This window comes from Virgibacillus sp. AGTR (assembly GCF_016919725.2).
GTDB classification, from domain to species: domain Bacteria; phylum Bacillota; class Bacilli; order Bacillales; family Amphibacillaceae; genus Virgibacillus; species Virgibacillus salarius.
Window position 1 is genome coordinate 57,672 of the sequence record NZ_JAJERH010000006.1, and the last position, 57,671, is coordinate 115,342.

The following is a 57,671-nucleotide window of genomic DNA, read 5'->3' on the forward strand; positions in this document are numbered from 1 at the left end:
TCGTTGAATAATTCCCGTCATTACATCTTCTTCACGGTCTGAATACTCTGAGAAAATCACACCTCGCTCTGCCTCGCGAACACGTTGTGTTACGACCTGTTTGGCGGCTTGGGCAGCAATCCTTCCGAAGTCTTTTGGTGTTACTTCTACCTCTACGACATCGTCAACCTGATAATTAGGATTAATTTTCTTTGCCTCTTCTAATGATAACTCTTGCTGTGTATCTTCTACTTCATCGACAACCGTTTTTCTAGAGAAAACGCCCATTTTCCCAGTTTCTTCATTTAGTTCCACACGTACGTTTGTAGCTGATTTAAAGTTTTTCTTATATGCAGAAATCAAAGCAGCTTCTAACGCTTCCAATAGAATGTCCTTATCAATACCTTTTTCTTTTGCTAAATAATCAATTGCATCAAACAATTGCGTGCTCACTTTTCTTTTCCCCCTTTAGAACGTTACAGCAAGTCTAGCCTTTGCTATTTTACTATACGGTATTTCTACTGTTAATTTGCGTGTTTTCACCTTATATTCTATCGTTAGCACATCATCTACAAAACGCTTGAGAACTCCTTCATATGACTTCTCGCCATCTACGGGCTCATATAGCTTTACATAAATATTGCTATTTATATGTTTCTCGAAGTCCTCTTTTGATTTTAATGGACGTTCTACTCCTGGAGATGATACTTCCAAAAAGTAAGCTTCCGATATTGGATCGGTTTCATCTAACTTTTCACTCAACTCTTCAGACACTTCTCCACATTCTGAAATATCTACTCCGCCATTTTTATCAATATAAACTCGAAGGAAACGATTTTTTCCTTCTTTCACATACTCAATATCGACAAGCTCTAAGTTCTTTTTCTCTAGAATAGGTAGAACTAGCTCTTCCGTTGTCTTAATTACTTGAGAACTCAATACATATCCTCCTTTATGCTGTTGTTTACTTACTAGTATGAACAAATCATTCCTATTTCATTTGAGTGAACTGCCTCCATCAATATAAAACCCCTGCCGTAAGGAGTGGCAAGGGAAGTCATTGAGCAAAGTAGAGGTATGAAGAAAGAGTGGGCTGTCACCCACTCTTTAAAAACGTTCGTATCATTACTTACCAAAATAAGTATATCATATGGATAAATACGACGCAAGTTTACGTGCATGTAGGAATAGTATATCCATTACAACCCCCAAATAAACTTAAAATGGAGAAGCTCAGCCAACAGAATTACACTAGAATAGTGATAATTGGTTTTTCTCAGCCATTCCTTCTAAACAGCCGTGATTATCCAAATACTCCAAAACTGTTTTTGAAATTTTGCTACGTTCTCTTAAATCTTCTTTTGACAAAAATTCTCCTTCTTCTCTAGCCTTTACAATATTTATTGCAGCATTAGTACCCAATCCATCCACAGCATTAAATGGAGGAATGAGCGCATCACCATCTACAATAAATTCAGAAGCACTCGATTTATATAAATCCACTTTTTTGAATGAAAAGCCTCTTTCGCACATTTCTAATGACAATTCGAGTACGGTTAGTAAATTCTTTTCTTTAGGCGAAGCATCATTTCCTTTTGCTGTGATCGTCTCAATACGATTACGTATCGCATTAGAGCCTTTGATCATTGTGTCCAATTCAAAGTCATCTGCACGCACCGTGAAGTAAGCGGCATAAAAGAAAATCGGATGATGAACTTTAAAATATGCGATTCGCACTGCCATTAACACATATGCAGCAGCATGTGCTTTAGGGAACATATATTTAATTTTTTTGCATGATTCAATATACCAGTCTGGTACATCATGTTTTTTCATTTCAGCAATCCAATCATCTTGAAGCCCCTTACCTTTACGAACAAATTCCATGATCTTAAACGCTAGCGAAGCATCAAGTCCTTTATGCATTAAATACACCATAATATCATCGCGGCAACCAATTACATCAGGTAACTTACAAATACCATCATTAATCAATTCTTGAGCATTTCCTAGCCATACATCTGTACCGTGAGACAGTCCCGATATAATTACCAATTCTGCAAACGTATTAGGCTTCGTATCTTCTAGCATTTGCCGAACAAACTTTGTTCCAAATTCTGGAACTCCTAATGTGCCCGTCTTACAATTAATTTGTTCTGCGTTAACCCCAAGTGCTTCTGGTCCTGAAAATATAGTCATCACATCAGGATCATCCGTTGGTATTGTTTTCGGATCAATTCCGCTAAGATCTTGAAGCATTCTAATTACTGTCGGATCATCGTGTCCGAGAATATCTAACTTTAATAAATTATCATGGATAGAGTGAAAGTCAAAATGTGTCGTTCGCCATTCACTATTCCGATCATCTGCTGGAAATTGAATTGGAGTGAAATCAAATATTTCTTTATCATCTGGCACAACAATGATACCACCTGGGTGTTGCCCAGTTGTACGCTTCACTCCTGTACATCCTTGCACTAATCGATCTACTTCCGCATTTTTATAAACAAGTTGTTTATCAGATGCAAAACCTTTCACATACCCATAAGCAGTTTTTTCTGCAATCGTACCAATTGTCCCAGCTCGATAAACATTATCTACTCCGAACAGCTCTTTTGTAAAATTGTGAGCACGGGGCTGATAATCACCTGAGAAGTTTAAATCAATATCTGGAACCTTATCTCCTTTAAATCCTAAGAACGTTTCAAATGGTATGTCTTGACCATCCTTCGTTAATGGCTTATCACAATTTGGACATGTTTTATCAGGTAAGTCAAAACCACTACCTACAGAACCATCCGTTATGAATTCATTATAATGGCAAGCTTCACATACATAATGTGGAGGTAAAGGATTGACTTCAGTTATTTCTGTCATTGTAGCCACAAAGGAAGAACCAACAGAACCACGTGATCCAACTAAATAACCATCATCTAACGATTTCTTAACCAGTTTATGAGAAATCAAATAGATAACTGCAAAACCGTGACCAATAATGCTTTCCAATTCCTTTTCCAAACGATTGGTTACAATCTCTGGAACTGGATCACCGTAAATTTTTTTCGCACGCGTGTAACACAAATCTCTCATTTCTTGATCAGCGCCTTCAATCGTTGGTGTGAATAATCCATCCTTTACTGGGGAAATGTCTTCTATCTCCTCAGCAATCATAGCCGAATTAGTAACTACAATTTCCTTCGCTTTCGCTTCTCCTAAAAAGTGAAAAGCTTTCAGCATCTCATTTGTTGTACGGAATGGTGTTTTAGGTAATGTTACTCGATTTAATGGATTTCCTGCTTGTGAAGCAACTAAAATTTGGCGATATACCTGATCATGATCATGAAGATAATGGACATTTCCAGTTGCAACTACTCGCTTTCCGATTCTGTCGCCTAACTTTACTAGTTTCTTTAAAATATCTAAGATCTGTGCTTCGTTTTGCACAAGGTCCTTCTCGATTAAATGGGTGTAATTAGCAGGTGGCTGCACTTCTATATAATCATAAAATTCCGCTACACTTTCCGCCTCTTCTTCGGACTTCTGCATGATTGTCTCAAATACTTCACCTTGATCACATGCTGAACCAATTAATATACCTTCCCGATACTTTTGTAATAAAGATCTAGGAATTCGAGGAACTCGATAGAAATAATCAATGTGTGCATGAGATACTAATTTATATATATTCTTTAAACCCTCTTGAGTCTTCGCAAGTAAAATACAGTGAAAAGGACGTGATCGTTGATATGCATTTCCTTCACCCATGTGATTATTTAATTGATTATGATTCGTAATTTCTTTTTTTAGTAATGCTTGCACTAACTTCCATAACAAATAACCTGTTGCCTCTGCATCATAAATAGCTCGGTGATGTTGAGTAAGCTCAATATCAAGATGTTTACATAACGTATTTAAACGATGATTTTTCAATTGTGGGAATAAAAATCTAGCAAGCTCTAATGTATCAATGACAGCATTATCTGCTTTGTTATAATTTATTTTCTTAAATCCTTGGTTTAAGAATCCCATATCAAAACTAGCATTGTGAGCTACTAATATATCGTTCCCCATCCAGCTATGAAAATCTTTTAATACATCTTCCACCTCAGGTGCATCTTGTACCATCTCATCCGTAATTCCTGTTAAATCTGTAGTTGTCTGAGACAAGGGATGATGTGGATTAGCAAAAGATTCAAATCGATCAACGATCTCACCTTGATGAATTTTCACAGCAGCTAATTCAATGATTGTATCATATACTGCCGAAAGACCCGTTGTTTCCACGTCGAATACAATGTATGTGCCTGTCTCTAAGTCAAGATTCTTTTCATTATAGGCAATTGGCACGCCATCATCTACTAAATTTGCTTCAACACCATATAACACTTTAATTCCATTCTTTTGGCCTGCTGCATAAGCATCTGGAAAGCCTTGTACACCTGCATGATCTGTAATAGCAACTGCTTTATGACCCCATTTTGCAGCTTGTCCAATCAAATTTGCTGGCGATACGACTGCATCCATCTGGCTCATTGTTGTATGAGCATGTAATTCCACTCTTTTTTCTTCATCCGGCGCATCATCCATACGAGGTGCTACTTTCACTTCCTGAATATCATTAGCCATCATGGCCAATTCATTCGTATACATGTCCGTTTGTATACTCCCTCTCGCCTTAATCCACATCCCCTTTTTAGCTGCTTCAAATTTCTCTGCATCCTCATCGCCTTTGGAAAACATTTTGATTTGAAGAGAATCGGAATAGTCGGTGGCCTTGATTATCAGCAAGCTTCTACCAGAACGTAGCTTACGTATTTCGGATGAAAATATATAGCCCTGAACGGTTATTCGCCGTTCCTCTTCTTGGATTTCTTCCATTCTTATCGGTTCATCCTGAATTTTATATCCAAGCATAAGTGGCTTATTATCATTTTGTCCGTTGTTCTGATCCCGCTTTTCTTTTTCTTGTACGGTTTTTAGTACTAGCTGTTGATCCTCTAAAGCTTTTTGTTCCTTAAATTTCTGGAAATCAGCTTCCTCCGTCTTTACTTCCATTTGCATTGCATACAACGGCAGCCCAGTTTTTTGGCAATAACTTTTAAAGGTTGTTTCAAGTCGTTTTTTCAGTGCAGTAGCTTCAGCTTCATTCCTAGCTGTTAAAATGATGTTATTATTTTGAATTTGAGGAATTTGATTTTGCACCATTTCTTTATATGCTGGAGACAAATTTGTAAGTGACTGTATAAAGTGCTGCCAATATTTTACTGTCGTATCCGTATCACAAGATTTTTCATTCGTAACAATAGAAATGTCTACCTCTGCAATTTGTTGGAAGCTGTTACGCAGTTTACTTTCAAACACTTGGTATACTTCCCACGGTAGCACTTGTTCTGTATTAATATGAAAATGCCATGTTTTAGACTGTTTATACACTTCCAATTTATCTAAATAGCTATTCTCAAAATATGGGAGATGCTCCTGAGTAATATCCAATTGTTTTAAAAGTACATCCATCTTTTCTTTTTTAGAGATATTCATTTTCATCCTCCTACCCCTCACCCTTACTAGAAAGAATAACCTTCAGGAAGGGATCATTCATCTCATACATTAATTATAGTGAACCATCACTGTATTGACCAATCATTCATTTTTACATAGTGGAAACCCTTGCCAACACTTATTTGACAAGGGTTTTCTTGTTGTCTAGGAAATTATAAAATTAGCCTATGTGGGTAATTATGGGCGTGTTGAACCGCGTCCAGCTAGGCGACTTCACGAATCGCAATACGATAAGGCGTCATCGGCTCGATTCCTTTATCCTAGCTGACTCGCTCCAGTCGCTACGGGAGCTTGGACTTTTGCTCAAAATTTTTGATTACCACGGTAGCCACTATAGAAATAATTCCTGAATATCATTCCATGTAACAATGATCATAAGAAGCATGAGCAAAGCAAAACCGACGAAATGAAACAATCCTTCCTTTTCTGGAGAGATTGGTTTCCCTCTCACAGCTTCTATTCCTACAAATAACAGTCTCCCTCCATCTAAAGCTGGAAGTGGAACTAGATTGACGATTCCTAAGTTAATACTTAGCATGGCCGTCCACATTAAAAAGTTCATAAATCCAGTTTGAACAATTTGATCTGTTGCATCATATATACCAACAGGTCCTGATAATGTTTCAATTGGTAATTGTCCAGTAATTAGCATGGCTAAGTTAGTTACTATTAATTTTGTTGTTTCAAATGTTTGCGTAAAACCATATGTTATTGTGCCGAGAACCGATTTCTCGAACCCTTGGTATACTCCGATCTGTCCATATGAACCTTGACCTTCTTGTCCAGGCACCTCTGCTGGAACAATCGTTAATGGAACTTCTTCCCCATTACGAAGTACAACAATATCTAGTTCTTCCCCAGGGTTCTTTCTTACAATGGAAGTAAATTCCTTCCACGTTGAAACCGATTGATCTTCTATCTTGATAACCTCATCATCGCTCTTCATACCTGCTTCTTGAGCAGGGCTATCTGGTTGTATTTGCCCCATTTTTGCCTCTTCAACCGGAACTCCTTGAATAAGTCCAAGTATTAAAAAGATAACAATTGCAAGAACAAAATTCATCATAGGACCAGCAAAAAGCTGCATAGCACGTTGACCTATCGTTTTGGAGGCAAATTGACGATCATACGGAGCGATTTGCGTTTCTCTTTCATCCATTACAAAAAATGCCTTCGGATCGACTTCGAAGCTAAGTTTTTCGTCTTGCTCATCAACCTCATAGCCTTCAATTCGTAATTTGTGATCTAAGTCCGCATGTTCTACTTCAATAATACGAGCATTTGGGTGCTTCGATTTATGATTTACAATAATCTTATTTACTTTTCCTGCATCGTTAAATTCAAGACCAACATGGTGGCCTGGTTTCAATTCGATAATTTCTGGATCCTCTCCAGCAACTCGGACATATCCACCGATTGGAAGGAGCCGTATTGTATATACAGTTTCATTTCTAGTAAAAGCAAATATTTTCGGACCAAAGCCGATCGCGAATTCTCTAGCGAGCATACCTGCGCGTTTTGCAAAAATTAAATGGCCCCATTCATGGATAAACACGAGTAAGCCAAACATGAATATAAAAGCGATAACTGTGTTCAAAGAAAGCACCTTCCTTTAGAGGATAAATTAATAACCTTTTATCTGTGAATTCTTACCTATACTAGTATATTATAGACATCCTACAAATATTTATTGCCTGCATTGTTTAGTTAAAAAAACCAACCAAATGTAATATAGGCATTACAAACAATAAACTATCAAACCGGTCTAATATACCTCCATGTCCTGGTAATACATTTCCTGAATCTTTTACTTCATAGTGACGTTTAAATGCGGACTCGACTAAGTCACCAATTTGACCAAAAATAGATGCCAATAGAGATACACTAATAATTGCTAGAAATGAATCTTCTATTGGATGAATAGCCTGAAAGATCACGCCAACAACAATTGCTAAAAAAACGCCTCCTAGCGCACCCTCAACCGTCTTATTCGGACTGATTTTTGGCCAAAGCTTCCGTTTACCGAATGCTCGTCCAAAAAAATATGCACCTGTATCTGTTGCCCAAATAATAAGAAATACGTAAAGTATCGTTGCTAATGCGTCGGTGCTTTCAGGTCCAACTCGCGCTTCAATTAAATAATAAAATCCCATTCCTACATAAATAGCTGATAAAAGCACTACTCCAGCATGATCAAAAGTAAACTTGTTCTTAACGAGTACCGTATACGATAATAAGAGTAGTACCATTAGCATAATGACTTCTGACTTTGTAAACCAAGCTAAAGGAGTTAAATCTGTATTACTCTCTTGCATCAAAATTAACCACACTAATCCAATTCCTAAGATGGATGGAATGGAATACTTGGAAATTTTACCCATTCTTATCAATTCAACAAAGCCAATTGTGGCCATTGCATAAACCAAAAGTTGAAAAGGCATCCCTCCGATAATGACAAAGGGCACAAATATAATTAGCGCAATAATGGCTGTAATAATTCTTTGTTTCATCGCAATTCCTCACCTTAAATTCCGCCATAGCGTCGTTGACGTTGCTGATACTCTTGAATAGCTTCTTGAAATACTTCTTCCGAAAAATCTGGCCAAAGGACATCGGTAAACCAGAATTCGGTATAGGCTAACTGCCATAAAAGAAAGTTACTTAGTCGTTGTTCGCCACTTGTACGAATTAATAAATCCGGATCACTTAATCCCTGCGTATATAGATATTTAGAGAAGATTTGTTCATCCAATGAATCAATGCTTAGTTTGGAACCATCAATATCTGTCATAATCTGTTTTATCGCTTGCATTATTTCATCTCTACTTCCATAGTTTAAAGCAAAATTAAGCAATAATCCATCATTACCCTTTGTTTTATCAATAGCGTATTGAACAGCTTTTTTCGTATGCGTAGGCAAAGATTCAAAATCTCCAATTGTTTGAATTCGAACATTTTTCTCCATTAACTCTGGTAAATGAATATGTAGGAATTCTTTCGGCAACTTCATCAAATATTCTATTTCAGGCTTAGGTCTTTTCCAATTTTCAGTTGAAAAAGCATAAAGGGTTAGTACTTTTATGTTCGACTTATAAGCAGCTCGCACTACTTTTACTACTGAATTAACCCCTTCCTTATGACCTGCAATTCTTGGTAGGGCACGTTTCTTAGCCCATCTTCCATTTCCATCCATTATTATGGCTACATGATTGGGGATGTTCTCGGTCTCCATCTCCATTTGTTTATCGTTCGATGTCTTTTGTTTATTTTTTATAAAAGGAAGTCTAATTGACATTTTTTGTCCTCCGAATGCTGTTGATTATCCATATCATGATTCTACAACTATCATCTATATGTAAACCGCATTGATTATATGCCAGTCCATTCTGGATAAATCATCATTATATCACCAAATCATTTTATATTATAACGATTTTGGCATAAGAATACAAAAGCCCCCTTAAACAAGAGGGCTTATACATCTTATTTTACACGGTATTAGACTAAACTTCCATAATTTCTTTTTCTTTATCTTTAGCAAGTTGATCTATTTTTGCAATATGATTATCGGTTACCTTTTGAACTTCATCTTGGGCACCTCGTAATTCATCCTCAGGCAGACTATCGTCTTTTTTCAATTGATCATTGGCTTCACGACGAATATTTCTTACTTGCACACGAGATTCCTCCGCGTATTTTCCAACTACTTTCACTAAATCTTTTCTGCGTTCCTCAGTTAGTGTTGGGATATTAATGCGAATCACATTCCCATCACTAGAAGGTGATAATCCTAAATCGGCTTTTTGAATTGCTTTTTCTACATCGGAGATGGCGGATTTATCATACGGTGTAATAACCAATAAACGTGCCTCAGGTGCCGTTACGGAAGCTAACTGATTTAACGGTGTAGATGTACCATAATAATCAACATATACACTATCTAACAAATTAGGGTTTGCTCTACCTGCTCGAACAGTTGCTAAATTTTTCGAGAATGCTTGAACTGCTTGCTCCATTTTTTCTTTCATTTGTTTCATAATACCTTCAGACATCTTTATTTCCCCCTTATCGTAGTTCCAATATTATCTCCTTGGACTACTCGTTTAATATTTCCTTCTTCCATAATAGAAAAAACAACTAATGGAATATCATTATCCATACATAATGTGGAAGCAGTAGAATCCATAACTCCTAGTCCTTCATTCAGCATTTCCATATAAGATAGATTTTCATATTTTTGCGCATCTTTATTAACCTTTGGATCATCTGTATATACGCCATCTACATTATTCTTAGCCATAAGGATTACTTCAGCTTCGATTTCAGCTGCGCGTAAAGCAGCAGTAGTATCAGTTGAAAAGAAAGGATTTCCTGTACCGGCAGCAAAAATGACAACACGTTTTTTCTCCAAATGACGAATTGCTTTTCTCCTTATGTATGGCTCAGCCACTTGTCGCATTTCGATTGATGTCTGTACTCTAGTAGGTATACCCATATTTTCCAGTCCATCTTGAAGTGCTAGAGAATTCATAATTGTTGCTAACATTCCCATATAGTCAGCAGTAGCACGATCCATACCCATTTCACTACCAACCTTGCCTCGCCAGATATTTCCACCACCTACGACGATTGCGATCTCAACATCTAACTCGGCAACTTCTTTCACTTGATTAGCGATAGACTGAATAATTTTAGGTTCAATGCCATATCCTTGTTCGCCACTTAAAGCTTCTCCACTTAATTTAAGTACGATTCTACGGTAACGAGCTGTTGTCATAATAACCTCCATAGAAATTTGATATTGTTTTGTAGTTTTGTTCACTTGGGGATAGATGGAGAAATAGGGAACAACTATTGTGCTCCCTATTGACCTACCATTTATTTTTTAATTTGGCTCATTACTTCATCAGCGAAGTTTTCATCACGTTTTTCCATACCTTCGCCAACTTCATATCGTACAAATGTTTGTACAGATGCGCCCTTATCCGTTACATATTTTTTCACTTTTTGATCTGGATCTTTAACGAAGCTTTGTTCTAATAAACAAATTTCTTCAAAGAATTTACCAAGGCGTCCTTCAACCATTTTTTCGACAATATGTTCTGGCTTACCTTCATTTAAAGCTTGAGCTTTTAATACTTCACGCTCATGGTTTACCTCTTCATCAGATACAGCATCACGTGATACATAACGAGGGTTTACTGCTGCTACATGCATCGCAACATCTTTCGCTACTTGCTCGTCTGTTGTACCTTCTAGTAGCGTTAATACACCGATGCGGCCACCCATATGCAAATACTCACCAAATGCGTCGTTGTCTGTTTTTGACAAGATTGTAAAACGGCGTAGCGATAATTTCTCACCAATTTTTGCAACAGCAGAATTAATGTAATTCTCTACAGTGTCTCCACTACCATCCATTTCTTGTTGCAACGCTTCTTCCAGCGTTGCAGGGTTACGATTAAGTAAATGTTTTGCTAAATCAGAAAGTAATTGTTTAAACTGATCATTCTTGGTTACGAAATCTGTTTCACAGTTAACTTCTAAAAGAACTGCTTTATTACCGTCTATTTCAATGTACGTTGAACCCTCCGCAGCAATTCGGTCAGCCTTCTTCGCTGCTTTTGAAATTCCTTTTTCACGAAGATAATCAATTGCTTTCTCAATATCTCCGTCCGTTTCTTGTAGCGCTTTTTTACAATCCATCATACCTGCGCCAGTTTTTTCACGTAATTCTTTTACCATTTTTGCAGTAATAGCCATAAAAATCCTCCTTTGGATAATCAATGTAGTATCTCGTTCTTTAAAAAAGGTGATAAAAGGCTCTTATCCTCTTATCACCCTCACCTTTCAATTGATTACTCTTGTTCTGTTTCAGAATCGGTTGCTTCCTGTTGCTCTTCTTGCACTTCTTCTGTTTCTTCCCCTTGTTTCACCTCTAAAATAGCATCTGCCATTTTTGAAGTCAAAAGTTTCACCGCACGAATAGCATCATCGTTTGCAGGAATTACATAATCAATTTCATCAGGGTCACAGTTTGTATCCACAATTCCGATAATCGGAATATTTAATTTATGCGCCTCTGCAATCGCAATTCGTTCTTTACGTGGATCAATGACAAACAATGCATCAGGTAGTTTATTCATTTCTTTAATTCCACCAAGGAATTTAACTAGGCGATCTTTTTCTTTTAATAAGTTAACAACTTCTTTTTTAGGTAACACTTCAAATGTGCCATCTTCTTCCATACGTTCGATATCTTTCAAACGATTGATACGTTTACGAATTGTTTGGAAGTTAGTAAGTGTACCACCTAACCAACGTTGGTTTACATAGTACATACCAGAACGAGTTGCCTCATCACGCACAGAGTCTTGTGCTTGTTTTTTTGTACCTACGAAAAGGATTGTACCACCATCAGCTACAACATCCTTTACATAATTGTACGCTTCATCAACCTTCTTCACTGTTTTTTGAAGATCAATGATATAAATTCCGTTACGCTCTGTAAAGATGTATTTTTTCATCTTTGGATTCCAGCGACGGGTCTGATGTCCAAAATGTACACCAGCTTCAAGTAATTGCTTCATTGAAATTGCTGACATTAAAAATTCCTCCTAAATGGTTTTTTTCCTCCGTTTAGATCATTTTTGCAAACAGACCATTTACATGGCACCACATTTACAAATCACTAAACGTGTGTATTTATTACTTGCTCAACCTACGAAGAACATAGTATTCACACCAAAAAATAATATATCATAAGCATGAAGACTTATCAAGTCAAACATATGAATTTTTTCGTATTTATGTGCATAAAATTAATGCTATGCATGCTTACCAGCCATTTTGATAATCAATTCAGCCTCCGTCTTTCCACAATTTAATTGCCGAGCAATTTCTGTAATAGATAACCCTTTGCTATACAGATGTAATATCCTTGCTTGTAAAGAGGCTTCTACTTGATCATCCTCGTGAACCTCTGGCTCGTATTCGGAATGAGCTTGCTGTATTTCTCCAGCCCTTTTAGAATCCTGTGTGGCAGAAGCCTCAGATACCTCTTTGGACTTTCTATCTCTATGTGTAGTTAACTGATTTATCAATCTGTCATTTTCCTCTTTCAATTCTTCTAGATAGTTGTCGAGGAGAGAATTTATTTCTTCAGAACTTATTTGGTTTGGCTGATTTGGCTGCCTTACCTGTTTTAATAATTGATAAATAGCAGCAAAGGCAATAATATGTAACAAAAAGCTGATAATTAATAAAAACGATGTCATTGAATCCCTCTTTTATCCATTAAAATCTACACGTTTTCCTAAATAAGGATGACGCCATTCTTTTCGTTCTCGCTCTTTTTCTTCATCTTTTGCTTGAATAGAAGCGTTCAATCTTTTTTGATCTTGTTGCTGTTTCCATTTTAATTGCTGAAGATCCTTTGACCCCATTACTCGTTTCCGTTTTAGCTCTTCTTGTTGTAGCTGTGTTTGGGCAAGTGATGTTTGGAAATTCTCATTTTGTTTTAGCATTTGCTCTTGCATTTTACCTGCATCCTGAGAACGAGGAATAGCAACTTGTAATTCTATCGATTTCCAACCCATAAAATCTACACCCCTTACGGCTATTCGAATAATGGATAAATAACAATCTCATTATCTACTAAATGCATTTTCACAAAATGTTGATTGTCTTTGATAATTCGTCGATATTTTCCAAATGCAACGATTACATTCGAAAAAATATAATTTCTTACAATTAATTCTGCATAATGTTCACTACCTATACTGGAGTTGAGTTTATCAAGTTGCAATGTTACTTCTTCAAGTTGTTCATTCGTTTTGTTCCATGAATTCTTTTGACGAAGTAGGGTGATGCGGAGCTTTGGATTTTGCTCAATATCTCTTTGCTTTATTTTTTCGCCTAATATTCTTAATTTCGACAGCGTATCTTCTAATTCCTTTTTTTTCTCTTGTAACTGCCTTTCCTTCGTTTCAATGGATTTATCTACACCGAATATAATCTCTGTTTCCGTGCTAAGACGATTACCAATGTCCTTTGCTTCTATCGATTTACCTGCAGAAAGGGCACCTCCTATAATGTTCCCTTTTTGACAGAAAACATGACCCTTGACCGTACAGTTACTATGTAGAATGGAGTTTTCTACATATAAATCTTGTCCAGCAACAGCGATGCCTTGATTAATATAGCCAATTTTAATGGATTCGTCCGCTCTTATAGTTCCTTTTGCTTGGCCAGCCAAGCCCTCTGATACATAAACAGAACCTCCAGCAATCACCGTAGCCGCCTCAACCATACCAAATATTTTAACATCACCTTTTGCCTTGACTGTATATCCAGTGGGAACATCTCCATGAATAATAATGGTTCCTACAAAATCAAGATTTCCATTTTTCATGGATAATGTTTCTTCTACTTCAAATACAGGCTGAATTTGGATCCACTTGTCGACCTTACTTAATTGCCCCTCAGATGCAGCATAAAAGGATTGATCTTCCTCCCGATATACAACATTTTTCCCGGCCTTTACAACCGCTGGTCTTCCAGGTCGAGCGGCAATTTTTGTACCATCAATCGTATACCCACATTCACCTTCGGATGGGTCATACAGCTCTGCAATTTTTTCCCCTTTTCTCACAGTAGGAATCCGCATAACATCCCTGAAATTCCAATTACGATCACGAACGATATCTGTTGTAAAATCAGAGATATATTGCAAAACCCCATCTTTACCATGTTTCACTTGCTTCCCTTTTGCAACCGTTATTGGAAAGGTTATTTCCGACAAATTACTAGAAAGTTGAGATATTGATTCCTCCATGACTCCATATAAAATTCGATGATCTCGTAAGAATTGACGAATTTCCTCATCCGAAATACTACTAATTTCTCTCTCTATTTGTTCTTTCGTATCTAACTGTGCGACCATCTTATCCTTAGAAATAGTTACTTGAAAGATATCATCTAATTGACCCACTTGTATTTCCTCCTTTTACTTCCACATCATCCCGTTATATGGATTTTAAAAAGTGAGGAGAAAAGATATATCGAATGATTGCTAATGTTGTATTCCATTCATTATGCATTTTGCTTACTTCAATTGTAATAGCAGTTATCAAAGCAATTGATATTCTTTTACATACCCGACTCTTCAAATCTTCACTTTGTATAAACACCCTTTATGAAAAGGATTGTATTTTTTTTAAGGTAGATCGAAGTTTGACTATCGATTTTTTGTGTATTTGTGATATTCGTGAAGTAGTTAAGCCTAGTACTTGTCCAATTTCTGTTAATGTTAGCTCCTCGTGATAAAACAAACTAATTACCATTTGTTCATTTTCATTTAAAGCCTTTATTCCTTCTTTAAGTTCATCTTTTAATTCATTGTTTATCATATGATCTTCTGGTGCGACTGTTTTATCATCAGGGATAGAGTAGCCAATCCCCTCTTTTAACTTCATCTTCTGGTCACTTGGCTTATCTTCTATAGACAATATATTAGCAAAAAGTGAGTCACGCATTGCACTCTCCACCTCTTTCACTGTCATGCCGATGTTGTCTGCTATTTCTTCGGTAGTTGGCTTTCTTTGGTTTTTTTGCTCTATTTGGTTTGACACCTGCTCAATTTTCTTCGTTTTATCTCGTAAAGAGCGGGGCAACCAATCTTCCCTTCGTAATCCATCCATTATCGCACCTTTAATCCGAAATGATGCATACGTATCGAATTTTAGATCTCTGCTCGGATCGAATTTCTTTAGTGCATCATATAGTCCCATTAAGCCAAAGCTCTTAACATCCCCTCTATTGACATTGCTCGGCAAGTTACTTGCAATTCTCTCCACATGAAAACTTACAAGATACATATATTTATCAATAAGTTGATTTGCTGCATCCATGTTATTATAAACTAACCAGTCATCCCACAGCTTCTCTTCATGAGGAGATTCATTCACTATCATTATATACACCCCTTTTATTACGATCTGCTCTGATCTATTCTAAATAAAGGTTTCTTCTCTATTAATTTTTCTGATTTTTAGCTTACTGGTTTCTGGATCAAATTCTATTGTTCTACCAGTATTTCCTCCCACATCTTGAGCAACTACTGGAATATTACAATCCTTTAGCTTATCTAAAACTGCCTCTACATTTCGAGGGCCAATTCGCATCATATCGGAACCAGAAGCAAATTGAAACATTTGCGCACCACCAGCAATTTTTGCTTTTAATTTATGTTTATTAGCTCCACAATCTATCATTTTTGTAATTAATTTTGGGATGGCTGTGTCTGCATATTTATACGGATTGTATTGCTTCTGTCTGGCCAATTGAGAATTTGGAAGCAGGATATGAGCCAATCCCGAAACCTTTTCCGTTTCATCATAAATTACTACTCCTACACACGATCCTAATCCAGATGTTCTAATTTTCATAGGAGGAGTTACAACATTTAAATCTGCAATACCTACTTTGATGATCGACGCTGTTTTATTCATATCCATTTATTCCTAACGCTTGAAATAACTTTGGGAATGAGTCTGGATCAGGAATAAAGAGAAAATGACCTTCTATACTATGAGATAGATGCGAGGGATTCATCTTCGTATTGATAATGATTGCATAATCCGTAACTTGTGATAGTTCAATAAGTCCTGCCGTTAAAATCGCTCCTGCCATATCTATGCTGAGATACGGAACAGATGGCTGCATATTTACTTGTGTGAAATCTGATAGAGCAGATAGGTATGCACCAGTAACAATATTTCCGGTTTCTTTAAGTACAGAAATAGCTAGTTCATTATCAGAAGAAGCAAGTAAATTCATTGCTTGATCTCCTGTTATTTCTCTAACTAATGCTTCAGCCCTCTCAGTTGATAGGATAAAATAAACGGTTCCTGGTGCAACGCCCTGTATTCGGAATAAAAGTGCAACAATAACTTCATCTGGCCCCCCCAGCAACTCCATCATTTCGTCATAGCTTACAACGTTTACGGAAGGAACTTCCATATCTATTTTTCTATTTAGTAATTTAGACATGGAAGTTGCCGCATTTCCTGCTCCAATATTTCCAATTTCTCGCAAAACATCTCGCTGTATGGTCGTGAGTTTTGTATAGTCCATGAACGATTATCCTTCGACAGATTTTAATTCATGAATTTCATCTTCGGTTAATACTTTTTGCAAATTAAGAAGGATTAATAGACGATCATCTAATTTTGCTACCCCTTCTATATAATCCGCATCAACCGTACCAATAACTTCAGGTGCAGGTTCAATCTCATTTTCTGGAATATCAATCACATCATTTGCAGCATCTACTACGAGACCAACTTCCATATCATCTACGAAAACAATAATAATTCTGGTTGAATCAGAAAATGCTGTTTCCTTCATCCCAAAACGTAATCGTAAATCAATAACAGGCGTAACCACTCCTCTTAAATTTATGACACCTTTCACAAAGTCAGCTGTTTGTGGCACTCTTGTAATTGGAATCATCTTTTCAATAGATCCCACCTGCTGCACAGAGACAGCGAACTCTTCATCCTCTAATTGAAATACAATTACTTTCCTATTCATTAACGTTTCATTTTCCATTTTTTTCTCCTCCAATTATCATTTTTATATAACTAATGCATTACTATCTACGATTAAAGCTACTTCCCCATCACCTAGTATCGTTGCTCCAGAAATAGCAAATGTATTTGATAAATAACTGCCTAAGGATTTTAAAACTACCTCCTGTTGTCCTATAAAGGCATCAACAACGAGTCCTGTCATTTTATTCCCTTTTTTAACAATGACAACCGATATATATTCATTATCTATTACATTATCATCTGCTGGAACAGTAAAAATATCATTGAGAAATGCTAATGGAACCACTTTCCCTCTAAAATCAATTACTTTTGTATTATGTGCATGCATGATATCATCCCGATGAATAATTGCCGTTTCAATAATGGATGACAATGGAATAGCGTATTTTTCATTTTGTAATTCGATAAGCAATACGGAAATAATGGATAACGTTAAAGGTAATTGTATAGAAAAGATAGACCCTTGATCTTTCTTAGCATCAATCGAAATCCTTCCACCTAATGATTCAATTGTATTTTTAACAACGTCTAGACCTACACCTCTTCCGGATATATCTGAAACCGTATCTGCAGTAGAAAAACCACTTGCCATAATCAATTCGAATATCTGCTGATCTGACAATAATTCGGATTGACTATCATTAACAACACCATTTGCGATAGCTTTCTTTAATACTTTTTCTTTATTTATACCAGCACCATCATCTTCAATTTCGATGAAAACGTGATTGCCACTGTGATAAGCTTCGAGTTTAATCGTTCCGTGTTCAGACTTTCCTTTTTTTAACCGTTCGTCTGGAGATTCAATACCATGATCAATTGCATTCCGTATTAAGTGAACGAGCGGATCACCTATTTCATCTATTACGGTTCGATCTAGTTCCGTTTCTGCCCCAATAATCTCAATTTCCACATTTTTATTTAGATCCCTTGCTAGTTGGCGAATCATACGAGGGAACCTATTAAACACTTGCTCTATTGGCACCATCCGCATCGTTAAAATGATGGATTGTAAATCACTAGACACGCGAGACATATGCTCTACGGTCTCCTGTAAATCTCCATGGTTTAAGTCTAGAGAAATTTGTTCTAATCTGCCTCGATCGACGACAAGCTCCTCGAATAAATTCATCAGGACATCAAGTCGGTCAATATTAACTCGTATCGTCTTGTTTGCTGAAGTTTTAGCAGAATTTTGCTGCTTTTTGTCCTTATTGGACTTCGTTTCTTGGGTCTGCTGTTCATCCCTTGCTTTATCATTGCTTTGTTGATCAGCTTTATACGTGCTTGCTGAGAAAGTATGAACTTCTACTTGTTCAATTTCTGAAACTTTTTCTATATTTGTTGAAATTTTTTCTTTAGAATGTTCTGATATGAATATTACTGTAAAACTAGTATCAAATTGTTCTTCTTCTAATTCATTTACAGATGGCTCAGATTTAACGATTTCTCCCAATTTCTCTAAAACCTCAAAGACCATAAATACTCTTGCACCTTTTAAGAGACAGTCTTCTCTTAAAGTCACGTTAATCTCATAATTGGAATATCCACGGTCTGATGATTCACTTAGTATCGTAAGTTCAAACTCATCTAAACCCTGAACATGTTGTAGCTGAGTCGCTTCTTGTTGCTGGGTTGTGCTATCTGCTTCTTTCATCTGTACAGCCGAAACAGAATTCCCGCTTTCGATAGCCTGCAATTGTTCAACAGCTTGAGAAACATCTCTCGTGCCATCGCCACCACTCGAAATGTCTTCTACCATTTCATTTAAATGGTCCACTGCTGCGAATAAAATATCCATCATTTCGACGTTAACAGTAACCTTCTCATACTTGATTGCATCAAATACATTTTCTAGTTTATGGGTTAAATTTGCTAAATCACTAAAACCCATTGTTGCTGACATTCCCTTTAATGTATGAGCAGCTCGAAAAATCTCTTCAATGATTTTCTTTTCATTAGGGTTTTTCTCTAAGGCTAAAAGCTGATTATACAAAACTTCTAAATGCTCATTACTTTCATCAATAAAAACTCCTAAATACTCTGTTGTATCCACATTAAAGCCCTCCACCTATAATAATTTTGTTATAAAGTCGCTTATGTCACTTAACACCACTTCTTTAGTAACGAGATTTGTTCGCACCGCTGCTTTGGGCATGCCATAAACAACAGCTGATTCTTCTGATTCAGCGATAACAACGGTATCCTTATCCCCTGCCTTTAGAGCTTTGATACCATTACTACCATCGCTCCCCATCCCAGTAAGCACGACTGCCAGCTTATTAACATGCTTTACATTGGCAAGTGAAGTAAATAACACATCCACCGATGGTCTATGTCCATTAACTGCTTTTTCCTTCGTTAGTTCTATTGCTACAGATGTGCCGATAGACTTTAGTTTCATATGTAAATCTCCTGGAGCAATATAAACAGTTCCGTTTTTCACTATTTCTCCATGTATCGCTTCTTTTACAGTAACCTGGGATTTTTGATTTAATCGTTCAGCAAGAGATTTCGTAAAACCTGCTGGCATATGTTGTACGATAAAAACTGGTGCTTTTATGTTTTTAGGTAATCGAGTAATAATCTGTTGAAGCGCTCTCGGTCCACCTGTTGATGTCCCGATTGCGACAATACTCTGTGCGAATTTAGTTAAAGCACGAGCATGACCAGTTGGTAAAGATGGGGGTTTTTCCTTCGCCCTCTCCTCCTGCTGCTGTAAAGGTAATCTAACCTTTGACGCCGTAATAACCTTCGATATAATTTCCTGCTTCATCGTTTCAATATCAATTGAGATGGGACCAGATGGCTTCGTAATAAAGTCTACTGCACCACTTGAAATTGCCTGTACTGTCTTGATTGTTGTATCCTCAGAGGCGGCACTTGAAAGCATAACTACTGGTATAGGATTGCTGTTCATTAATTCACGTAAAGCTGTTATCCCATCCATAATGGGCATATGAATATCTAAGGTAACAACATCTGGTTGTAATTTTTTAACTTTATTGATTCCATCTTCACCATTTCTAGCTGTTGCAATTACTTCCATACGATTATCACTTGTTAAAATGTCTGAAATCACTTTACGCATAAAAGCTGAATCGTCAATAATAATGACACGAATTTTACTCATGGCCATTTACCTTTCCGTTAAAAGCTGTTTTAGTTTACCTAAAAATGATGGCGTAGTATCTGATTGATTTACAGGCTGAACACTACAATAATTCTTTACTAACTGCTTCATTGCTCTGGCAACAGCAGAATTTTTTTTCAATAATACGTAAGGGGTTTGCCTAATGACAGCCGTGGTCACTGTTCTATCCTCAGGTAATGTACCTAATAACTTCGTTTCCACTTGTAAAAATTGAAAAATTACCTGATTGAATCGCCTTAGTGCTTCCCACCCTTCTTTTTCTGAATGACTTCGATTCATAATCACTTGCATTGGTAGCGTATCGTCATAAGAAACAATATGCTTTATCATGCTATAAGCATCTGTGATAGAGGTAGGCTCAGGTGTGGTGATCACAAAGCATTCATCAGATGCTAAGATAATTGATAAACTATCTTGTGTAATTCCTGCTCCCATATCAAAAATGATAAAATCGTAGTAATTAACTAGTTTCTTATATTGCTGAAAGAAGAAATTCCTTTTATGCTGATCGATGGAAAAAATATCACTTAATCCAGAACCAGCTGCGATATAATCCAAATCCCCTGGACCATGTTGAATAATTTCCTGAATAGATAGGTGCTCTTCAAACATATCGATAATCGTTCTTTCAACATGTAATCCTAATAAAATATCAATATTTCCCATACCTATGTCCATATCAATAACTAGCACTCTATTACGTTGTCTTACTAATTCCAATGAAAAATTTATCGTAATATTTGATTTTCCTACCCCACCCTTTCCACTAATTACAGCTATTGTCTTCGCCTGTGTAAAGTCCTGCATTGCTTTTAACTTTTTTCGAAGTCCATCTGCCTGATCATGCCTCATCCGATGACCTCATTACAAACGAAGCTAACTGTTTAGGTGATGGGTAGATTAAGTCTTCAGGCACATCTTGACCATTTGTTATATAACCAATTCCGATCTGTTTTCCAAGGGCAATATTTAGAATACTACCGAATTGACTCGTTTCATCTATCTTAGTCAAAATCACTTCTTTAATAGAAATTTCTTCAAATTGATCATATATTTCGCTGATATCTCTTGGTTTAGCCGTTAATGATAGAACTAAATACGTATCTGATTCCAGATTACTTTTTGTATCTTGTTTCATTTGTTTTACGTATTTTTCATCTCTAAAATTACGACCTGCGGTATCAACAAATATTAAATCAAATGTGTTAAATTTCTCGATTGCTTTTTGGAAATCTTCCTCCGTATAGGCTACTTCTACTGGCACATTCAATATTTTTGCATATGTTTTTAACTGCTCAACAGCTGCAATACGATACGTATCTGTAGTGATAAAAGCGATTTTTTTATGATCATTTAGCTTACTGTTTGCAGCAACTTTTGCAATTGTAGTTGTTTTTCCTACACCAGTTGGTCCAACAAAGTAAACTAATTTCTTATCATAGGATATCCCTTCGAAGGAGACCTGTTTGAGTCTATTCTCTATTTCCTGTTTGACTTCAGATATGATCGACTTGTAGCTACTACTATGTTGTTCTGCATCCTCCTGCCTATGCAAGACAGAATCAATAATGCTTGTAGCAATTTCGGTATCTACTTCTTGTTCAAGTAAATAATTATATGCTAATTGAAAATCAGCAGGGTACGTAAAATTCCCAATTGCAGAGTGATGTAGTAATTCTTTTACCTGTCTTAGCTCACGCAGTACATGTTGGTCATCTCTTTCATGATAAGCTTCATTCGATTCTACCTTTTTATTGGGCATTACTACCTTTTTCTTAGATAAATGTGGTTGCGGATCTCTTGCGGCTATTACTTCAATTTGCTGTTTTGTCAACAGACCGAGAAATCTTTTTTTCTTTACTTCCCTAGAATTTAAAATAACGGCTTCTGTACCAAGCTCTTTCCTAACTTGTTTCATCGCTTCAGGCATCGTATCAGCTACATATTTTTTTACCTTCATGCAATATTCACCACCCCGACACTTTGTACTTGTACGTTGGGCTCTAGCTCATTATAGGACAATACAACAACTTGCGGTAAATATCGATCTAGTAACTGTTTGACATACATTCTTACTGCTGGAGAACAAAGCAATATCGCTGTCTCTTCCTGTATGATCAGTTTTTCTACCTCTTCATGTAATTGGTTGATCACCCGTTGCTGAACATCAGGATCCATGGAAAGATAGCTTCCATGCTCTGTCTGTTGAATACTCTCAGCAATTGCTTTCTCTACTTTTCCAGAAAGAGTAACTACTTTTAATGCCATATCTTCGTCAGTATATTGCTTAGTTAATTGAGATGATAATGCTTGTCTTACATATTCAGCTAGTAAATCGGTATCGTTTGTTAATTTTGCAAAGTCTGCAAGTGTTTCAAATATAATAGGGAGATTACGGATTGACACTTTTTCTTTTAAAAGCTTACCTAGTACTTTTTGAATATCACCTACTGCAAGTGGCTCTGGTGTTACTTCTTCAACAAGTATTGGATAGGTTTCCTTTAAATGATCAATTAATTGCTTAGTCTCTTGTCTACCTAATAATTCATGAGCATGTTCTTTAATGATTTCCGTTAGATGTGTGGATACAACAGAAGGTGGATCTACTACCGTATAACCGGATAACTCTGCTTCATCCTTTAAATCTTCGTTGATCCACTTTGCAGGTAGGCCAAAAGCTGGCTCTTTTGTATCTATACCATCAATTTCGTCATCTTCCATATCTGGAGCCATTGCTAAATAATGATCAAGCAATAATTCACCAGAAGCTACTTCATTTCCTTTTACTTTTAAACGATATTCATTCGGGTTAAGCTGGATATTATCGCGAATTCGAACTACTGGAATAACAATTCCTAGCTCAATTGCAAGCTGCCTTCGAATCATAACAATTCGATCGAGTAAATCGCCACCTTGGTTCGCGTCAGCCAGCGGTATAAGAGAATAACCAAACTCAAATTCGATAGGATCCATATTTAATAAATGTACAACATTTTCAGGCGATTTCATTGCAGCACTTTCCGTTTCATCTTCCTCTTCCTCACTTGGTTCATAGACTACTTCTGTCTGCTTTAATAACAAATACCCACTTAAAGCTAGTAAACTAGCAATGATTGTAGTAAGAAAAAAGTTGATGGGTGTTAACCCTAATAAGAACACTGTTCCTGCTGCAATAAATAGCAGCTTCGGGTATTGGAGTAGCTGTCCAGTAACATCTGTACCTAAATTACCTGTTCCTGCTGTTCTTGTTACTACGATTCCTGTTGCGGTTGATATGAGTAAAGCTGGTATCTGACTAACTAATCCATCACCTACAGTCAATCGCATAAACGTATTGATCGCTTCTTGAAACGACATGTCCATCTGTACCATACCAATAACGAGACCAAAAATAATATTGATTAGTACAATGATAATACCCGCAATAGCATCGCCTTTTACGAATTTACTTGCACCATCCATGGAACCGTGAAAATCTGCTTCCTTTTCTATTTTTTCTCGTCTTTCTTTAGCTTGTTGTTCCGATATTAAACCTGCGTTCAAATCTGCATCTATGCTCATCTGTTTACCTGGCATCGCATCTAAAGTAAATCTAGCCGCCACCTCAGAAACACGCTCAGAACCTTTAGTGATTACAAGAAATTGGATAATAACTAAAATAACAAATACAACAAAACCTACTAGTGGATTCCCCCCAATTACAAAGGAACCAAATGTATCAACAACCCCACCAGCATCTGCTTCGGATAAGATCGACCTTGTTGTAGATACATTCAATCCTAGGCGAAATAAGGTTAATAACAAAAGAAGTGTAGGAAAGACTGAAAACTGTAATGCCTCTTGTGTATTCATCGAAACTAAGATTACAATTAGTGCTAATGAAATATTACCTAATATCAATACACTTAACAGCCATCCTGGTAACGGGACAATCAACATAATAATAATTAAAATAACGCCTAAAAGAACGGATAGATCTCTTGCTTTCATTGGGGTCTCTCCTTATTGCTTAAACTTTTTTCTCCAGCTTATATACATAAGCCAAAATTTCTGCTACCGCCTGAAAGAATTCTTCAGGAATTACATCCCCTATTTCAACTGCTCCATATAGAGATCGTGCTAAGGGACGATTCTCAACCGTCATTACTTCATTTGTACGAGCTATTTCTTTAATCTTCAACGCCACCTCATCAATCCCTTTAGCTAAAATATATGGCGCTTCAGCTTTTGCCTCATCATATTTAATAGCAATTGCAAAGTGGGTCGGGTTCGTAATGACTACATCTGCATTGGGCACCTCGCTCATCATTCTGCGTGTAGCCATTTGTCTTTGCTTTTCTTTAATTTTCGACTTTATAAGTGGGTCACCTTCAATGTTCTTATATTCATCCTTAACGTCTTGCTTTGACATTTTCATGTTTTTCTCATAGTCATAACGTTGATAAGCATAATCAAAAACGGCCAAAAATAATAATACGATTATTGCTGTTATTCCCATGACCATCGTAACCTGCCCAAAAAAACCAAGTGCATTGTCTACTGTTTTAAAGGACAGCATCATCATATCGTCCTTATATATCCATATCACTGTAAATGTCACAGCGCCAATACAGACAATTTTCAATAATGACTTAAGAAGTTCAACTAATGCACGTAATGAAAATATACGCTTCGCTCCTTGAATTGGATCGATTTTTTTTAAATCAAACTTTAATGGCTCTGTTGTAAACAAAAAGCCAATTTGTAAAAAGTTTGAAGCGAAGCCAGCTACAATAGCAATTATCATAAGTGGTGCGAGCATTTTTGATACTTCCATCGCTGCTCCTGAAAATACTTTATGTACTGTCTCTTCCGTTACATCCCAATGAATAAACTCTGTAAAAGTATGCTCATATAACCTCATCATACTATTCTTCATGGAATCGCCGAACACAAAGAGAATGATAAAAGCGAATAAAAGTAGAAAAGCTGTATTAACATCCTGACTTTTGGCTACCTTTCCTTTTTTTCGCTCATCCTGCCTTTTCTTCGGGGTAGCTTTTTCTGTCTTTTCACCAGCAAAGAATTGTAAATCGAGTTTCAATTGCAAGTTAAGCACCTCCGAACAATTGCATTAGGCTGCGGATTGTAGCAAATAAAATTTCAAACAAGTTCTTCACTAAAACAACATATAAACTCATAAAAAATAACAAGGCAACAAAGCTCACTAAAATTTTCAATGGTAATCCTACTACAAAAACATTTAACTGAGGCACAGTTCTAGCTATAATACCTAAGGCAACGTCAACAAGAAATAAACAACCTACAATTGGAATTGCAATTTGAAATGCAATAAGGAACATTTTATTAAATGTATCAATGACAAATGTAACTATATTTTCATTTTGAAATGGGATAAAAGCATCTATTGGTATAAATTGGTAGCTATTTACAATCCCATCTATTAAAATATGATGACCATTTACCGATAATAAAAAGAGTAAAGCAATAATATAGAAGTACTGTCCTGTTAATGGACTCTGAGCACCAGTTTGCGGATCAATAACATTGGCTATTGCGAACCCCATCTGAAAATCGATAAATCCGCCTGCAATTTGAACAGCAGATAAGATAATATAGGCTATTAATCCGATAAAAAGTCCTACCAAAGCTTCTTTTACGATTAATAACAGATACATTTCATCTACTGGTATGGAAGGTGCATTCACTGTGTAAAACATTAGAAAAGCCAAGAAGAAACTGAATCCTAGCTTAAACGGTCTCGGAATTGTTCGATAAGAGAACAACGGCATTGTAGCAAAAAAAGCTACTACTCTTACAAGAATTAACAAAAATACAGGGATACTATTAACATTAATTATTTCTAGCATACAATTACCCTACAAACTGATTTATATTTTTAAACAATTCGGATGTGAATTCTACCATTTCTGTAAGCATCCAAGGCCCAAAGAATACAAGACCAACCAGTACTGCCACAATCTTGGGAATAAACGCCAACGTTTGTTCCTGTATCTGTGTTGTAGCTTGAAAGATACTTACCAGTAATCCAACAGCCAAAGCTAATAATAGCAAAGGACCTGTAACTAATAGAATGGTATAAACACCTTTTTCTGCCAAAGTTAATACGAACTCACTGCTCATGGGAGCAAAGCCTCCTTAATGCTGAATACAACTCGCAGTATGACTTTAGTTGCAACATTCCAAAGTGGTTTCCAGCATGCTCTAATCTAATTATGAAACATTTCATGAATACCACCTACCAGTCCATCCTAAGATTAGAATCCATCCAACAGTGAGTGGGTAATTAAATACCAGCCATCTACAAGAACAAATAATAGAATTTTAAAAGGTAAAGAAATCATTACTGGGGGAAGCATCATCATCCCCATCGACATTAATACACTGGCAACAGCCATATCAATGATTAAAAATGGAACAAATATCATAAACCCCATTTGAAATGCTGTCTTCAATTCGCTTATTGCAAATGCAGGTACTAATGTTGTCAGTGGAATGTCCTGAACAGTTTCAGGACGTTCCAATTCTGCATAATTCATAAAAAGCGCTAAATCTTTCTGACGCGTATGCTCCGCCATAAAATCCTTTATGGGTATACTCGCTTGATCATACGCTTCATCTAACGTAATCTCTTCGGCAAATAATGGTTCTAATGCTTCGTCATACACCTCATTGAAAACTGGAGCCATAATGAAAAACGTTAAAAATAACGCAAGTCCAATTAGTACTTGATTTGGTGGCATTTGCTGTGTCGCCAATGACGTACGAACAAATGACAACACAATAATTATTCTAGTAAAGCTCGTCATCAAAATTAATATACTTGGTGCTAGTGACAATACAGTTAATAGAAGAATTAATTTAACTGATGTTGAGATATTTGCCGGATCGGAACTGGAAAACATATCGATAAATTCATTCATTCTGATCTTCCTTTTGTTTATACTGTTGGATCAATTGGGTTCTATTTTTTTTTAGTTTATCCAGCTCGTTCACAAAATGACCTTTAAAATTCTGTTTCGAATGTATAGAATCTGAATTGGTAGTTTCTTTTGTGGTTACCCGTTGGACGAGAGTTGATAATGGACTATTGGCATCGGTTGTATTTCTTTTCAACAAATCTTCCATTAATGCTTCATCGTCAATCTCTTGAAGCATTTCTACATTATCTCCAACCCCAATAAGATAGAACTTGCTACCAACACGAATAATTTGAATTGACTTGTTTTGCCCAACAGAAATACCGCCAAGGTTTTCTAGTGACTTCACTTGATTAAACAAGGCATTTTTCTTCTTTAAAAATTTTAACAGTAAATAGATCAGCCCCAATATGAGTGCTAAAGCAAAAAATAGCTTTATAAAATTAACCCAAAGTGGTTCTGTATCTTCTTCCGTCGATAAGAGTGTTGATTTCTCCGTGTCTCCATCTTCCGTCGATGACTCTGCTGGTTGCTCGCAATCAGCATTTTTCTCTAAACAATCAGTAACAGATTTGGTTGCTGCATCTACTTTTATGGAAACAGTAAATGAAAATAGAATAATAGTCAGTAGAATGCAAAACCGTAACGATTTATTCAATAGTATTCACTCACTTTTTAGTTCAATGCCTTTTGAATTGCTTCTAAAACACGATCCGCCTGAAATGGTTTAACGATAAAATCTTTAGCTCCTGCTTGGATCGCATCAATAACCATTGCTTGCTGCCCCATTGCAGAGCACATAATTATTTTCGCTTCAGGATGACTAGCTTGAATTTCCTTTAATGCTGAAATCCCATCTTTTTCAGGCATGGTTATATCCATCGTCACAAGATCTGGCATAAGCTCATTATATTTTTCTACCGCCTGTGCACCATCTTGTGCTTCACCTACTACCTCAAACCCATTTTTAGTTAAAATATCTTTAATCATCATTCGCATGAAAGCTGCATCATCAACAATTAGAATACGGTGTGCCATTCGTAAATCCTCCTATGTATAATAAGATATTATTTTAATTTCATTATTCTATCTGATTGACTAAGTATGTCCGTAACACGAACGCCAAAGTTTTCATCAATAACAACTACTTCTCCAGTAGCAATTAGTTTTTCATTTACTAATATATCGACAGGCTCTCCTGCTAACTTGTCTAATTCAATAATTGAACCAGAAGACAAATCCAAAATATCCTTAATTGTTCGTTTTGTCCTCCCAAGCTCTACAGTTACCTTAAGCGGGATATCCAAAAGCATATCTAGATTCCGTTGCTCGGTATTATTTAATGCAACCTGGTCAAAGTTGGAAAAATCAGCCTTTTGCACTGATTTATGTGCTGAAACAGCATTACCTAAGTATTGCGGTTCCTCTCTTACCTCCTCAGATGAGACGGATTGACTTTGCTTATTTGTAGACATAGGCACCTCCACCTGCTCAAGCGCTACAGCTGATTCTTGTTCCGCTGGTTCACTATTTAATAACTGATCAACCAAATTTTTTGCGAATTGAATTGGCATGAGCTGCATGATATTAGAATCTATTAAATTACCAACCTTTAATTGGAAGGAAACTTTAACAAAAGGATTCTCATCAAGTACTGCTTCTGACTGATTGTCTGGATTTTCTAGATGAATCGTTGGTGGTGATATATCTACCTTCTTATTAAAGACCGTTGACATACTAGTTGCTGCAGCACCCATCATCTGATTCATTGCCTCTTGTACTGCACTTAAGTGAATTTCATTTAATTCTTCTGATGGTTTTGTACCGTCTCCACCAAGCATGATATCGGAAATGATGGCAGCATCCTCGGCCTTGATCACAAACACATTTCTACCCGTAAACCCTTCTATATAGTTAACCTGAACGCTTACTGGTTCAAATGTAAAGGCCTCTAATTCCTTTTGTTCCATGACAGAAACTTTCGGTGTTGTTATTTCTACCTTTTGATTTAATAATGTCGATAAAGTCGTAGCAGAGCTTCCAAATGAAATATTGCCAATTTCTCCCAACGTATCCTCTTCAATTGTTGATAGATGATCATTGGTAGGGTTTTTCTCTACTTCTTCATCTTCATCAGAACTAACTTTTAATAATGCATCTATTTCATCTTGAGAAAGCATCCCGTCATTCGCCATGTTCGTTCCCCCCTTTAAATTCTTCCATTATTTGAACAGACATTTTATTTTTATATTTACCAGGCTGTACATAGAATTTTGGCGCATCATTTACCGCCAATATTAGCGGGCTTTCTATTGTATTATCCAACCCGATAACATCATCTTTATTTAAGTTCAGAAATTGCTCAATTGAAATTGTAGATTCTCCTAATAGTGCTTTTACTTCAATTTGTGCTTGTTGTAAGTTCTTTGTTAACTTTTCATATGCATCTACGTCTCTTTCTTTACTAGATGTTTGCATCCAGTAATGTACCGAAAGCTTTGAAATAATTGGTTCAAGCACAATATGAGGTATACAAATATTAATCATGCCACTTTCTTCACCAATTGTTGTATTCAGTGAAACAACCACAACCGTTTCATTAGGTGATACCATCTGCAAAAATTGTGGATTGACTTCAAAATCTTCTAATACTGGATCAATATCTACAATGGTAGCCCACGCCTCTTGAAGATTGGTAATTGCCTTTTCAAATAACTGTGTCATTAGAATTGTTTCGATTTCCGTTAAGTTTTCTACTTTATTAACTCCACTTCCCATACCGCCCAATGTTCGATCAAGCATGGCATAAGCAATATTTGGGTTAACTTCCATTACTAGTCTACCTTCTAAGGGTTCGACACTATATGTATTAAGAATAGTCATTTTTGGAACAGAACGAATAAATTCTTCATAAGGAATCTGATCCACTGACGCAACAGTAATATTGATGTACGTCCTTAATTGTGCTGAAAAAAAGGTAGTTAATAGTCGTGCATAATTTTCATGAATTCGCGATATACTGCGGATTTGATCCTTGGAAAATCGTAATGCTCGTTTAAAATCATATACTCGAACTTTCTTTTCTTTATCTTCTTTTTTTAATTCCTCCGCATCCATTTCACCTGAAGTAATTGCGGATAATAGGGCATCAATCTCATTTTGAGAAAGAACTTCATCTACCAAGTATATTCACCTCCATCGTGGAGTCCTAAATAAATTATTTATTGTAAGATTTTGCTTATCGTATATACATCTGTGATTTTTCCAGTTGTCATTACTTCATTTAACTTTGTTTTAACAACTTCTTCTAAATCACCTAAGCCACTCTTGAAATCTTCTTCCTGCATTGTAGCCAATTCTTTGATTAAAATGTTTTTTAATTGAAAATCCCGCTTACTAATTTCTTCTTTAGCTTCCTTCCTATTCGTAATCACTTGAAACTGAATACGAACAAAACTTCCATCCTCTAAATCTGTTGTTATTTCAGGTGTTTCATAAGAAAATTCTTCGATCTTATCAATAGATGCTGCAGATCCCTTTTGATCATCCGCGTTCATATTCCATACCACTACAAATGCAGCTATTCCCACAATCGCCAATACCGCCAATGAAGAGATCATTGTTTTCATTAAACTACTCATCGTCTTTCTTTACCTCCCTTTGTGCTCTTTGTATACCAATTTGTTGATAATAGGCCATTACTAATTGAAGTACTTCCGCATGAGAGTTTTTTACTACTAATTTCTTACCATTTGTTAAGGTGATCGTTGTATCTGGAAATTCTTGAACCTGTTCAATCAGGATCGCATTTAAAGTAAATGGTTCGCCATTTAATCGAGTTAAAGAAATCATTATTTAGGCGGGAGTGTGTTTATCACACTCCCTACCCCCTTACTATCGTTTTAGATTTACTAGTTCCTGGAGTATTTCATCTGATGTTGTTATTATTCGAGTATTCGCTTGGAAACCACGTTGTGCTGTAATCATTTCCGTGAATTCTTCCGATAAATCAACGTTTGACATTTCGAGTGCGCCACTTACAATCGACGCTGTACCATCTGTTTCAGGAGTAACAATTCCATTTAACCCGGCATTTTCCGTATTTAAGAAAAGATTACTTCCCGCTTTTTCTAAACCTGCTGGATTAGCAAAGCTTGCTAAACCGATTTGACCAGCGGTCTCTGTGTCCCCATCTTCATTTGTATAAGTTACGGTACCATCTGATTCAATACTAAAGCTTTTTGCATCGTCTGGAATATTTATCTTTTCGTTATTAACATCTTGTAAATACAATCCATCTGAATTAACAATGTCACCATTCGTATCCAAGTAAAAATTACCTGCCCGCGTGTAATACGTCGTTCCATTACCTTCTAAAACGAACATTCCATCTCCCTCTAAAGCAAGATCTAATGCTCTAGTAGTTGATTGCCTAAACCCTTGTGAATGGATGTTGTCAATTGAACCGAGTTGCGAACCTAAACCTACCTGAGCTGGGTTTACACCACCGCGACCAGCAGTTGGTCCTTGAGCACCAGAAGTAGTCTGACTCATCATGTCTTGGAAAGTTACTCTTCCTTTTTTAAATCCAGATGTATTTACATTAGCAATATTATTACCTATTACATCTAGCTTTGTTTGGAATCCTTTCATGCCTGATATTCCTGCATACATTGAACGTAACATAGTTCATTTCCCCTTTTTGGTTATCAATTTATTGGCTGCTTCTATCATTCAACAGCTGATGGCCTCCCTAAAAAGGGTCCAGCCTTATTTCTCAATCAAAATCGTTCCATTAATATTCGTAAATATCCGACTTGTGGCTTCTTTTCGATCCATCGCAGTAACAACTGTATTGTTTTTCGTACTTATAAGTAATGCTGCATTATCCAAAACAACAAGCGAGTCAGTAATTCCTTTTTGCTTTGCCTCCGCCATTTTGCTTTCAATGACTTGCCATTGGTGCTTATCGATATGAATATTTCGTTCCTGTAAACGCTCCGTAGCATGTTTACTAACTTTGAGCTCTTTTAAGCCCAATTCAGATGTTAATAAATCCTTAAAGCTCGCCCTGTTTACTTGGTTATTTGGATGTTTAGCACCAGGAATCTGTAAAGCCTGCTGGGGCAACTGATGAATCCGGTGATCTATATTATTCACTTTCTTCATCCTCCGGATTTTCTGGATCAGTTGGATCCTCTCCATTATTTTCACTACTATCTGGATTACTTACTTGAATAGCTGCATCTGCATAGATCTTTTCCCCATTTTCTAACTCTAAAATTGCCCAACCATCCTTTTGACTAACAGCTATTACTTTACTTGTTTCGATATCTAGCTTTTCACCAGTTTCTTCATCATAAGCTTGGTAGGTTACTTCTTTTCCAATCATATGGCTATATTTAATTACTGGTGAGACAAGCTGACTTTGTACGAGTGTATCGATGGAATTAGTCATATTCATCATTTGCTCTAATGAACTGAACTCCGCCATTTGCGAGATAAATTCTCGATCATCCATCGGATTTGTTGGATCCTGACTTTGTAATTGTGTCATTAATATTTTCAAAAATTCATCCTTACCTAATTCAGGGCTTGGCGATCTACTAGGTTGATTAGACAAGTATAATGATGGATCTATCTTTGTCATATAAACACCTCCTATACTTGTTCATTTAATAATAGTTCTTCAAACTGTGTAGCAAAGTCTTCATTCTGATTATTTTCACTCTCTTGAGAGTCATTTCCGTGCTGATCCTGTTCTCTAAATTGCTGTGAATCGGCTTCAGATCCTGTATCCTTAAGAACTTGCTGTCCCTGTTGAAACTGAATCTCTTGCTTCTCTACAACTACTTGCTGAGGTGAGAACATACTTCTTAGTTGATGCATATTTGACTCAAGCATATCTTTAGTAACCTGTGAGCTTACTAAGATCTTTACTGTCATCTGCCCATCCATTTGAGTTAAGCGAACAACCATATCCCCTAAATTTTGTGGACGCAAGGTAATTTGAAGTTGATTACTTCCATTCGCCATTGTCAAGAACTTACTAGACTTCATGATCTTCTGAAATTGCTGAATGAGTTCTTGTCCAGAATTATTCATGTTCTGCTGGCTAGGGTTTAAGTAGATCATGTGCTGCTCCATTTTTGCCATAGGTAATGTTGATACATTTGCTTGATTTACTACTTGAGAATAAGCTATACTATCTTTTTTCGATGAAAATGTCTCTAGTGCATGGTCTAACCATTTTGCAACATCTGCGCTCGTAACTTTAGCATCCGTATGATAAGGCAATTTTTGCGCTATTTGATTTCGTTTTTCAAATGCTTGTACGAGTTGTTGCCAAACTATTTTTTCTTTCGAATCTGCTGGTTTACTAGCTAAAAATTGCTCGACAGAGACCTTTTCTGTACCTTTCACCGAATCTGTCCACTGCTGTAATAATGGCAGGAGTTTAGTGGATGCCTTCATTAACTCTTGCTTGTTCGATATTTGCGAAACAACAGCTTCCACCTTTGCAAAAATACTCGCTAATTGCTGTTGTAAAGAAGGTTCTAACTGTTGTACTTCGATGTCGCCTGTTAAAAGCGCAGGTAGCATCCACGTCGCCGTCTCTTCATTGGATTCGACATGCCCTTCATTCTCTTGCTCGCTTCCTACTACCCTATTGTCTGTCAATTCTTTCCCATCTAATGTGGATAGCATGTTAAAGAAAGTCATATCTATCGTTTCAAAGGGTATACTTGGTGTATCTTGCTGGTTCTCTTGGGATTGCATTCCCATTTGAAGTAGCTTATTTGCTGCCTCTTGTAATTGCTGCTTACTAAGTAATAGGTCTTGAAACGGTTGAGCTTCCTCATTTGTATGGCCTAATTGACTATCTTGCTTCATCATTGGATTCGAAGTTTGTAATTGCTGAAAGAGCATCCCAATTGCGTTCATTATTTCACCTCCTTTCAATACAATTACATTAATTTCCACTGTTAATAAATTGTTGTGTTAGCTTTGCAGCTGTTTCTGCATTCATTGACTCTAGAATGCTGCCACGAGTATCATTTGACAATTCCTTCATTATTGCTAATGCCGTTTCTTGTTCAAGCTCTTGTAAAATATTAGCTGCTTGATCAGGATCCATATCTTTAAAAGAATTGGCGATTGTTTTGACAGTGGTTACCTCTTTTTTCACCTGTTCGTCATCAGACTGCTCTTCATTTTCATTAGCTTGATTATTTTCAAGCTTCATTATTTCTTGTTCGAGCTGTTCAACAGTAGCTTCCTTATCTGTAAGATCCACCTTTAGCTGCTCAATTTCAGCATCTTTATCAGACATCATCGCTTTCACGCTTTCATCTTCACGTTTCAACTGTTTTTCCTTATCTGTTTCAACGAATGAAGAAACAACCGGTATATTATTACCTTTATCCTTCAACCAGCCGGTAACATCAATACCAGCAATACTCAAAACGACCGTAGCTAGGGCAATTGTAATGATAATAGGAATTACAATTGCAAAGAGGAACCATAGGACAGGATTCATTTTTCTTTTATCTGTATTGTTTTTCTTTGCCATTCACTTCACCTATTTTTATGATTTAGAAATTGATAAATAGATACCTCATCCATTGTAGCCTTTTCCTTTTTGCGATTTGCTGCTGCTTCATCTTTCTTACGAGTTTCGATAATCTTTTCATATTTTTTCATCTCAACATGTGCATCTGTGAGCTTGGATTGCTTTGCTTCCATATCGAATCTTGCCTTTTGGACTTCTTCTTGTAAGTGCATAATATGATTATTTAAATGCTCGATATAAGTAAATTGTTCTTTTAACTTATCAAGAGTAGTTGATTCCGTAAGAGCAGTCTCGTATACTTCCTCTGCCATTTCTTTCTTTTTAAGAAGTTCATAGAGCTGTGTTGCTGTTTTTTCAAAAAGATCAATAGACTGTTGATATGCCTTCTGTGCGTGTTTTTTTTCGGTTTCACGTATATGTAAAATCTTGGATAAAACAACCGTCTCCGCCATTAGCTTACACCTCCATGAAGTAAGTTTTTCATCGAATTAATCGATTCTTGAAGTGTATGATATTCAAAAATATCTTGTGAAAGAAACGATTGGATTTTAGTGTGATAAGAAATAGCTCGATCAATTTCACTGTCTGTCCCTCGTTTATAGGCGCCAATTTGAATCAGTTCACTATTTTCTTCATAAGTAGCAACGAGCTTACGTATCTCCTGAGCTGTTTCCTTGTGCTCGTTATCTGCAACTTGGTTCATGACACGACTAATAGATTTCAACACATTGATCGCTGGATATTGTCCACGCTCAGCTAATTTCCTATCCATTACAAAATGACCATCTAATATTCCACGTACCGTATCAGCAATCGGCTCATTCATATCATCTCCATCTACCAAAACGGTATAGAAGGCTGTAACCGTACCATTTTCATTCGTACCGGTTCGTTCTAGCAATTTTGGCAAGGTAGCAAATACGGAGGGCGTATAGCCTTTGGTGGTTGGCGGCTCACCTGTAGCCAAGCCAACCTCACGCTGTGCCATAGCCACACGTGTAACAGAGTCCATCATTAGGTTCACACGGTAACCTTGATCACGAAAATATTCACTTATTGCTGTTGCTGTATATGCTCCCTTTATTCGCATTAATGCTGGTTGATCGGAAGTAGCAACAACGACAATCGATTTCTTTAGTCCGTCATCTCCTAAATCTTTTTCAATAAACTCCCTTACTTCTCGCCCGCGTTCTCCGATTAATGCAATGACATTAATATCTGCCCCACTATTTCGAGCAATCATTCCTAGTAATGTACTTTTTCCAACACCACTTCCTGCAAATATTCCAATTCGCTGTCCCTCTCCGACAGTCAGTAAAGAGTCAACTGCTTTGATCCCAACCTGCATTGGTTGTGCAATTGGTGGGCGAAGCATTGGATTTGGAGGAGATTGCTCCGTTAAATAATTTGCTAGACCTTTCGGCAAAGGACTTTGATTTAATGGGTTTCCCAATGAATCTATTACTTTGCCAATCAGTCCACGGCCAATTTTTACTGTTAATGCCTTGCCAGTAGATTCTACTAAGCACCCGGGTCCAATTTCTGCAACCTCTGAATATGGCATTAGAATAATTTTTTCATTATTAAAGCCAACTACTTCCGAGAGAATAGGATTCCCGCTTGAAGAAGAGGAATGAATGAGACAAACTTCTCCGACATTCGCTGCTGGACCTTTTGACTCAATCATAATTCCAACAACCCGTAATACTTTTCCATACCGCTTGTAGGTATCTGCTTGATCAATTGCTGTTAGATAATCCGCTACCTTCATTGTCTGTTCTCCTCAGAAACTTCAAATAGTATTTGCCGGATTTCTTGTAACTGTGTATCAACGCTTGCATCGATTTGCCCAAATGGATGCTTAATCATACAACCGTAATCCTCTACTTCATCCGTAACATACAAGGCAAGCTTTGCATCCTTTTCAATTATCGTGACGAGTTCTTCCTTATGCTGCACAACAGATTCATACTGATTAGGGTGTAGGTAAATGGAAATTACCGATTGGTCCTTTAATTCCTTTATTGCTGCATTAATAATTTCTAAGAAAGAGTTAGGTTCCTCATCAATTTTCTGTTTTGTAATCTTTTCAGCAGTATGAAGTGCGATTTCCAATATGGTGTCGACATTATCCTCAATCAGCGCTTGATAGTCTTTCCTTGCCGTATCAATAATTTGATTAGCTTTTTCTAAGTCACTTTTATATTTAGCAAGACTTTTTGATTCTCCATCTGTATAACCTTGAGAAAAACCTTGCTTGCTAGCAGCTTCGATATACGTCTGTTTTTCCGTTTCCCATGCCTGCTTTTTGCTTTCAATTTCTGCTTCCGTTTCTTCTAGAAGCTGCTGTGATTGATTCTTTAACTCTTCTAATTGAATTTGTGCCTGTTCAATTTCTTGAAGCAACGTTTCTTGTTTGGACGCTGCTTCTAATTCTGATTTTGGCTGACCACTAGGTTGCAGGCTAATCGGTTTAATTTTTATTTGCCTACTTTCATTACGAATAGATGAATTAGACAATGATGTCGTCACCTCCACCCCTTGCAATAACAATTTCACCTACATCCTCTAATCTTCGGATAATAGCAACAATTCTTGTTTGTGCTTCCTCTACATCTCTTAAACGAACTGGACCCATGTATTCCATTTCTTCTTTAAAGGTTTCTGCCATACGCTGTGACATATTCTTAAAGACGATATCTTTCACTTCATCACTAGCAACCTTCAATGACAAACGTAGATCCTCATTTTCTACTTCACGAATGATACGTTGAATTGCGCGATTATCTAAAATAACAATATCTTCAAATACAAACATCCGCTTCTTAATTTCATCAGCTAATTCTGGATCTTGGATTTCTAAAGCATCTAAAATCGTTCGTTCTGTACTTCTATCAACACCATTTAACACTTCAACAACAGCTTGAATTCCACCAGTTTGTGTGTAGTCTTCTGTAAATGAAGAAGATATATTTTTTTCCAATACCTGCTCGACCTGTGAAATAATTTCTGGTGAGGTCGAATTCATCGTTGCTATCCGTTTCGCGACATCTGCTTGCACCTCCTGTGGCAATGCAGAGAGAATTTGACCGGATTGCTCAGGATCTAGATAAGATAGCACAAGAGCAATTGTTTGTGGATGCTCTCCCTGTATAAAGTTCAGAACTTGTTGCGGATCTGCTTTTCTAGCAAAATCAAATGGTCTAACTTGTAAAGAAGAAGTCAAGCGGTTAATAATATTTGAAGCTTCTTGTTTTCCAAAGGCTTTTTCTAAAACGGTTTTTGCATATCCAATACCGCCTTGAGAAATATAATCCTGCGCTACCGCAATTTGATGAAATTGCTCCAGCACATCCTCTTTCAAACTACTATCTACCTTCTTAACGGAAGAGATTTCTAAACTTAACTTCTCGATCTCCTCTTCTGATAAATGCTTATACACTTGAGCCGAAACATCTGGACCTAAGGAGATTAAAAGAATTGCTGCTTTTTGTTTACCTGTGAGTACACCTTTTTGTCTTGCCAATTGTAATACCTCCTAATCTTCTCCGATCCAGCTTCTTAGTAATTTCGCAAAATCTTCTGGTTTCTCTTTTGCTATCTTTTCTAATTGTTTTTTACGAATCGTTGTTTCCGATTCCTCTTGATCTGGGATTTCTGGTACTTCTATCGGCTCTTGGATAGCTACCTCTTCCTCTTCAACATCCTCTTCTTTTCTTCTGCGAAGTAAGAATACTATCAAGACAATAATTGCGAGCAATAATCCCCCACCTACGATATATAGCCAAGTTGGTATAGTAGGAGTTGTGCTAGCTTTAGCGTTTTTCATACCTGAAAACTCTTGAAAGACAATCGATACTTTCTCTTCTGGGTTAATGTTCTCAGCATATTCCCCGTCAATAGATGTTGTAATAATAGAGTTCATAATCGAATTAATTCCCTCTTCAACCGCGTTTTCATCCTGCTGTGTTAAATACTCTACATCTTTTCCTTGTGATGTTTTAACATTATTAACAGCGACTTGAATTCCTAAATCTCGCACTTTATATGGACTCTCAACAATGTTTTTTCGAATCTTATTAAATTCATTGTTAATCGTTTCTTTCGCCATTTCATACTCACCATTGTCACCATCATCCGTCGCTTGATAGTTACCGATATCTTCATCCCCAGTACCTACGGTACCTCCTGCTGCAGCACCTTCACCAGTATACGTTTCTTTTATTGTTTCAATACTTACTGGCAGTCCTTCCATATTCTCTAGATCAACTGGTTCGACAATTTCTTCAGTACGATTCTCTTGCGTAAAATCAATATCAGAAGTGACGGAAACAATGACATTTCCTTGACCTACCATTGCTCCAAGCATCTGCTGTAATCGTTGCTGAATATCTTTTTCAATGTCCTTTTTAACATTTTGCTGATATGTATGTGTATCCTGTACGCCAGTTCCTGCAGTAGCATTTTGTTCAAAGCTTTCAAAATACTGATTGGTGATTGCTATATTTTCTGCTGGTAAGTTAGGGACGGCCTTTGATACTAAATGATACAATCCATCTATTTGTCCTTCTTGGAATTGATAGCCAGCCTCTGTATTTATAACAATTGATGCACTCGCTTCTTGTTTTGTATCATTGACAAATACAGGATCCTCCGGCATATTAATCATCACCTGTGCATCTTGTATCCCATCAATACCTTTGATCAGATTAGCTAACTCCGTCTGCATTGCATCTAGCTTCATAACGTTAAATTCATTTTCTGTTACACCCCAGGATGCATTCTCACTAAAAAAGGAATAATCTATATTTCCACTGTTTGGGATGCCTTGCCCTGCTAAATCGACGAGTAATGAATCTACTTGTTGTTCAGGAACCGTTATTGTCGTTCCCCCATCTTTTAATTCATAAGAAACTCCTCTGGCATCTAGTTCCGTTTTTATCTGCCCAACTTCCTGAATGGACAAATTATTGTATAGTGGAACAAATTTCGAATTCATGGAAAAGAATAGAATTCCTACTATCAAAAGGACAACTATCATGATTGATCCTATAAAAATCCGTTTTTGACTTTTCGTCCGATTCTTCCAGAAAGCCGTAGTAGTGTCTTTCCAGTTCTTTATTTTCTCGTTCATAAGTTCCCCCACTAACGTGCTGTAGTAAATTTTTCTATATATGATTGCAAATCATTATACTTGCATGCTCATTACTTCTTTATAGGCATCTACTACTTTTTTCTGGACTTGTACGGTAGTTTCCAATGTGATACTAGCTTTTTGTGCCGTAATCATTACATCGTGTAAGTCATCGATTTTCCCATTAGCTAGTGCTTCTGTTTTTTGATCAGATGCAATTTGTGCCTGATTGACATCATTAATGGCATTCTTTAAAGCTGCTGCAAACTTACCCTGTGCTTCCCCAGCAGAAATTGCTGGCTTAGAATCTAGTTGTGAGGATACTGGTGCTTGTGGTATTTGATTTCCTATTGACTGAATCATCGAAAAACTCCTTTACATTTATTTCCCAATCTCTAGTGCTTTCATTAACATGGATTTACTAGCATTTACTGAGGTAATGTTAGCTTCATATGATCTTGTTGCGCTCATTAAGTCCACCATTTCTTTAAGTGGATCAACATTCGGTAATTCCACATATCCATTCTCATTCGCATCGGGATGCGTTGGATTATATACCTGCTTGAATGGACTTTCATCTTCTGTTATTTCCGTAACCTTAACACCCGCGGTAGCTTCTGAACCGGTTGCTCTATGTAAGAATGATTTAAAACTATTGGTCTCTGGTTCTAGGGAAACCATTTTTCTTCGATACGCTTCAAATTCTCCTTCTTCATTCACTGTTGCTCGCGTCGTTTGAGCATTAGCAATATTAGAAGAAATGACATCCATACGAAGCCTTTGAGCAGTAAGAGCACTAGCACTCGAGTGAAGTGCATTGAATATCGACATATTACCTTCCTCCCCTTAAAGCTGTTTGTAAACTACCAAACTTACCATTTATGCGGTCGACTAATGCTTGATAATAGATCTGATTTTCTGCTAATTCTGCCATCTCTTTGTCAACATCCACATTATTGCCATTATGACCGTAAGAAGTGTTTTGCTTCGTAACTGTCTTATAGGAATTAGAATTATTTTGAAAGGAAAGATGTTTAGAATTAGTTCGTTTCGCCTCTATGTTTGAAGCCATTGCATCGGATAATACATTTTTAAACACGACGTCTTTTGCCTTATAATTTGGTGTGTCAATATTTGCAAGATTCGTTGAAATTGCCCGGTTTTTGGCAGAGGCATAATTTAACGAATTTTCTAGCGTATGGATAGTTCCACCAAATAGACTCACATTGATCCCTCCTAAAAAGTTACGTTTGCATTACGACAGACATAAAATATTGCTTGTCTACGAATAGTTTAAGTCATATGTTTGCCAAAGTCTATTACTTTTCGACATTTTCCTCAGAAAGAACAAAATATGGTTAATTTTGCATAGGTCAATTTTACCATATTATTACCTATTTTTGTTAATTAATTTTTTTTAACTTGAAAATCGTAAGTTAAAGTAGGATTTTTATGTCGAAATTGCAAGAATAACTAAATTTTAAATTATACCTAGTTCTTATGTAATAGAAAATCCTTGTATAAAAAGTCCTGAAATTGACCAAAGATTTACTTGACATTTCATGCATAATTACAAACAAAAAATCCGAAGCAAAATGCTTCGGATTTTCTATTATTTTGACTGTATTCTATAATACATATCGTTTTATCTTGAACGTAATTTTTCTAATTCAACTAAGAAATTATTGTTAAGTACTTTTATATACGTACCTTTCATACCTAAAGAACGAGACTCAATGACACCAGCACTTTCTAATTTTCTAAGCGCATTTACAATAACTGATCTTGTGATCCCAACTCTATCTGCAATTTTACTAGCTACGAGTAGACCTTCGTTGCCGTTTAATTCTTCAAAAATGTGATCAATAGCCTCTAGTTCACTGTATGATAGCGAGCTGATCGCCATTTGAACAACAGCTTTACTTCTAGCTTCCATTTCAATCTCTTCTGTTTTTTCATGAAGAATTTCCATACCAACAACAGTAGCACCGTATTCAGCTAATAGTAGATCATCCTCACTAAAGCTCTCTGTTAACCGTCCTAATACAAGCGTTCCTAATCGCTCTCCGCCACCAATAATAGGTACAATCGTAGTTAGGCCTGATTGGAATAATTCACGGTTTTCGACTGGGAAAACAGTTTGTGGACTGTCGATATCTAAGTTAGCTGTAGTCTCATGAATATTAAATAGTCCCTCCGTGTATGCTTCCGGAAATTGGCGATCCTCTAGCATTGATTTCATTCTCTCATTTTCAATCTCTTGATTGATTGCAAAGCCTAATAGCTTCCCTCGTCTGCTTAGGATGTAAACATTACCTTTGATAACATCCCTTAAAGAAGCAGACATGTCATTGAAATCAACTGACTTTCCTGTAGATTTTTGTAACATAGCATTAATTTTTCTTGCGCGATTTAATAGTTCCATAATGATCCTCCATTCAACCTTTTAAATTATAGTATATATTGACTTAAATCTTTATTTTTTGCAATAGTACTTAATTTTTCATCGACATATGCTGGAGTTATTTCAATCTTTTCCATCGTCACATCGGGTGCTTCAAAAGAAAGATCCTCCAGTAATTTTTCCAAAATAGTATGAAGTCGCCTTGCTCCAATATTATCCATTTCCTGATTTACTTGATAAGCTATTTCGGCTAATCTATCTACAGCTTCGTCTGTAAATACAACATTTATACCTTCTGTTTTCAATAAAGCCTTATATTGTTTTATGAGCGCATTTGATGGTTCCTTTAATATGCGCTTGAAATCTTCTGTTGATAGTTTATCTAGTTCAACCCGGATTGGAAATCTACCTTGCAATTCCGGAATCAGGTCAGATGGTTTGGACATGTGAAATGCACCAGCTGCTATAAATAGCATATGATCTGTTTTAACAGGTCCATGTTTTGTAACTACAGTGGAACCTTCAATAATCGGTAAAATGTCCCGTTGGACCCCTTCTCTAGATACATTTGCACTATGCTCCTGTTTACCAGCAACTTTATCTATTTCATCAATAAATAAGATACCTGATTGCTCCGCGAGCTGCACTGCCTCTTGAGCAGCCTCTTCCATATCTACAAGCTTGCTTGCTTCTTGCTGAGATAATACTTTTCTTGCTTCTGATACTGGCATTTTTCGTTTCTTCTTCTTTTTGGGCATGAACTGACTGAAAGCATCCTGCATATTCATCCCCATTTGCTCCATACCAGATCCTTGGAGCATGTCAAACATCGAAGGAGCTTGTTCTTCTATTTCTACCGATACCATATGGTCTTCTAATTCACCCAGGGCCAATTGATGTTCTACACGTTTCCGCTTATTGCTAATTTCATCATCTTTCGGATCATGATCTCCATCTTCATGATTGTCATCTGAATTAGAAGCGAATAACATTTCAAATGGATTTCTAGCATTGTTTTCCTTTTTAGCATGTGGTACTAGGAGATTTACTAGCTTTTTATTTGCTTCTTTCTCTGCCTTATCTGCAACTTGCTTCATTTTATCTTCTTTTACCATCCGCAAAGACATTTCTACTAAATCACGGACCATGGACTCTACATCTCGACCGACATAGCCCACCTCAGTAAATTTAGTTGCTTCTACTTTGACAAATGGAGCTCCAACTAACTTCGCTAATCGTCTAGCTATCTCCGTTTTCCCAACTCCAGTAGGACCAATCATTAATATGTTTTTAGGAACAATTTCATCCTTTAGCGATTCATCCAGCTTCATACGACGGTAACGATTGCGTAATGCCACTGCAACGGATCGCTTAGCGCTGTTTTGACCAATAATAAACTTATCTAACTGTCCCACTATCTGTCTCGGTGTGTAATCAATACCCATTCTTCCAAAAGGCCTCCTTTTAATCAAGTACCTCCAGTGTGATGTGATCATTTGTATATACACATATTTCTCCGGCAATTTCTAATGCAGATTGAGCGATCTCCCGTGCAGATAATTGACTCGAATACCTTGCTAGAGCTCTTCCAGCACTAAGTGCGTAATTGCCTCCAGAGCCAATAGCCAATATGCCATCATCAGGTTCAATGACCTCACCTGTACCAGAAACTAAAAACATACTTTCTTTATTCATTACGATAAGCATAGCTTCCAATTTCCGCAATACCTTATCGCTGCGCCACTCTTTTGCTAATTCTACAGCCGCTCTTGCAAGATTTCCATTATATGCTTCTAGCTTAGCTTCAAATTTTTCAAAAAGCGTAAATGCATCAGCAACAGATCCAGCAAAGCCAGCAAGTACTTGGCCTTTATATAAAGTACGAACTTTCTTTGCTTTATGTTTCATAACGACCGCATTTCCTAATGTTACTTGACCGTCACCGCTCATTGCACATTGATCATTATGCCTTATGGCGAAAATCGTAGTGGCATGCATTTCATTTGTCACGCCTTCTCACCTCTTTACTCAATTAATAATCATTTGCTCGTGGATGACTTTTCATATATACGCTGCGCAAATGATCTTTTGTAACATGGGTATAAATTTGTGTAGTTGACAAATTCTCATGACCAAGTAATTCCTGAACGCTACGTAAATCTGCACCTTCATTTAGTAAATGTGTGGCAAAGGTATGCCGTAACTTATGTGGGTGTACATGAACGGTTAACGCAGCTCTTTCAACCATCTTGTTCAATACTTCCCTAATTCCACGTGTAGTTATTGGATTTCCCCGATTGTTCAAGAAGACTGCATCCGAAGATTGCTTTGCTTTAGACAATAACGTATTCCTACCATCCTGTATGTAGGTTTCCAATGCTATTTCAGCAAATTTACCATAAGGAATGTAACGTTCTTTTCTGCCTTTCCCTCTAACAAATACGGTACCAATGAAGAAATCAATATGCTCCAATGATAGCTGTTGACATTCGCTAACACGCATGCCAGTTGCGTAAAGTAGTTCTAGAATTGCTTGATCTCTTTGGCCTAATGGGTTAGTAAGGTCATTTACCTCAAAAAGCTTCTCCAACTCTTCTTGATACAGAAAACCCGGAATCGTTGTATCCGTTTTTGGCAATTTCACCTGTACAAACGGATTTCCAGTGAGCACTTCTTCTCTTTCCAAGTATCGGAAAAAAGTTCGAAGACTAGATATTTTTCTAGATACAGATCTTCTGCTTAGCTGCCGATTATACAAAGTGTTTAGGAATAAACGGACAACCCTATGATCTACATCAACTAGACTAGATAAACCTTCTGCTGTTAAGAAATCGAAAAATATTTCCAGATCATTCAGATAATATTTAACAGTATATGGCGAAGCGTTTTTTTCTATTTGTAAATACTCCTTAAAGGATTGCCAATAATTCATATAATTATTCAAATTTTCACCCCGTTAAGCAGCGAATAAATCATAACATAGAAAATAGTGAGAAGCAATAAACTTAACTAAATTGTAACAAAATTCAGAATTGATGTCACTTTTAGTTGTTTTTTCCTTTTATAACCCTATAGAAATAAGGTCATATACTTAGCTCTTGACTGTCAAGTATATATCCTTACCAATGCGTTATTATATCTGTTTCGAAGTCCATAGTCAACAATTTCTATTCATATTTCACAATTAAATTTCTATAACAGCTCACATACCATTGATATCGGCTATTTGGATTACTTTATTACACCTAACTTTTTAATTTTCGCTTTTGTATCTTCTGTTCCAAACTTATATAGTTCATGATATATAGTTATTAAATGGTCACTATACGCAGATCGTTCAGCATCTGCTCCCCATTCATCAAATGGTTTCACTAAATACTCGATCGCAAGTTCTGCATAGTTGTTTTTTTTCATGAATAACTTCTTAAGCATTTCAATTTCTTTTGCATCAGCTATAATTTCATATTCTATACCACTATCAGGAATAGAGATTTCTCGAATATCCTGTGTATCTACAGTTACATAATAATGTTTTTTTGTCATCAGACTTTCCTCCTTATATGCTATTTAGCCTTTTTTTATACATCTCAAACTACTAGTCCTTCATTAACACATAACATAAAAGTAAAACTGTACTTGCAATCTACTATTCCGGCGAAAGCAAGTTGAACGAGCCATGAAAGAAAGGACAAGCTTAAACTCAGAAGGCTTGGACCCACTACGGAAAGCAGAAATTATCATACTACGATAGCAAAAAAGCGATGATAATAAGAGTACAAAAGCGTAAGCCCCCGATTAGAAACGTAGCGACTGGGGCTGGACACGGCTCAACACGCCCCTATTTATCAGACTACAAAAAAGAGCTTCCCACAAGTCCCTATTAGACTTATGGGAAAGCTCCTATGTTTGCGGCGCCTCTTTATATTCACATTGCGTACATTGAATTTGTGTTCCTTTTTTCGATTTCTTCTCAACCAGTAAGTTATCACATTTTGGACATGGTCGAGATATCGGTTTGTCCCAAGAAAGAAAATCACACTCTGGAAATCGGTCACAGCCATAAAACACTCGACGTTTTTTCGATTTCCTTTCAACAACATTTCCTTCTTTACATTTTGGACACTTCACTCCGATTTCCTTTAATATTGGTTTCGTGTTTCTACATTCAGGAAAATTAGAGCACGCTAAAAACTTCCCATAGCGTCCCATTTTATAAACCATTTCATGCCCACAATTTTCGCATTCAATACCGGCAGGCTCATCCTTGATTTCAATTTTTTCCATTTCTTGCTCTGCTTTTTCCAAGCGCTTTGCAAAATCTGTATAAAATTGATCAATAATCGTAATCCACTCTGTTTTTCCTTCTTCAATAGCATCCAAATCGCCTTCCATTTTAGCTGTGAAAGCAACATCAATAATCTTAGGGAAAAACTCTTCCATTATTTCTGAAACAATTGATCCCAATTCCGTAGGTATAAAGCGTTTGTTATCAATACTTACATAACCTCTACGTTGAATTGTGTCTAAAGTCGGAGCATATGTGGAAGGTCGTCCAATTCCTAACTCCTCCATTGTCTTAACTAGCCTTGCCTCTGTATATCTTGGAGGTGGCTGTGTAAAGTGTTGATTTGGCTTTATATCATTAGCTGTTACTTCCATACCTTCAGATAATTCTGGAAGAAACTTATTATCTTCTTTTTTATTATCGTCCGTTCCCTCAATATATACTTTCATAAATCCTTTGAATTTAATTTTAGAACCCGTTGCCCTGAACTCCACTAAATTATTTAAAAGATGTACGGTCATTGTATCCATTACAGCAGGTGCCATTTGACTTGCCAAAAACCGTTCCCATATTAATTTGTACAACCTAAACTGATCTCTAGAAAGTATTGGCTTTAAGGATTTAGGATCCCTGCCAACTGATGTAGGTCGAATTGCTTCATGGGCATCCTGTGCACCCTCTGACTTTTTCTGTTTTTTATTTATGCCTAGATACGTTTTCCCATATTGGTCAATAATATAATCCTTTGCTTCCCCTTTAGCTGTATCGGAGATACGCGTTGAATCAGTACGCATATACGTAATTAAACCTGTTATTCCCCCCGCTTTTTTCCCAAGGTCAATTCCCTCATATAACTGTTGGGCAATCATCATCGTTTTCTTGGCTTTGAAATTCAGTTTTCTCGCTGCTTCTTGTTGTAATGAAGATGTTGTAAAAGGTAACGCAGGATTACGTCTTCTTTCTTTTTTCTTTACTTTATCAACTTTGAATTTTTTCCCCTTGATTTCTTTTAGAATATCGTTTACGTCTTGTTTTGTCTTCAATTCTTTCTTTTTACCTTTAATTCCATAAAAAGATCCCTCAAAAACATCCTTATCCTTTTGAAATTGTCCTTCAATTGACCAATATTCTTCAGGTTTAAAGTTTTCAATTTCTTTTTCTCTGTCAATTACAAGTTTTACAGCTACAGATTGAACACGTCCAGCGCTCAAGCCTTTTTTCACTTTTTTCCATAGAAGTGGACTTATATTGTACCCCACAAGCCGATCCAGAATCCTTCTAGCCTGTTGAGCATCCACTAAATCCATATCAATAGATCTTGGATGTTTAAAAGAATCTTTAATAGCATCTTTTGTTATTTCATTAAATACAACACGACATTCGGAATGCTCATCAACATCTAATATATGTGCTAGATGCCATGCAATCGCCTCACCTTCTCTATCAGGGTCGGCTGCAAGATAAACCTTTTTAGCTTTTTTTGCTGCTGATTTTAAGTCTTTGACTACATCACCTTTACCGCGAATCGTAATATACTTTGGTTTATATTCATTTTCTGTATCGACAGCCATTTGACTTTTTGGTAAATCCCGAACATGCCCCATGGATGCTTTTACTTTGTATTTTTTCCCTAAATAGCGTTCAATTGTTTTTGCCTTTGCAGGTGATTCTACGATTACTAGATAATCTGACATTTCTTTTCCTCCCATAAATGAGGTTACCACTAGTACTGATAAGTCCCTCACAACAAGGTAGAATACCTTGAAAAGTAGTACATTGATAAAATACATTTCATTGTCTTGCATATATATACTTATTCATCACAAGCATTAAAGCGGATACTTTTTTCACTCAAAAAAATTTAGAAATCTTCACTAATATTAAATATATACGTTTCATTTGTCAAACATACTGAAATAAATGACCCAAGATTTGTAAAAGTTTTCCTTACAAAAATGTACCATGTCAAAGAATATTAGTAAAATATCAATGATATAACTTTATTTTTAATCGGCCTATTTCTGCTTTTTTATTAGATATCTACCCATACGTATTTTGCAATCTTTCCCATTCTTCACGAATATCCTCTTCATGAATAACTAATTTCGCACCATCTTGGATCATTTTATGACAACCTCTAGTTTGCTCCATTAGTGGTGAACCAGGAACAGCAAAAACGTCTCTCCCTTGTTCCAAGGCTTGATCAACTGTTATTAGTGTACCACTCTTTTCAGTTGCCTCAATAACTAATGTACCAAAGCTTAAACCGCTTATTATCCTATTCCTTTCTGGAAAATGGTGACGAGCAGGGGGAGTAGTTGGTGGATACTCAGATAAAACTAATCCTCGTTCAGTCAGTTCTTGATATAATCGGATATTTTCCTTGGGATAAATATATTGAAACCCTCCACCAAGTACGGCAATTGTATGTCCACTTAGACTTAGAGTAACTTCATGAGCAAAACGGTCAATACCAATTGCCATACCACTTACTATCACCCATCCCTGCCTAACTAACGGTGGGATAATTGTCCGTACCTTTCCCATAGCTTCCCTAGAGGGTTTCCTCGTTCCAATTACACTTAAGGCTGGTGCTTGTGTTAACAAAGATATGTTTCCTAAGGCGTATAAAACAAACGGAGGATCTTTTATCGTTTTTAATAAAGGTGAAAAGTTGTTATCTAGAAGGGTTATAACGTGATAGTTATGCAAGTCTGTTTCTATTTGCTCTATTAGGGGCTCCGAGTGGAGATCATTATATAACAGTGAAGCATTATTCAGAGGAAGGTGATACAAACGGTTCATTGCTGCAGAAGATAATTTGTAGATCTCTGTGAGGGTAGAATCAATAAGAAGTAGCTTTCTAATCCATCGCCTTGTAATACCTCGACATCGAGTAATATGAATTAATCGAAACCGAAAATCCGTCAATACGTACACATCCCTTCAAAAATTAGATAAGGAGCTGTCCCCAAAAAAGACAGCTCTCTCTTCCTACACAACTGAAATATACTCTTCTACGAAGTACAGCTTCCTTATGAACAAGCGCCATTCACTACAGGGTTTCACGGCGGCTCACTCTACTCGTTAGAATCTTACCTATTCCAGTTGCATCTACCCGAACCTTTACAGGAGAACCCTTTCTGGTTCGCATATTAATTAATGCGTTTTACATGTTTCTTTAATACCATTCTCCTCTAGGGCTTTAATCATTGTTTCACCCATTACCGCAGGAGTTTCTGCGACTTTAATACCACACTCATTCATAACACGAATTTTTTCGTCAGCAGTTCCTTTTCCACCAGAAATAATTGCACCTGCGTGACCCATGCGTTTCCCTGGAGGTGCAGTAGCCCCACCGATAAATCCTACCACAGGTTTCTTCATATTTGCTTTTACCCACTGTGCTGCTTCTTCTTCAGCTGTGCCACCGATTTCTCCAATCATTATAACAGCATACGTATCAGGGTCTTCATTAAAAGCAGATAGTACGTCGATAAAGTTCGTACCGTTTACTGGGTCACCACCGATACCAACTGCTGTGGACTGCCCATACCCTGCTTCAGACAACTGATGAACTGCTTCATAAGTTAATGTACCTGAACGGGAAACGACACCTATATGTCCTTTCTTATGAATGTAGCCTGGCATGATACCAATTTTACTTTCATCAGCAGTAATTACACCTGGACAGTTTGGACCAACCAATCGAGTTTTCTTGCCTTCCATATAACGTTTCACTTTAACCATGTCCATAACTGGAATATGTTCTGTGATACAAATAACTAAATCTAGTTCTGCATCCACTGCTTCGATAATCGCATCAGCAGCAAATGGAGCAGGTACATAAATAACAGATGCTGTAGCACCAGTTGTATCTACGGCATCCTTTACAGTATTAAATACAGGTACTCCTTCTACTTCAGTACCGCCTTTTTTAGGTGTAACCCCACCAACAATTTTTGTACCGTATTCAAGCATTTGTTTCGTGTGAAATTTTGCAGTTCCACCGGTAATACCTTGGACAATTACCTTTGTATCTTTATTAATATATACACTCATCTTCGTCCGTCCTTTCTGCAAGATCTGTACAATATAATATAGTTCACGATCCTTTTACTTCTTGCCTTAAACAAGAATTTACATATAAATATTGTGGTCTAAAAATTCCTTACTTTACCATTGAAACTATCTTTTCAGCACCATCAGCCATTGAACCAGCCGATGTAATATTTAGCCCAGATTCTTCAAGAATTTTCTTACCTAATGAAACATTTGTACCTTCTAAACGTACAACGAGTGGAATTTCAAGCCCAACCTGTTTCGTAGCTTCTACAACACCTTCAGCGATCACATCACACTTCATAATCCCACCAAAGATGTTGACAAAGATCCCTTTAACATTTGAATCAGATAAAATGATCTTAAATGCTTCCGTTACCTTCTCAGCAGTAGCACCACCACCAACATCAAGGAAGTTTGCCGGATCACCGCCATAATGTTTAATAATATCCATTGTAGACATAGCAAGTCCAGCTCCATTTACCATGCAGCCAATATTTCCATCCAATGAAATATAACTTAAATCATACTTAGAAGCTTCTATTTCCTTTTCATCTTCTTCATCTAAATCACGTAATTCCATAACATCTTTTTGACGGAATAAAGCGTTATCATCAAAATTTAACTTGGAATCTAATGCTAAAACATCTCCATCACCCGTAGTTACTAATGGATTGATTTCTGCAATAGAACAATCTTTCTCTACAAAAGCATTGTACAAACTTGTCATAAATTTAACAGCTTTACCTATTAGTTCATCCGGAATATTAATATTAAATGCAAGTCTACGAGCTTGATAGCCTGACAAACCTACAACAGGATCAATAACTTCCTTAAAGATTTTCTCAGGTGTTTCTGCTGCAACCTCTTCGATTTCTGTACCGCCTTCTTCTGAAGCCATCATTACTACACGAGAAGTAGCGCGATCAAGTACAACTCCAACATAATATTCCTTCTTAATGTCGCAGCCTTCTTCAATTAATAAACGTTTTACCTCTTTACCTTCTGGTCCAGTTTGATGTGTTACTAGTGTTTTTCCAAGTATTTCATCAGCGTATGTACGCACATCATCTAAATTTTTTGCGATTTTAACCCCACCGGCTTTACCACGTCCACCAGCATGGATCTGTGCTTTTACCACTGTGACGTCGCTTCCCAATTTTTTTGCAGCTTCCACAGCTTCATCAACCGTATATGCAACGTATCCATTAGGAACATTAACACCATATTTTCGCAAAATATCTTTGCCTTGATACTCATGAATGTTCATCCTTAATCCTCCCATCAAATTTCACTGCATTTCCATTGTATAAAAAAACAATAAATTTCACAAGAACTTCGGAAATTTATTGTCAATGACTTGTCGAATATTATCTATTTTTATTTATTTCTTGATCTGCTCGATAGATAAAGGCAAATACTTCAGCTACAGCTTCATACAATTCCTCTGGTATTGCTTCATTTATATTTAATTGTGCCAGCAGCGCTACTAATGATGGATCTTCCATAATAGGTATATTATTTTCTTTTGCTTTTGCAATGATATCCTCAGCAATCAAACCCCTTCCTGAAGCTGACACGATTGGGACAGATTGTCGAGTTTCATCGTAACGAAGAGCAACCGCTTTATTTCGCTTATCTTTCATATTTTATAATCCACCCCTTGGTACGTAGTGGTTACGGAAAGCTTTTCTTTTGGTTCTTTTTCCGCTTGCAACGGTTTATGTATAATCGTTGACAGCTGATAATCAAGTGAATCCAACCCGTTTTGCAATGACGGCTTTAACGAACCTAATAGCTCCTTTATTCTTTTATTATTATTAAAAACAGTTATAGCTACCGTACGATTTTGTATGTGCATATCAATTACCGTACGTTTTAAGTACATCAATTCTAAATCGAATAAAATTCGACAATGATCAGGATCGAATTCGCCATTAGTCGTTTTCTTCCCTTCAAACAACAATTCCGCATCACCTTTTAATCCCATCTTATTCCCAGGTACTTGCAAATAAGCTTGGATAAAGTTGTCTGATTCTTGAACTGATTGAAGTTGCAGTGCGTTTATATGGTGTAATAGTTGCTTTGCTCGTTCATGCAATATTCCTTCATTCTGTGTAAACATGTTTATGAGCATTCCCTTTAATGTAGGCTGTTGCACTTTCTCATTTGCTACTGTATGTTCATACGTTAAACCTAACCATTGAATGGTTTGTCGAATGGCGGACAAAAAGTGGTCTTTACTACCTAGATTCGTCTGATTTTTGCCATTTAGTAGTAACTGTTCTAATTGTGTATATGTCTCATTACGTTGCAATAATTTTAAATTAACTATAAATCGTTGCAGGTCTGATTTCGTATGCAGGCTGCTTAAATGAGATACATTTGGGAATGTATCCTTGATTAGCTGCTTTATTTGTTGTATGTCACTTGTTCCAAAATGCTGCTTTCCGGTAACAGGGTAAATTTTATCTTGTAATACACTTACTAAACTTTCCGTTCGTGCTATGTAGTCAGCTTTATTTGCAATTACTTCGGAAAGCCGATTTCCCTTTATACCTGTCCATAAACCTGTAACTGCCTGTTGCTGAGCAGAACCACTCCCATTGGTGGTAGCGGAAGCATTTGACATAATTCCATTCGTTTTATCAATGGTTGGTTGCGTTAATCCAAGTATGTGTAATAAAGGGATAACCTGTCGATTCGGCACCATGCTCTTTATTTGCATATTGGGGTATGCTTGGTCTGAGAATGGTTGAAGTAATAAAGCTATCTGCTGTTTTAGCTGTGAATGGTTAACCTGCCCTGGCAATTGCTGAAATACTTCTAGTAATTGTTTTGAGAGTGAATGCGAATCTTTTGTTACCAGTGCCTGAAATACAGCATTTGAAATTGGCCAACGATTTCTTATCATTTCTTTTATAATGGAGAGTTCTTGTTGATTCCCTTTTTTACCTACTAATAATTGAAAAGCTTGAGAAAGCTGCGATTTGTCAAAGGGGATCTGATCACGCATTAATTCTTGTAGGAATACCATATTTGTCTTTGTCTGCTTTAACCCTAGCTGTTCTAATAGTTGTAGGGCAGTTTTCCCCACCTGCGTGCTCGACCGTTCTCCTAGCACTTTTAATTCCAGTACTTGATCATTTTCTACTACTTGAAAATAATAGTTTCCACCAGCATGAAGAGAGGCCTGTAACTGTGCAATCATCTTATGCTGACCAATTTGTATTTGCGCTTTATTTCCTGGAAAAAGCTTTAACACTCTCCCCTGGATAATTTGCCCTTTCTTCAATGGGGCTATATGATTACTTGTATTTACTTGTTGGTCACCTGAAATTCGTAGACTCATCCCGATAGTACCTCCTCCTAGGAAACTATATTTTTAACAGGTGAAAATGATCGTCGATGATGAGGGCATACACCATATTGTTCTAAACTTTCCATGTGTTGCTTTGTTCCATACCCCATATTAGAAGCGAATTCATACATAGGAAACTTATTATGTAAATCCTTCATATAATTATCTCTGGTTACTTTTGCTAAAATACTTGCAGCAGCAATAGATACACTTTTTGCGTCCCCTTTAACAATAGCCTCCGATGTGCACGATAGCGAATCTAACTCCACCGCATCTATCAACACATGTTCTGGAGTTGGGCTTAGTTGGCCAATAGCATCATACATTGCAAGCTTTGTTGCCTCATAAATGTTGATTTCATCAATTTTATCGCTATTAATTATCGAAATTCCATAGCTTAAAGCTTTCTTTATAATGACTTGATAAAATTTATCTCTGTCAGCTTCTGTTAATTGCTTAGAATCATTCAAGCCTAGTAATTTAAAGTCTGCTGGTAATATCACACTTGCTGCTACCACAGGTCCGGCAAGCGGTCCTCTGCCGGCCTCATCAACCCCTGCAATATAATGTATATCTTTTGAATAACAGGCGTTCTCGTATGAAATCATTTCCCTATGCCGCTGCTCTAATTCTTGTTTTTTTAATTGACGCTTTTCATAGCTCGCAATTAATTGCTGAACACCTTTTCGCTCATCCATCCGTAAATGGGAAATCAATTCTTCATTTAATTCTCCGGCTTCAAATAATTTCTTTAGTACAGCTATTGATTTTTTATTCATTGTATTAACACCTATCTCTCTGTATCTAATATCGGCCAGTTTCATTAATTTGTTAGTGTTTCAAACCCTAAACCTTTCTATTGATGACGATTTATACGTATGACATGAAATAAGACACCCATCCGAAGATGCATGTCTTGGTAACCCTCTAATTTAGGGACATCATTTACTGATTAGAAGGAGATTCTAGTGAAACTCTACCTAGTTTTCCTGTACGTAAATCCCTAATAACAATATCGGATACCTTGGCCAAATTAACTTTACCACCACTCTCGAGTGCTCCACGTTGCTTACCTATTGCATTAAAGATTTCCCACATATCGTCCATATCACGGTCTACTTGATAGCGCTCCTCCAATTTTTGAGGATAGTGCTTTTGTAAATAAGTAATGACAAAAGCCACGATATCTTGCAAGGAAAGCAATTGATCTTTTATCGTACCGATAGCTGCTAAACGATAACCAACTAGCTCCTCCTCAAATTTTGGCCATAATATACCTGGTGTATCCAATAACTCAAAATCCCTTTTGACTTTTATCCATAATTGCTGTTTTGTCACTCCCGGTCTATCACCAGTTTTAGCAATCTTTTTATTCGCTAAACGATTGATTAGCGTTGATTTTCCAACATTAGGAATTCCTACGATCATTGCTCTTGCCGCTCTAGGCTGTATTCCTTTCTTTCTTAATTTGTCCATCTTCGCCTGCGCTTGTTCCTTCGCTAACTGAATGACTTGTTTTATATCATTCCTATCATTCACATTAATTGCTATTGCTGGTATATGTTTTTTCTCGAAATAGGCCAGCCATTGGTTTGTAACATACTGATCGGCTAAATCCTTTTTCATCATTACAATCATCTTTGGTTTATTCTGTAACACTTGTTGTAACATCGGATTTTGTGAAGAAAATGGAGCTCGAGCATCAACTAATTCCATTACAAAATCAACAAGCTTAAGTTTTTCTTCTACTTCCCGTCTAGCTTTTGCCATATGACCGGGAAACCATTGAATGGTCATTGTTTAAACCTACTTTCCTATCGTCTGCATTCGATTGAACGGCCAATATATGAGGTCTGTTTTTCCTACAATTTGATCAGTAGAAACGACCCCCAGTACACGGCTGTCCGTTGAATTCCCTCTGTTATCTCCTAATACTAATACATGGTCTTCTGGAATAACATCATATCCACCAGGAAGGTCTTCTAACGAAAAGTCATTCGTTAGGATTTGATATGATTTAAGACTATCCTTTTGATCTGTTAAGAATGGTTCATTCACTTCTTCTCCATTAATGTACAATACATTATCAATCACTTCAACATGTTCTCCTGGCAATCCAATTACACGCTTAATAAAATCCTTTTTTGATGACGCATGGAATACAACCACATCAAATCGTTCTGGTTCATGTAAATGATAAGCAAATTTGTTTACAATCATTTGATCGCCATCATGTAATGTTGGAAGCATAGACGGTCCATCAACTACAATTGGAGCGAAAAAGAACATCCGAACTATAAAAGCCAATCCAAAGGCGATTAATAAAGCCTTTAACCAATCTAACCATTCGTTCTTCTTTTCTTTCTTCCTTTTTCCCATATTTCCCCCTCCAACCTTTGTACATAAGACCCTCTTTATATATTACAATAATTATGTACTTAAACAAAACTGGGGCTTTCTTAGTTGGAAAATCTTAAGCAATATCAGTAACGAAATAAGCATTTAGTTTACTAGCTATACTGCTTAAAACTTCAATATTTTCCCCATAACCTCTAGTACAAAAAAGGAGCTTGTGCAGATTGCCAAGCTCCTTTCCAATGATTTTGTACTCGTATACTATTAGCGACGTTCTTTAATACGAGCTGCTTTACCACGAAGATTGCGTAAGTAGTAAAGTTTCGCACGGCGAACAATACCACGACGCGATACTTCGATTTTATCAATACGAGGTGAATGTACTGGGAATGTACGCTCAACACCTACTCCATAAGAAAGCTTTCTTACTGTGAATGTTTCGCTAATTCCACCGTTTTGACGTTTAATAACGACACCTTCGAATACCTGAATACGTTCACGGGAACCTTCCACAACCTTAACGTGGACTTTAACAGTGTCTCCCGGACGGAAATCAGGATGATCATTACGAAGTTGGTCTTTAGTAATGTCTTCAATTAATTTTTGCATCTGGCTTCTCTCCTTCCAAACCAATGCTCATATCTACTATGTGACAGCGGAACATCGTTTATAAAGCTTAAAGACGGAACTTTAAGCACATCATTTAATATACCATATCAAACTCTAGACTTCAACCACTTATTTATCATCCCATTCTTCTATCCATCGTTTCCACTCTTCTGGTATATTTTTATGTTCTAGTAAATCACGTCGACGCTGATATGTTCTTAGCAATGATTGTCGTTCTCTCCAAGCATTAATTTTCCCGTGATCTCCTGATAACAAAACCTCTGGAACTTTCAATCCTCGGAAATCTGCTGGCCTCGTATAATGTGGATGCTCCAATAAACCTGTCGAGAAAGAGTCCTGAGGTGCTGAATCTTTATTCCCCAGCACTTCAGGAAGTAAACGAACAACACTATCCATCACAACCATTGACCCTATTTCTCCTCCAGTAAGCACAAAGTCTCCAATAGAAATTTCGTCTGTTACTAAGTGTTCTCTAATTCTTTCATCATACCCTTCATAGTGACCACATATAAAGATAAGATGATCCTCCTGAGAAAGTTCTTCTGCCTTCTTCTGATTATAGGTTTCTCCCTGTGGGCACATGAGAATAATTCTGGAATTATCAGATTTTCTTTGCTTT

At 36.8% G+C, this 57,671-nt stretch carries 61 protein-coding genes (2 of these 61 cut by a window edge); all 61 read right to left on the reverse strand.

Going from position 1 to position 57,671, the window contains the following annotated elements; genetic code table 11:
* Positions 1-432: the beginning of a transcription termination factor NusA gene (gene nusA / locus JUJ52_RS04595; RefSeq protein ID WP_026680930.1), read on the reverse strand. Its footprint begins 666 nt before the window's first position; 432 of the gene's 1,098 nt are visible here — the first part of the coding sequence; it begins with the start codon at positions 430-432; its stop codon lies beyond the left edge, outside the window.
* Between the two features lie 15 nt (positions 433-447).
* Positions 448-918, reverse strand: coding sequence for a ribosome maturation factor RimP (gene rimP / locus JUJ52_RS04600; RefSeq protein WP_026680929.1), 471 nt, complete (start codon positions 916-918; stop codon positions 448-450).
* A 312-nt stretch (positions 919-1,230) separates the two neighbouring features.
* On the reverse strand, positions 1,231-5,517 hold the full coding sequence (locus tag JUJ52_RS04605; protein ID WP_205388601.1) for a PolC-type DNA polymerase III: 4,287 nt from the start codon (positions 5,515-5,517) through the stop codon (positions 1,231-1,233).
* 352 nt (positions 5,518-5,869) lie between these two features.
* On the reverse strand, positions 5,870-7,135 hold the full coding sequence (gene rseP / locus JUJ52_RS04610; RefSeq protein ID WP_026680928.1) for an RIP metalloprotease RseP: 1,266 nt from the start codon (positions 7,133-7,135) through the stop codon (positions 5,870-5,872).
* A 106-nt stretch (positions 7,136-7,241) separates the two neighbouring features.
* Positions 7,242-8,048 (reverse strand): phosphatidate cytidylyltransferase, encoded by an 807-nt coding sequence (locus JUJ52_RS04615; protein WP_026680927.1) that lies wholly within the window; start codon positions 8,046-8,048, stop codon positions 7,242-7,244.
* Between the two features lie 14 nt (positions 8,049-8,062).
* Entirely contained in the window at positions 8,063-8,833 is a 771-nt protein-coding gene (locus JUJ52_RS04620; RefSeq protein WP_026680926.1) for an undecaprenyl pyrophosphate synthase, read from the reverse strand.
* A gap of 208 nt (positions 8,834-9,041) precedes the next feature.
* Entirely contained in the window at positions 9,042-9,590 is a 549-nt protein-coding gene (frr, locus tag JUJ52_RS04625; RefSeq protein WP_026680925.1) for a ribosome recycling factor, read from the reverse strand.
* A 2-nt stretch (positions 9,591-9,592) separates the two neighbouring features.
* Entirely contained in the window at positions 9,593-10,315 is a 723-nt protein-coding gene (pyrH, locus tag JUJ52_RS04630) for a UMP kinase (RefSeq protein WP_026680924.1), read from the reverse strand.
* Positions 10,316-10,416: 101 nt separating this feature from the next.
* Complete coding sequence (gene tsf / locus JUJ52_RS04635) at positions 10,417-11,301, reverse strand: translation elongation factor Ts (RefSeq protein ID WP_121605218.1); 885 nt, start codon at positions 11,299-11,301, stop codon at positions 10,417-10,419.
* Positions 11,302-11,396: 95 nt separating this feature from the next.
* The gene (rpsB, locus tag JUJ52_RS04640) at positions 11,397-12,143 is read right to left on the reverse strand and encodes a 30S ribosomal protein S2 (protein ID WP_026680922.1); all 747 of its coding nucleotides are present in this window, start codon (positions 12,141-12,143) and stop codon (positions 11,397-11,399) included.
* A 222-nt stretch (positions 12,144-12,365) separates the two neighbouring features.
* Complete coding sequence (locus JUJ52_RS04645) at positions 12,366-12,815, reverse strand: DUF6115 domain-containing protein (protein WP_026680921.1); 450 nt, start codon at positions 12,813-12,815, stop codon at positions 12,366-12,368.
* Between the two features lie 12 nt (positions 12,816-12,827).
* Positions 12,828-13,136 (reverse strand): hypothetical protein, encoded by a 309-nt coding sequence (locus JUJ52_RS04650; RefSeq protein WP_026680920.1) that lies wholly within the window; start codon positions 13,134-13,136, stop codon positions 12,828-12,830.
* A gap of 20 nt (positions 13,137-13,156) precedes the next feature.
* A complete protein-coding gene (locus JUJ52_RS04655; protein ID WP_205388602.1) occupies positions 13,157-14,530 on the reverse strand; it encodes a flagellar assembly protein A in 1,374 nt (457 codons plus the stop codon).
* 202 nt (positions 14,531-14,732) lie between these two features.
* Positions 14,733-15,512: a FliA/WhiG family RNA polymerase sigma factor gene (locus JUJ52_RS04660; RefSeq protein WP_026680918.1), complete on the reverse strand. Its 780-nt coding sequence runs from the start codon at positions 15,510-15,512 to the stop codon at positions 14,733-14,735.
* 39 nt (positions 15,513-15,551) lie between these two features.
* Entirely contained in the window at positions 15,552-16,049 is a 498-nt protein-coding gene (locus JUJ52_RS04665) for a chemotaxis protein CheD (RefSeq protein WP_026680917.1), read from the reverse strand.
* The gene (locus JUJ52_RS04670; protein ID WP_026680916.1) at positions 16,042-16,674 is read right to left on the reverse strand and encodes a chemotaxis protein CheC; all 633 of its coding nucleotides are present in this window, start codon (positions 16,672-16,674) and stop codon (positions 16,042-16,044) included. Before JUJ52_RS04670 ends, JUJ52_RS04665 begins: the two co-directional genes overlap by 8 nt.
* Positions 16,675-16,680: 6 nt before the next feature.
* The gene (locus JUJ52_RS04675) at positions 16,681-17,151 is read right to left on the reverse strand and encodes a chemotaxis protein CheW (RefSeq protein WP_026680915.1); all 471 of its coding nucleotides are present in this window, start codon (positions 17,149-17,151) and stop codon (positions 16,681-16,683) included.
* Positions 17,152-17,175: 24 nt separating this feature from the next.
* Positions 17,176-19,209 (reverse strand): chemotaxis protein CheA, encoded by a 2,034-nt coding sequence (locus tag JUJ52_RS04680; protein WP_026680914.1) that lies wholly within the window; start codon positions 19,207-19,209, stop codon positions 17,176-17,178.
* Positions 19,210-19,224: 15 nt separating this feature from the next.
* Positions 19,225-20,286 carry a protein-glutamate methylesterase/protein-glutamine glutaminase gene (locus JUJ52_RS04685; protein WP_026680913.1) on the reverse strand — a complete coding sequence of 354 codons (1,062 nt, stop codon included), beginning with the start codon at positions 20,284-20,286 and terminating at the stop codon, positions 19,225-19,227.
* 6 nt (positions 20,287-20,292) lie between these two features.
* Positions 20,293-21,159: a MinD/ParA family protein gene (locus JUJ52_RS04690; RefSeq protein ID WP_026680912.1), complete on the reverse strand. Its 867-nt coding sequence runs from the start codon at positions 21,157-21,159 to the stop codon at positions 20,293-20,295.
* Entirely contained in the window at positions 21,149-22,267 is a 1,119-nt protein-coding gene (flhF, locus tag JUJ52_RS04695) for a flagellar biosynthesis GTPase FlhF (RefSeq protein WP_205388603.1), read from the reverse strand. The genes JUJ52_RS04690 and flhF overlap by 11 nt, the downstream gene beginning before the upstream one ends.
* Positions 22,264-24,297 carry a flagellar biosynthesis protein FlhA gene (gene flhA, locus JUJ52_RS04700; RefSeq protein WP_205388604.1) on the reverse strand — a complete coding sequence of 678 codons (2,034 nt, stop codon included), beginning with the start codon at positions 24,295-24,297 and terminating at the stop codon, positions 22,264-22,266. Before flhA ends, flhF begins: the two co-directional genes overlap by 4 nt.
* Before the next feature lie 19 nt (positions 24,298-24,316).
* A complete protein-coding gene (gene flhB, locus JUJ52_RS04705) occupies positions 24,317-25,396 on the reverse strand; it encodes a flagellar biosynthesis protein FlhB (RefSeq protein WP_121605221.1) in 1,080 nt (359 codons plus the stop codon).
* A gap of 1 nt (position 25,397) precedes the next feature.
* Positions 25,398-26,177: a flagellar biosynthetic protein FliR gene (fliR, locus tag JUJ52_RS04710; protein WP_026680908.1), complete on the reverse strand. Its 780-nt coding sequence runs from the start codon at positions 26,175-26,177 to the stop codon at positions 25,398-25,400.
* Positions 26,178-26,181: 4 nt separating this feature from the next.
* Positions 26,182-26,451 (reverse strand): flagellar biosynthesis protein FliQ, encoded by a 270-nt coding sequence (fliQ, locus tag JUJ52_RS04715; RefSeq protein ID WP_026680907.1) that lies wholly within the window; start codon positions 26,449-26,451, stop codon positions 26,182-26,184.
* Positions 26,452-26,585: 134 nt separating this feature from the next.
* Positions 26,586-27,251 (reverse strand): flagellar type III secretion system pore protein FliP, encoded by a 666-nt coding sequence (fliP, locus tag JUJ52_RS04720; protein WP_026680906.1) that lies wholly within the window; start codon positions 27,249-27,251, stop codon positions 26,586-26,588.
* Positions 27,244-27,906: a flagellar biosynthetic protein FliO gene (locus JUJ52_RS04725; RefSeq protein WP_162986421.1), complete on the reverse strand. Its 663-nt coding sequence runs from the start codon at positions 27,904-27,906 to the stop codon at positions 27,244-27,246. The genes fliP and JUJ52_RS04725 overlap by 8 nt, the downstream gene beginning before the upstream one ends.
* A gap of 17 nt (positions 27,907-27,923) precedes the next feature.
* Positions 27,924-28,286, reverse strand: coding sequence for a response regulator (locus JUJ52_RS04730; protein WP_026680904.1), 363 nt, complete (start codon positions 28,284-28,286; stop codon positions 27,924-27,926).
* Positions 28,287-28,315: 29 nt separating this feature from the next.
* Positions 28,316-29,443: a flagellar motor switch phosphatase FliY gene (gene fliY, locus JUJ52_RS04735; protein WP_026680903.1), complete on the reverse strand. Its 1,128-nt coding sequence runs from the start codon at positions 29,441-29,443 to the stop codon at positions 28,316-28,318.
* Entirely contained in the window at positions 29,433-30,431 is a 999-nt protein-coding gene (fliM, locus tag JUJ52_RS04740) for a flagellar motor switch protein FliM (protein ID WP_026680902.1), read from the reverse strand. Before fliM ends, fliY begins: the two co-directional genes overlap by 11 nt.
* A 38-nt stretch (positions 30,432-30,469) precedes the next feature.
* Complete coding sequence (gene fliL / locus JUJ52_RS04745; RefSeq protein ID WP_026680901.1) at positions 30,470-30,889, reverse strand: flagellar basal body-associated protein FliL; 420 nt, start codon at positions 30,887-30,889, stop codon at positions 30,470-30,472.
* Complete coding sequence (locus JUJ52_RS04750; protein ID WP_026680900.1) at positions 30,882-31,100, reverse strand: flagellar FlbD family protein; 219 nt, start codon at positions 31,098-31,100, stop codon at positions 30,882-30,884. Before JUJ52_RS04750 ends, fliL begins: the two co-directional genes overlap by 8 nt.
* A gap of 42 nt (positions 31,101-31,142) precedes the next feature.
* On the reverse strand, positions 31,143-31,934 hold the full coding sequence (gene flgG, locus JUJ52_RS04755) for a flagellar basal body rod protein FlgG (protein WP_121605223.1): 792 nt from the start codon (positions 31,932-31,934) through the stop codon (positions 31,143-31,145).
* A gap of 84 nt (positions 31,935-32,018) precedes the next feature.
* A complete protein-coding gene (locus tag JUJ52_RS04760) occupies positions 32,019-32,399 on the reverse strand; it encodes a TIGR02530 family flagellar biosynthesis protein (protein WP_121605905.1) in 381 nt (126 codons plus the stop codon).
* A 1-nt stretch (position 32,400) separates the two neighbouring features.
* On the reverse strand, positions 32,401-32,898 hold the full coding sequence (flgD, locus tag JUJ52_RS04765; RefSeq protein WP_026680897.1) for a flagellar hook assembly protein FlgD: 498 nt from the start codon (positions 32,896-32,898) through the stop codon (positions 32,401-32,403).
* Between the two features lie 11 nt (positions 32,899-32,909).
* Complete coding sequence (locus JUJ52_RS04770; protein WP_121605224.1) at positions 32,910-34,193, reverse strand: flagellar hook-length control protein FliK; 1,284 nt, start codon at positions 34,191-34,193, stop codon at positions 32,910-32,912.
* A gap of 28 nt (positions 34,194-34,221) precedes the next feature.
* The gene (locus JUJ52_RS04775; protein WP_026680895.1) at positions 34,222-34,821 is read right to left on the reverse strand and encodes a MotE family protein; all 600 of its coding nucleotides are present in this window, start codon (positions 34,819-34,821) and stop codon (positions 34,222-34,224) included.
* A gap of 5 nt (positions 34,822-34,826) precedes the next feature.
* Positions 34,827-35,273: a flagellar export protein FliJ gene (gene fliJ, locus JUJ52_RS04780; RefSeq protein ID WP_205388605.1), complete on the reverse strand. Its 447-nt coding sequence runs from the start codon at positions 35,271-35,273 to the stop codon at positions 34,827-34,829.
* Positions 35,273-36,592, reverse strand: a complete 1,320-nt coding sequence (gene fliI / locus JUJ52_RS04785) for a flagellar protein export ATPase FliI (protein WP_205388606.1) — start codon at positions 36,590-36,592, stop codon at positions 35,273-35,275. Before fliI ends, fliJ begins: the two co-directional genes overlap by 1 nt.
* Positions 36,589-37,380: a flagellar assembly protein FliH gene (gene fliH, locus JUJ52_RS04790; RefSeq protein ID WP_080668664.1), complete on the reverse strand. Its 792-nt coding sequence runs from the start codon at positions 37,378-37,380 to the stop codon at positions 36,589-36,591. Before fliH ends, fliI begins: the two co-directional genes overlap by 4 nt.
* Positions 37,334-38,347, reverse strand: coding sequence for a flagellar motor switch protein FliG (gene fliG / locus JUJ52_RS04795; protein ID WP_026680891.1), 1,014 nt, complete (start codon positions 38,345-38,347; stop codon positions 37,334-37,336). The genes fliH and fliG overlap by 47 nt, the downstream gene beginning before the upstream one ends.
* A 12-nt stretch (positions 38,348-38,359) precedes the next feature.
* On the reverse strand, positions 38,360-39,955 hold the full coding sequence (gene fliF / locus JUJ52_RS04800; protein WP_026680890.1) for a flagellar basal-body MS-ring/collar protein FliF: 1,596 nt from the start codon (positions 39,953-39,955) through the stop codon (positions 38,360-38,362).
* Between the two features lie 54 nt (positions 39,956-40,009).
* The gene (fliE, locus tag JUJ52_RS04805; protein WP_205388607.1) at positions 40,010-40,318 is read right to left on the reverse strand and encodes a flagellar hook-basal body complex protein FliE; all 309 of its coding nucleotides are present in this window, start codon (positions 40,316-40,318) and stop codon (positions 40,010-40,012) included.
* Between the two features lie 18 nt (positions 40,319-40,336).
* Positions 40,337-40,786: a flagellar basal body rod protein FlgC gene (gene flgC / locus JUJ52_RS04810; RefSeq protein ID WP_026680888.1), complete on the reverse strand. Its 450-nt coding sequence runs from the start codon at positions 40,784-40,786 to the stop codon at positions 40,337-40,339.
* A 1-nt stretch (position 40,787) separates the two neighbouring features.
* A complete protein-coding gene (flgB, locus tag JUJ52_RS04815; protein WP_121605227.1) occupies positions 40,788-41,180 on the reverse strand; it encodes a flagellar basal body rod protein FlgB in 393 nt (130 codons plus the stop codon).
* 420 nt (positions 41,181-41,600) lie between these two features.
* Positions 41,601-42,380, reverse strand: a complete 780-nt coding sequence (gene codY / locus JUJ52_RS04820) for a GTP-sensing pleiotropic transcriptional regulator CodY (RefSeq protein ID WP_026680886.1) — start codon at positions 42,378-42,380, stop codon at positions 41,601-41,603.
* Between the two features lie 26 nt (positions 42,381-42,406).
* Positions 42,407-43,804, reverse strand: a complete 1,398-nt coding sequence (gene hslU, locus JUJ52_RS04825; RefSeq protein WP_121605228.1) for an ATP-dependent protease ATPase subunit HslU — start codon at positions 43,802-43,804, stop codon at positions 42,407-42,409.
* 19 nt (positions 43,805-43,823) lie between these two features.
* On the reverse strand, positions 43,824-44,369 hold the full coding sequence (hslV, locus tag JUJ52_RS04830; protein WP_026680884.1) for an ATP-dependent protease subunit HslV: 546 nt from the start codon (positions 44,367-44,369) through the stop codon (positions 43,824-43,826).
* Between the two features lie 22 nt (positions 44,370-44,391).
* On the reverse strand, positions 44,392-45,291 hold the full coding sequence (gene xerC, locus JUJ52_RS04835) for a tyrosine recombinase XerC (protein ID WP_034678908.1): 900 nt from the start codon (positions 45,289-45,291) through the stop codon (positions 44,392-44,394).
* A gap of 299 nt (positions 45,292-45,590) precedes the next feature.
* Positions 45,591-45,902, reverse strand: a complete 312-nt coding sequence (locus JUJ52_RS04840; RefSeq protein ID WP_034678895.1) for a hypothetical protein — start codon at positions 45,900-45,902, stop codon at positions 45,591-45,593.
* Between the two features lie 357 nt (positions 45,903-46,259).
* Complete coding sequence (topA, locus tag JUJ52_RS04845; protein WP_026680881.1) at positions 46,260-48,338, reverse strand: type I DNA topoisomerase; 2,079 nt, start codon at positions 48,336-48,338, stop codon at positions 46,260-46,262.
* Positions 48,339-48,684: 346 nt separating this feature from the next.
* Complete coding sequence (gene dprA / locus JUJ52_RS04850) at positions 48,685-49,575, reverse strand: DNA-processing protein DprA (RefSeq protein ID WP_121605229.1); 891 nt, start codon at positions 49,573-49,575, stop codon at positions 48,685-48,687.
* 228 nt (positions 49,576-49,803) lie between these two features.
* Positions 49,804-50,706 carry a succinate--CoA ligase subunit alpha gene (sucD, locus tag JUJ52_RS04855; protein ID WP_026680880.1) on the reverse strand — a complete coding sequence of 301 codons (903 nt, stop codon included), beginning with the start codon at positions 50,704-50,706 and terminating at the stop codon, positions 49,804-49,806.
* A gap of 109 nt (positions 50,707-50,815) precedes the next feature.
* Positions 50,816-51,976, reverse strand: a complete 1,161-nt coding sequence (gene sucC, locus JUJ52_RS04860) for an ADP-forming succinate--CoA ligase subunit beta (protein ID WP_026680879.1) — start codon at positions 51,974-51,976, stop codon at positions 50,816-50,818.
* Between the two features lie 100 nt (positions 51,977-52,076).
* Positions 52,077-52,352, reverse strand: coding sequence for an EscU/YscU/HrcU family type III secretion system export apparatus switch protein (locus tag JUJ52_RS04865; RefSeq protein ID WP_026680878.1), 276 nt, complete (start codon positions 52,350-52,352; stop codon positions 52,077-52,079).
* A complete protein-coding gene (locus JUJ52_RS04870; protein ID WP_121605230.1) occupies positions 52,349-54,058 on the reverse strand; it encodes a hypothetical protein in 1,710 nt (569 codons plus the stop codon). The genes JUJ52_RS04865 and JUJ52_RS04870 overlap by 4 nt, the downstream gene beginning before the upstream one ends.
* Positions 54,059-54,075: 17 nt before the next feature.
* Positions 54,076-54,846: a ribonuclease HII gene (locus tag JUJ52_RS04875; protein WP_026680876.1), complete on the reverse strand. Its 771-nt coding sequence runs from the start codon at positions 54,844-54,846 to the stop codon at positions 54,076-54,078.
* Positions 54,847-55,012: 166 nt separating this feature from the next.
* Positions 55,013-55,864: a ribosome biogenesis GTPase YlqF gene (gene ylqF, locus JUJ52_RS04880; RefSeq protein ID WP_026680875.1), complete on the reverse strand. Its 852-nt coding sequence runs from the start codon at positions 55,862-55,864 to the stop codon at positions 55,013-55,015.
* Between the two features lie 9 nt (positions 55,865-55,873).
* Positions 55,874-56,446 (reverse strand): signal peptidase I, encoded by a 573-nt coding sequence (lepB, locus tag JUJ52_RS04885; RefSeq protein ID WP_026680874.1) that lies wholly within the window; start codon positions 56,444-56,446, stop codon positions 55,874-55,876.
* Positions 56,447-56,686: 240 nt separating this feature from the next.
* The gene (gene rplS / locus JUJ52_RS04890; RefSeq protein ID WP_026680873.1) at positions 56,687-57,031 is read right to left on the reverse strand and encodes a 50S ribosomal protein L19; all 345 of its coding nucleotides are present in this window, start codon (positions 57,029-57,031) and stop codon (positions 56,687-56,689) included.
* A gap of 129 nt (positions 57,032-57,160) precedes the next feature.
* A protein-coding gene (gene trmD / locus JUJ52_RS04895; RefSeq protein ID WP_026680872.1) for a tRNA (guanosine(37)-N1)-methyltransferase TrmD crosses the window boundary here: on the reverse strand, positions 57,161-57,671 show its 3' portion. Its footprint extends 224 nt past the window's final position; 511 of the gene's 735 nt are visible here — the last part of the coding sequence; its start codon lies beyond the right edge, outside the window — the gene reads right to left on this strand; its stop codon occupies positions 57,161-57,163.

What these genes read in the sequence shown, in the direction of transcription:
- topA (WP_026680881.1), bottom strand. Translation starts at nt 48,338, where the DNA reads ATGTCAGATTATCTAGTAATCGTAGAATCACCTGCAAAGGCAAAAACA.
- JUJ52_RS04865 (WP_026680878.1), bottom strand. Translation starts at nt 52,352, where the DNA reads ATGAAAGATAAGCGAAATAAAGCGGTTGCTCTTCGTTACGATGAAACT.
- hslU (WP_121605228.1), bottom strand. Translation starts at nt 43,804, where the DNA reads ATGGGTATTGATTACACACCGAGACAGATAGTGGGACAGTTAGATAAG.
- flgD (WP_026680897.1), bottom strand. Translation starts at nt 32,898, where the DNA reads ATGACAAAGATAGATCCATCATTATACTTGTCTAATCAACCTAGTAGA.
- fliL (WP_026680901.1), bottom strand. Translation starts at nt 30,889, where the DNA reads ATGAGTAGTTTAATGAAAACAATGATCTCTTCATTGGCGGTATTGGCG.
- rplS (WP_026680873.1), bottom strand. Translation starts at nt 57,031, where the DNA reads ATGCAAAAATTAATTGAAGACATTACTAAAGACCAACTTCGTAATGAT.
- codY (WP_026680886.1), bottom strand. Translation starts at nt 42,380, where the DNA reads ATGGAACTATTAAATCGCGCAAGAAAAATTAATGCTATGTTACAAAAA.
- flgG (WP_121605223.1), bottom strand. Translation starts at nt 31,934, where the DNA reads ATGTTACGTTCAATGTATGCAGGAATATCAGGCATGAAAGGATTCCAA.
- lepB (WP_026680874.1), bottom strand. Translation starts at nt 56,446, where the DNA reads ATGGGAAAAAGGAAGAAAGAAAAGAAGAACGAATGGTTAGATTGGTTA.
- JUJ52_RS04685 (WP_026680913.1), bottom strand. Translation starts at nt 20,286, where the DNA reads ATGAGTAAAATTCGTGTCATTATTATTGACGATTCAGCTTTTATGCGT.
- JUJ52_RS04605 (WP_205388601.1), bottom strand. Translation starts at nt 5,517, where the DNA reads ATGAATATCTCTAAAAAAGAAAAGATGGATGTACTTTTAAAACAATTG.
- pyrH (WP_026680924.1), bottom strand. Translation starts at nt 10,315, where the DNA reads ATGACAACAGCTCGTTACCGTAGAATCGTACTTAAATTAAGTGGAGAA.
- frr (WP_026680925.1), bottom strand. Translation starts at nt 9,590, where the DNA reads ATGTCTGAAGGTATTATGAAACAAATGAAAGAAAAAATGGAGCAAGCA.
- JUJ52_RS04690 (WP_026680912.1), bottom strand. Translation starts at nt 21,159, where the DNA reads ATGAGGCATGATCAGGCAGATGGACTTCGAAAAAAGTTAAAAGCAATG.
- sucC (WP_026680879.1), bottom strand. Translation starts at nt 51,976, where the DNA reads ATGAACATTCATGAGTATCAAGGCAAAGATATTTTGCGAAAATATGGT.
- JUJ52_RS04650 (WP_026680920.1), bottom strand. Translation starts at nt 13,136, where the DNA reads ATGGGTTGGAAATCGATAGAATTACAAGTTGCTATTCCTCGTTCTCAG.
- rpsB (WP_026680922.1), bottom strand. Translation starts at nt 12,143, where the DNA reads ATGTCAGCAATTTCAATGAAGCAATTACTTGAAGCTGGTGTACATTTT.
- JUJ52_RS04670 (WP_026680916.1), bottom strand. Translation starts at nt 16,674, where the DNA reads ATGGACTATACAAAACTCACGACCATACAGCGAGATGTTTTGCGAGAA.
- ylqF (WP_026680875.1), bottom strand. Translation starts at nt 55,864, where the DNA reads ATGACCATTCAATGGTTTCCCGGTCATATGGCAAAAGCTAGACGGGAA.
- JUJ52_RS04875 (WP_026680876.1), bottom strand. Translation starts at nt 54,846, where the DNA reads ATGAATAAAAAATCAATAGCTGTACTAAAGAAATTATTTGAAGCCGGA.
- tsf (WP_121605218.1), bottom strand. Translation starts at nt 11,301, where the DNA reads ATGGCTATTACTGCAAAAATGGTAAAAGAATTACGTGAAAAAACTGGC.
- fliR (WP_026680908.1), bottom strand. Translation starts at nt 26,177, where the DNA reads ATGCTAGAAATAATTAATGTTAATAGTATCCCTGTATTTTTGTTAATT.
- JUJ52_RS04730 (WP_026680904.1), bottom strand. Translation starts at nt 28,286, where the DNA reads ATGGCACACCGTATTCTAATTGTTGATGATGCAGCTTTCATGCGAATG.
- fliE (WP_205388607.1), bottom strand. Translation starts at nt 40,318, where the DNA reads ATGATTCAGTCAATAGGAAATCAAATACCACAAGCACCAGTATCCTCA.
- JUJ52_RS04775 (WP_026680895.1), bottom strand. Translation starts at nt 34,821, where the DNA reads ATGGCAAAGAAAAACAATACAGATAAAAGAAAAATGAATCCTGTCCTA.
- JUJ52_RS04665 (WP_026680917.1), bottom strand. Translation starts at nt 16,049, where the DNA reads ATGAATAAAACAGCGTCGATCATCAAAGTAGGTATTGCAGATTTAAAT.
- xerC (WP_034678908.1), bottom strand. Translation starts at nt 45,291, where the DNA reads ATGAATTATTGGCAATCCTTTAAGGAGTATTTACAAATAGAAAAAAAC.
- fliI (WP_205388606.1), bottom strand. Translation starts at nt 36,592, where the DNA reads ATGAAGGTAGCGGATTATCTAACAGCAATTGATCAAGCAGATACCTAC.
- JUJ52_RS04620 (WP_026680926.1), bottom strand. Translation starts at nt 8,833, where the DNA reads ATGTCAATTAGACTTCCTTTTATAAAAAATAAACAAAAGACATCGAAC.
- flhF (WP_205388603.1), bottom strand. Translation starts at nt 22,267, where the DNA reads ATGAAGGTAAAAAAATATGTAGCTGATACGATGCCTGAAGCGATGAAA.
- JUJ52_RS04770 (WP_121605224.1), bottom strand. Translation starts at nt 34,193, where the DNA reads ATGAACGCAATTGGGATGCTCTTTCAGCAATTACAAACTTCGAATCCA.
- JUJ52_RS04840 (WP_034678895.1), bottom strand. Translation starts at nt 45,902, where the DNA reads ATGACAAAAAAACATTATTATGTAACTGTAGATACACAGGATATTCGA.
- sucD (WP_026680880.1), bottom strand. Translation starts at nt 50,706, where the DNA reads ATGAGTGTATATATTAATAAAGATACAAAGGTAATTGTCCAAGGTATT.
- fliP (WP_026680906.1), bottom strand. Translation starts at nt 27,251, where the DNA reads ATGAATGAATTTATCGATATGTTTTCCAGTTCCGATCCGGCAAATATC.
- JUJ52_RS04660 (WP_026680918.1), bottom strand. Translation starts at nt 15,512, where the DNA reads ATGATAGTGAATGAATCTCCTCATGAAGAGAAGCTGTGGGATGACTGG.
- JUJ52_RS04615 (WP_026680927.1), bottom strand. Translation starts at nt 8,048, where the DNA reads ATGAAACAAAGAATTATTACAGCCATTATTGCGCTAATTATATTTGTG.
- JUJ52_RS04750 (WP_026680900.1), bottom strand. Translation starts at nt 31,100, where the DNA reads ATGATTTCTTTAACTCGATTAAATGGCGAACCATTTACTTTAAATGCG.
- flgC (WP_026680888.1), bottom strand. Translation starts at nt 40,786, where the DNA reads ATGTCGATATTCAATGCACTTCACTCGAGTGCTAGTGCTCTTACTGCT.
- fliJ (WP_205388605.1), bottom strand. Translation starts at nt 35,273, where the DNA reads ATGGCGGAGACGGTTGTTTTATCCAAGATTTTACATATACGTGAAACC.
- JUJ52_RS04675 (WP_026680915.1), bottom strand. Translation starts at nt 17,151, where the DNA reads ATGGAAAATGAAACGTTAATGAATAGGAAAGTAATTGTATTTCAATTA.
- fliY (WP_026680903.1), bottom strand. Translation starts at nt 29,443, where the DNA reads ATGGCGAATGACGGGATGCTTTCTCAAGATGAAATAGATGCATTATTA.
- fliF (WP_026680890.1), bottom strand. Translation starts at nt 39,955, where the DNA reads ATGAACGAGAAAATAAAGAACTGGAAAGACACTACTACGGCTTTCTGG.
- JUJ52_RS04645 (WP_026680921.1), bottom strand. Translation starts at nt 12,815, where the DNA reads ATGACATCGTTTTTATTAATTATCAGCTTTTTGTTACATATTATTGCC.
- JUJ52_RS04870 (WP_121605230.1), bottom strand. Translation starts at nt 54,058, where the DNA reads ATGAGTCTACGAATTTCAGGTGACCAACAAGTAAATACAAGTAATCAT.
- fliQ (WP_026680907.1), bottom strand. Translation starts at nt 26,451, where the DNA reads ATGAGCAGTGAGTTCGTATTAACTTTGGCAGAAAAAGGTGTTTATACC.
- flhA (WP_205388604.1), bottom strand. Translation starts at nt 24,297, where the DNA reads ATGAAAGCAAGAGATCTATCCGTTCTTTTAGGCGTTATTTTAATTATT.